Origin of the sequence: Bacillus sp. 22190 (assembly GCF_052045575.1) — a bacterium.
Lineage (GTDB): Bacteria > Bacillota > Bacilli > Bacillales > Bacillaceae > Bacillus > Bacillus altitudinis.
This window is the reverse complement of the sequence record NZ_JBQEPF010000001.1, coordinates 517,118-564,667: the sequence shown is the minus strand read 5'-3', so window position 1 is coordinate 564,667 and position 47,550 is coordinate 517,118. Positions and strand designations below refer to the sequence as shown.

Sequence of the window (47,550 nt, the reverse complement as noted above, 5' to 3'; positions counted from 1 at the left end):
GGATATGAAGTACAATATCATCACAGATGCTCATGTCACGCCTGGCAATGTCCATGATTCCGTTCCGTATCTTGAACGATTGGATCACCAAATCGCACAATTTGGTTTTCAAGTAGACGCAGTTGCCCTTGATTCTGGTTATTTAACAACTCTAATCTGTAAAGGTTTATCTGATCGCGGTATTTTTGGTGTCATCACACATAGACGTTTCCATCCAACAAGAGGATTATTCGAGAAGTGGAAATTCCAGTATGATTTTGAACACGATCATTACATATGCCCGAATGGTGAAAAGCTTTTATATACCACCACTGATCGAAAAGGTTATAGGTTCTACAAATCAGATCCTAAAAAATGTACATCGTGTCCTTTCCTTGAAAACTGCACAAGATCTAAAAATCATCAAAAGGTCATCTCAAAACATGTGTGGGAGGAATATAAAGAAAAGATCAGCAAAATCGTCTGTCTGCCGCTGGAAAAGAGCTATATAAAAAAAGAAAAGAAAAAACAGAGCGAAGCTTTGCAGATTCAAAACAACTGCATGGGCTTCGCTACTGCCGGTTAAGGCGAATACAAAACGTGAGTGAGCAAGTGCTTCTCACAGCTGCCTGCCAGAACATGAAGAAGATTGTAGAAAAACATGAGTTTCTCTACAATCTGAGGCTGTTAAATCTAAATTTAACAGCCTGTTTTTATAATCTTTATCTAATCGTTTCAAAAAGTTCTTTCCATTCTTGAGCTAGTCTTTCTTCACTAAATCTCTCTACAATCTTAGTAGCCTCGCTCGACATAGCCTCTCTTTTGTCACTATTCAATAACAAATCAATAATTGCTTCAGATAATACTTCAATATTTCCTTTCTGCACAATTAAACCATCAAGTCCATTTTGTACAACATCCTTAGGTCCATATTTAAAATCATAAGAGATAGGCACACATCCCGCTGACATGCTTTCCATAAGAGATAGGCAGATACCTTCATAATCAGATGGGACAATAGAGATTGAAGATTGATAAAAAACATTGTAGACATCATCAGAAAAACCTTTTATAGTAACATAATTTTGTAAATTCAATTCATTAATTAAGGACCTTAAATATTCCTCTTGTGAACCTCTTCCATATAACTCAAGGCGAGCTTGAGGGACTTTTTTTATCACCCTCTGAAATGCTTTTATAACATGATCCTGATTTTTCATTTTTTCAAATCTCCCAACTGTGACAACTTTATAAGGATCACGAGTTATGTGTGATTTGTCAATAATTGGGGCGTGATGAGGAATAGCATAGTATTTTTTACTTTCACCAAATTCACGAATAATATCTTGTTTCTGTTCTTCAGTTAAGAATACAACACCACTATATTCATGGAGATGGTTAAAAAAGTCCCTTAAATCATTTCGAATTTCACTTCCAAAAGTATAGGGGGAACCTAGATGAGAACTATGTATTGTATAAATCACTTTTAAATTTGCAGTTTTATTTTCAAGACGCTGTAGTGGACGTCTATTAACTGCATACTCTGAAATTAAATATTGATATGAATTTGACATAGTTAAAACGTAGTTCTCTAACCAATACTCTACTAGATCAAGTTCATTTGAAAATTTCCCCTTTATACCTCCTAAATCATCAAACAAATGAATTTGAATTATTTTATTATTCTTTGGATTTTTTAATATACTTAGATAACATTTCCCTTTTTTATTTATATATGTGATTCTAGCTGGAGTGTTTGTTGAATAGTCCATATACTCAATCTTTCTAACATAACCTTTACTGTCATACCACTCTCTTTTCTCTCTTGTGAAATTAGGGAGTAGGTAATCAATAAATTTTAAATGCCCTTCCTCCGCATACCATTTAAATTTCAAATAAAGCCCATCTTTAAAACACCTATAAACATTATCTTTGTCAGCATCTTTTTCAGCTACCCACCCAAGCTCATCTGGACTATGTTTAATGACTGTCCGATTGTCTCTTTGACTGTCTCCAGCCAATTCATTATACATAAACCTAACTTTTGATTTAGGGTGTAATTTATTATGATCTTGTAAATAATTAATACTTTCATCATAGTCTATATACCAGTTATGGACGAGAATTTCGTTTTCAATATTATTTTTGGAAAAGACGTTACTTCTTCTAATGACAGAGGTAGCTAATCCGGTTGGTTTAGCTGGGATCCCTCCGAACATAAGCATATATACTTTATAATTCAAGCTATTCAACTCCTAATGTGTATACTAGACTTCTCGATCTCTTCAAATAAATCAATCCATTTATTTCCTATGTTGCTGGTTGAGAATCTCTTTACATTCTCACTTGCTTTTTCACCCATTTCTTTACGAATTAGTGGATTTTCAATTAAATAATTGATCGCTTCTGCTAATTGATCTATATTACCATTCTCTACAAGAATTCCATCATTATATGAATCTATTATTTCAGATGGACCTTTTGGGCAGTCGAAACTAACAACTGGAACGCCACATTGCATTGCTTCAATTATGACCATACCAAAGCCTTCATATCTTGAACTCAGAGCATAAATAGATGATTTTAATAATTCTTCTTGAATGTTATCAGTCGGGCCCATGAGATACACATGATTAAACAGTTCTTCTTTTATTAGTAATTCATTTAAATAAGCCTTGTCTTTCCCGACACCGAATATTTTCAATTTCCAATCTGGGTGTGTCCTAATTACTTGTTTAAATGATTGGATTAAAAGGTCAAAACCTTTCTGTTCGACTAGACGGCCGGCTGCTATAATTGTTTTAGAATCTAATGGTGACTTCAGTTCACCTATATCAGGAATTGAATTAGTTAGTTTTTTCACAACAAGTTTTGTATTTTTAAACATTTTCACATAATCAGCTGTATCATCATCAGTTAGGGTTAGTAAATAGTCTAGTTTAGGATAAAATTTCAGCATCGCTTGTTGCATATCTTTGGAGTAGATTGAAAAATTCAAATGCTCTTGACCGATTAATATAACCCCTTTATTTGCATACTTTGCAATAAATAGATTAAAGCTTGGTCGAGTAGATATCAAAACTCCATCTTTTATTGTTTTAATAAACGAATAGAGTTTAAAATCGGACATTAAAGAAAAAAAGTGGCGTGCCTCTTCTTCACGATGAATTAAGACAGGTCTCTTCTTAAGTAGAAAATTACCTATTTTAGTTTTAATATTTTTTCTTTGTCCATTCCAAGAAGTCACATCATGTAAGACCGTAATTTTAATTCTAGGATCAATATAGAAAAACTCTTTTCTTTGTCTCTTAAATAAAGAAATAATTTCAATATCTTCCCCTTTGTCTACAAGGTAATTTGCAGTATTTAAAACGGTTCTTACAGTCCCTCCCATACCAAATATATTCATAACTAGAAAGTATTTTTTCATTTTTCGCTCCTTCTGAAAACTTCTTCTATTACGAGTTTCGAGGAATTCCCATTATCAAAATTACAATATTTATTTTTAAATTGATCATATATATCTTTATATAAAAATTCTATTTGCTTAATGTTATGAATTGCCTTAAATAACTCCTGCTCTGTAGTAACTATTGGTCCAGGTGCATTTTCCCTGAAATTAAAATAAAACCCTCTTAAATCTGAGGAATACCTGACAATGTCGTAAGCAAAGAAAATAATTGGTTTGTTTGAGTTAGCAAAATCAAACATAACAGAAGAGTAATCGGTAATTAATATATCGGATATCAAATACAGATATTTAATATCATCATAATTTGAGACATTAATAACTAAACCCTCATACTTACTAATCTGAGCACGTAAAGCATCTCTATAATGGAGTCTTATTAATAAGACATACTCGTCCCCAAAATTTTCAATAAAACGCTCAATATCAAATTTGAATTGAAAAGGTTCTGTTTGTTTATTATTATGAAAATCATAATCTCTCCAGGTCGGAGCATATAGAATCACTTTTTTGTTTGACTTAATTCCTAATTTCGATTTGATATCAATGATTTTTTTGTTATTTTCTTGATAAAAAATATCATTTCTTGGATAACCAGATTCAATTATTTTATTTTTGTATTTGAAAGCACTCTTATATACTTCAGAAGTAAATGTATTAGGAGAAATAGCAAGATCCCACCTGCTATTTCTCTTCATTAAGTCATTCGAAGTGTTCTCTTTGTACGATGGCGAATTGGGACTTATATCAAATCCAAGTTTCTTTAACGGCGTACCATGCCAAGTCTGAATATGGTAAGTACCCTTCTTTTTTGTATATACGTCTGGGAAATTTCCATTATTTATAAAATATTTAGATCTCGCCAAATGATAAAAATACATTAAAGAACCAGGCTTTACAATAATAGTATTTTTATTAGAAGTGATTTCTTGTCTTCTATTATTCAACACCCAAATATATTTATATTTGTCACCTTCTGATTGAATCATTTCTTCATAAATGGCTCTTGGGTTACAAGAATAACTTTTCCCATGAAAACTTTGGAAAACTATCGCCCTTTTATTAATAGGTAAAATTTTATTGAAAATTTTATAAATAAATTTGTTGTTTAACAGTTTTGAAAAGACTGAGTTTCCTGCTCTTATTTTGTCCTCCATTGAAAAAACTTCTTTTTGTGGATCAATATTAAGTTGTACATCAATAAAAAAATCATTGAAAGAAATTTTTAATTTTACAAGATCGAAATGAATATTAGCCATCATTTCTTTTAACGTTTCTAAAGGTACCTCTTCACTCCTAAACTCAAGCAAATAATCTGTTGATGCTCTAGACTTTTCAGATAACTTTACATGTCCTTTTAACTGCACTCTTTCTTGTTTATATGGAAACTTGATAAAGAGAGAGGCTGGATATTGATCATCAAATACTTGCCCATCCGAAGGTCTATTAAAATGTAAAAGCCCCTTTATTAGTAGATTATTATGATCTATCATATACGATTGAATTGCTTTTTGAGTGGCCACTTTGCGAATTAATAGTGATAATTCGTTACTTAAAGTATAATATGGTTTAACAGATAATAATTCATCACTTTCGTCTTCTACCATACTTTGCGGGAGCGACACGATCGATTGTTTATTGATAATATCATCAAGTCGTTTAGCCACTCTAAAATTATCAACATTTGTTGCAACAAAAATATCCCAAATCCCCACACTTAACTTACTTGTTTTTATTAGTGATGCTAAGTCAATATGCAAAGTTTCTCTATTAATCGGTACTTCAACTATTTCTTTAGTTGAACGATTGATAAATAAAACATTATTAATACTAAACTCAACAGAATTAGAAGTTAATTCTCCAGCCAATCTCAAAAATCCATCCTTAAAATACACACTTTCTAATTCATAGTGATCTTTCACTTCCACTATCCTTAAGAAAAAATCATTATTATTCAATTCCCTTTCAATGAGATCGAAGCTAATGATATTATTTTCAAAATATACTGTTTTATTTGGTAAAATTGTATTACTATCCATTGTTATAAGGACTGTCTGCTTTTCTGATTTCATCAAAACTTCAGCATAAAAAGAGATTTTCTTAGGTGTTTTCATGGAATTTTTTATTTCCTCTAAATTAAGTTCAATCTCAAATTTATTAACCTCTTCAATTTTTGTCATGGTCACTTTTTTATTAAATAACGTACGGTTTTCTGAAGTCAAAATGATATTCAGCTCGTTTATCTGTTCTAATTCAATATTTTTTATAAGTCCTTCAAAAAGTAATATACTATTATTACTTTTAAAAGCTACCTTGTTTATTTGAAAATTAAATTCCAATTTAGAGATGCGAATCGATAAATTTTCTTTAATAGTGGAATAAAAGGTTATCTCTTGCTGTCTGATTCTATCCAAATAAGAATTCAATTCATATTTTGAAGTAATAGCATCATGTATTCTATATTCTTTTTTTTTAGAAACAACAAAAGCGTCCCAATATCCAAATTCTCTAAAATTTTCCTTATTCATAATATAAGTAATAACAATATTATCATTCTCTTGAATTTCTTTTGGTTCTGCTTTCACTTCTTGCTTTGTATATCTATTACGGAAAAGCAAAAGAAGTTGATTCATATTTAACTTCTCTCGCTTAATAGATTCATTAATCTTCACTTTTAATTCTATTAAATTTGTTTGACTAAGGTCAAAAGACTCCAAAGAGATCATTCTGGAGTTTTTAGGCTTCCACAATTTTTTAATAAACATTATTCGCACCTACTACTTGTTTTAATTTAAATAAACTATTAAAATCATTTCTTTTTTTAAATTCAAATAATTTCTGTCCAATCAAATATTGCTGCTTTTGTTTATGAAAATCTAAAAATTTCAAAGGTATTCGAAACAAGTTGGTTTCTCTCTCTATTTGAACATACATTTCTCTCCATTCGGAGAATTCATACTCTTTGGTCATTTCCGAATTAATGTTAAACTGGAAAAATCCATTGTTGCTCTCTACTTGGGGGCAAATGCTAAAAAATTCATTTTCACCTAACGAAGCTAATAAAGATATTCTCGTAACTTTATGTTCCTCTTGTTCTAAAGGTATTAGAATTGCTCCAGAGATAACGATGGTGTTATCAGTTTGTTCAATCGATGAGATGATAGCTTCTGTTTCCATCTTTATTATTAAAGAGAGTGTATTATATACTGTTCTAAATAATTTATAATTCAAACTTTCAAATTCAGCGTATTTATATTGATCGGAAAAGTTCTTATTATAAAGTTTAAGATTAATATCAATTTCTTTTTTCTCATCAGTAAACCTTATATAAAAATCATATATTTCTCGCATCTTTTCCTGTGACAAAAATACTTCTGGAATACTTGCATTCACTTTCCAATATAAATCAACATCTTGTTGTAAATTTAATTGTTTTACCAATACATCATCTTTGTATTTACCATAAGAATTTGGATGAGTTCTTTTTTTGAGGACTAAATATGTTTTAAAGGATGCTAAGTTAAGATTCTCCGAGACATTTAAGACCGCATTAAAAGTTTTATTCGTAAAATCTGACGCTTCCACTTTCACTAAATCCCCATTTTTCACTAACGACAAGCTTAACAAGTTGTCCGTTTCTCCACAAAATATTTCCATATTCAAAAACGGATTCACGTCAGATATAAATATGTGCTTAAAATTATCATAGTTATAAAGAGATTTCTTTTCACCATTATTTAAATCTAAAATACAAAAATAGTACTCACCTTCATCATAATGGTGCAAGAAGTCTATATCTAATAAACATTTTTTTTCATTTACACCTACGATACACGCCTTTAACTCTATCACCTTAGACTCATCACTTTTATTTATTAATATAATCTGATCTTTTTTTTCATCAAATTCTATATCTATTGTCTTAGAAGTCTTTGTATTCTTTATTTCAATTTCCAAGATTATTTCCCCCATAATATTTTAAAAACTGTAATCCTCTAGATAAAAGAGTTAAATTACTCCCATATTTGTTCACATAATACAATATTCTAGCACATTTACAAACAAAAGTTAACATGATTTGGATTTGAAAAATAGTTCGTTCTAATTAAATGATAAAAGACCTTTAGATCCCTGTTCAGGCTTCCAAAGGTCTTTTAATTTAATATAATAAATAATTAATTATTTTGCTTTCGGTGTCACCATTTCTTCTGGTTTCACAAACTCTTCAAACTGCTCTTCTGTTAATAGTTCTAATTGAAGGGCAGCTTCTTTTAGCGTTAATCCTTCTTTGTGCGCAAGCTTCGCAATTTTCGCTGCATTTTCATATCCGATGTGCGGGTTGAGTGCCGTCACAAGCATCAATGAATTGTTTAGGTTTTTCTCGATCGTTTCTAGGTTTGGTTCAATTCCAACGGCACACTTGTCATGGAATGAGTTCATACCGTCAGCAAGCAATTCAACTGACTGCAAGAAGTTATAGATGATGACCGGCTTAAATACGTTCAGCTCGAAGTTTCCTTGGCTTGCGGCAAAACCGATTGTTGCATCATTCCCCATGATTTGTGCGGCAATCATTGTTAAAGCTTCACTTTGAGTTGGGTTGACTTTTCCTGGCATAATGGAGCTGCCTGGCTCATTTTCAGGAATGATCAATTCACCAATTCCGCAGCGAGGACCACTTGCAAGCCATCTCACATCATTGGCAATTTTCATTAAGTCAGCTGCAAGTGCTTTAAGCGCACCGTGTGCATATGTGATTTCATCATGACTTGTCAGCGCATGGAATTTGTTTGGTGAAGAATTGAACGTTTGACCTGTTAACTGGCTGATTTCTTCTGCCACGTATTTACCAAACTCAGGATGTGCGTTAATTCCCGTACCAACAGCTGTTCCGCCAATGGCAAGTTCTCTCATTTTTTCAGTAGATTCTAAAATCATTTCTTTTGAACGATCAAGCATGTACACCCAGCCGCTAATCTCTTGGCCCACTGTAAGAGGTGTTGCATCTTGCAAATGCGTACGGCCAATTTTCACGATCTCTTGGTATGCTTTCGCTTTCTCATCAAGCGTCGCTCTTAACTGGTCAATTGCAGGCAATAGCTTTTTGTACACAGCTAAAACAGCTGCCACGTGCATAGCCGTTGGGAATGTATCATTTGAACTTTGGCTGCGGTTGACATCATCATTCGGGTGAATGCTGAATTCACTATTTTTATCTTTCAAGTAGGCAGTTGCTCTATTTGCAACGACTTCGTTCATGTTCATGTTACTTTGTGTTCCACTTCCTGTTTGCCATACAACAAGCGGGAAATGCTCGTCATACTTTCCACTGATGATGTCATCACATACAGCAGCAATCGCTTCTGCTTTTTCACTTTCTAAGTTGCCTAGACGTTCGTTCGCAATCGCTGTGCTACGTTTCAAAATTGCAAACGCATTCACAACTTCCTTTGGCATTTTCTCAGAACCGATTTTGAAATTTTCTTTGCTTCGTTGTGTTTGTGCACCCCAGAACTTGTCCTGTGGCACCTTGATTTCGCCCATTGTATCTTTTTCGATTCTAAATTCTGTCATTATGTATCCCTCCATAGCTTCATCACTCAACTCTATTCTATACAAAAAACGAAAATCCTTTAAGCGTTTTCAATTAAAATTTTATCTTTATTTTAATTTTAGTTCAATATAAACACGAACATCTTTGGAATATTTGTATTTTGGATTTGTTTTTCCGTAATCTTTTGACGTATAAGTCACCTCATAATGCTTGTCAAACGACTGTAGAATAAGGTCGATCTCCTCTTTTGTTCCTGCTAAACGAATTTGCGCCATCTTCTTTCCTCCAACACCGTGATTCTTTCATATACCACAAAATAATGTAACACAGAATATTGTTTTTTCAAGCAGGTAATGCTAAGAAAAAGAAATTGAGGCGGGTGATCCATTTGAATCAAACTCCATTGAAAGAGCACTTATACGATAATCTCTCTGTCATTCTCCCTCAGTTAAAGGACATGGATGATTTGATCCATGAGAAAAAAACATTGCCTCATGGACAGGTTGTCTACTATTTATACATTAAAGAAATGAACGAAGCGATGCAGATTCAAACCTTCTTAAAGCTGCTATTGCAAGATCATGCCTCTCTAACAAAAGAGAAGCTAGAATCCAATTTATCGATGATGACTACCCGTACGGTAAAAACCTCTGAAGAACTAGTAGATGCTATTTTTCAAGGACATTGTGTCGTACTGATTAATGGATTTCAGCACGCTTATATTTTAGAAACACATGGAACGAAGAAACGCAGTTTAGGAGATGCTACATCTGAAACCGTCGTAAGAGGACCAAAGATTGGTTTCATTGAAGATATCAACACGAACTTAGCTCTCGTCAGACAGCGTTTGAAAAACCCTGATCTCAAAACAGTAGACATGAAAATCGGCGAAAAGAAATACACTCAAGTATCGATCATGTACATTGATGGTATCGTTGAGCCCTCTGTTTTAAAAGAGGTAAAAAAACGCCTCAAACAAGTCACCATTGATGATATTCAAGACTCAGGCGTTCTTGAGGAGCTCATTGAAGACAATGTGTATTCTCCTTTTCCGCAAATTCAAAACACAGAACGGCCTGATAAAGTGGCATCTGCTTTAAACAATGGGCGCGTCGCCATCTTTGTCGATCATTCGCCTTTTATCTTAATTGTGCCTGCTTCCCTCGCGACGATTATGCAGTCACCTGATGATTATTATGAAAGATGGATCGCCGCCTCTCTTATTCGTTTGCTACGTTTTACGTCCATCTTTCTCACATTGTTTTTATCAGCCATTTATATTGCCCTTGTGTCCTTCCATCAAGGTCTTTTGCCCACAACTTTAGCTATTTCCATCTCAAGCACACGAGAGAATGTCCCCTTTCCTCCTATTGTGGAAGCACTCATCATGGAAATGACCATTGAGCTGCTGCGAGAGGCTGGGTTAAGGCTTCCTAATCCACTTGGACAAACAATCGGACTTGTGGGCGGTGTTGTCATTGGGCAGGCAGCCGTACAAGCCCATATCGTCAGCTCCATTATGGTCATTATTGTCAGCGTCATTGCACTTGCATCCTTTACCTTTCCTCAATATGGAATGGGGATATCATTTCGTGTCCTTCGCTTTGTGTCCATGTTTACTGCAGCTGCATTCGGTTTATATGGACTTGTCCTGTTTATGCTCGTCTTACTCACTCATTTGACAAGACAAAAAAGCTTTGGCACCCCATATTTTTCACCAGATTTTGTGTTCAGTTATAAAAATGAGGACAATTCCATCATCAGATTGCCTTTGAAAAATCAAAAGAAAGGGGAACGACATGGTCAATCATAAAGAGTCGATCACAAGCTATCAGGCAAGTGCCATTATCGCCAATACCACACTAGGTGCAAGTATGATGATTCTGCCAAGATCAATGGCTCAAGCTGCGCCTACACCTGACGGCTGGATTGCACTCTTACTCATGAGTGTGATATACATTGTGTTCATTTTTGTCAATGTGCTCATGATGAAAAAGGTCTCCTTTTCTTCCTACTATGACTATACAAAAGAAGGACTTGGGAAATGGATTGGCTCACTTGCCAACCTGTTGATTATTATTTACTTTCTCGGCGTTGCCAGCTATGAAGTACGAGCCATGTCTGAGATGGTGAAATTCTTTCTACTTCAAAACACACCGGTAGCCGTGACGATGATCAGCTTTATTTTGGTTGGTTTTTACCTTGTGATTGGGGGGATTGGAGATTTTGCCCGGCTGTGCCCTTTTTTTCTGATTGTCACACTCATCATCTTATTTGTAGCCTACGGACTTAGTGTACAAGAGTTTAAGCTCGATAACCTACGGCCAGTTTTAGGAGAGGGCATTTCCCCTGTTTTCAATTCCTTGAATGCTTCGGCCATTTCGTTTGTCGGCATTGAAATGATGCTTTTCATGCCTGCCTATATGAATACGCAAAAACACACTTTTGCATATGGCTCCATCGGCTTTTTGATTCCTGCGATCATCTATATTTTCACCTATATTCTTGTGGTTGGTGCGCTCACGGTGAAAGAAACGGCGACTCTGACGTGGCCGACCATTGCCTTATTTCAATCATTTGATATTCAGGGGATTTTTATTGAACGGATTGAATCCTTTTTGCTGATTGTTTGGCTTGTCCAGCTTTATACGAGCTTTGTAGGATATACGTTTTTTGCTACGATAGGAGTCATCAAATTGACTAAATTCCCTAAAAAAATCGCGCTCGCCTTGATGGGCATTGTGATCTTCTTTGCCGCTCTTTTCCCAAAAGATGTTGATACGGTCCGAGACTATTTAACCTACGTAAACAACTTGTTCTTTCTTCTATTTGGTATACTCCCGTTTCTTTTATTTATCATCGTATTTTTCAAAAGGAGGCGGAAAACAGCATGAAAAAGAAAGCGGTTCTTGCGCTCTTCTCACTGATTCTATTATGCGGGTGCTGGGATAGTACAAATATCGAGGAGCTCAACATGGCAATTGGATTTGCTGTAGATAAAGGAGATGACGGACATAAATTGAAGCTGTCTATGCAGGTGCTCGTTCCGCAAAAAATTGAGCAAGAATCAAGCGTGAAAGATCCGACGAAGATTATTGAGACAAGCGGTGATTCCATACACCAAATTTTTCGTACAACGGCCCTAAAAACACACCGCATTTTTGCTCAGCAGCTGAGGGTTTATTTGTTTTCTCAAGACCTTATCAATGAAAATAATTTCGATTTGGTCATCAATCAATTCATTCGGGACAATGAAACACGAAGAGGAAGCCTTGTCTTTATGGCCTCTGAGAAGCCTGGAGATATGCTGAAAATCAATGACGACGGCCAGCCTGCCGCTTCCACCTTATACGATATTTCTTCGAATACAAAAACGACCATTCGTATGTTCAAGCCCGTTTCCTTAGGAGATATTTCTTCTGCTATGCAAAACAACGTATCCTTTGCCATTCCGAAAGTCAGTGTCAGTCAGGGCAAATTAATGCTGGATGGTGCCTCGATTATTCAGAACAAACGATTTCTCACCAACATCTCTCCTTTAGCGGTGCAGTCCTACAACCTGCTGACTGGAGATGCAACAGGCGGAGTGATTGAATTCCAATATGAACATAGCATTTATTCTTTTGAGATCTTTAAAATCAAACACAACATTGACACCCATAAAACAGCCAGTGGCAAATATGAATTTGATGTGTCAGTGGAGCTTGATGGAAGATTGTCTGAGGATTGGAATGAACGGGAAAATTCATTTAATGAAAAATACCTCCAAGAAATTGAGAAAGTCGTGGCACATCGACTTGAGGAAAATGTAAAAGATTTTATCGGGGAATTACAGCATGAGATCAAAGCAGATATTTGTGGATTTTATCAAAAAGCGAGTATTGCCTATCCGAAGGAATTCCGAAAAGAAGCAAAACATTGGGATGACATTTTTAGTGAATCGGATATTCGTTACAAGGTAAATGTGAAAATCCGTGACTTCGGGACTAAGGGCGCAACACAATCCTAATAGAGTATGTTAAAATGGTAAGAAAAAAAGGGTGTCAATCATGAAACGAGCTTTACTTTCGGCCGGCATTCTATTTTTGATTCTAGGAATACTTCTGTTAGTCGTGGTATTCATGCAATCAAAAGAAGATTTCTTCATTGAAGCCGACAGCTTTTCAAGCACATTTTTGATCGTGATTTATTATGGACAAACCCCTGCGCTCCTTCTGATTGGAGGCGGTTTATTTGTTGGACTTTCACAGATCATTGATTTGCAAGAGAAAAAAGCAGCAGTGGCAAAGGAAAGCGTCAAGCTGCTTTCCGAGATGAAGAAAACCCTGGAAGACAAATCGGCCGAGGAGCAGGAGGCTTTTCCAGTTCCTGAGCTCCATCAACTATCCGAACGTCCAATCACAGGACAGAAGGACTAATTTTGCGCATGTTCCAGCAGCTTTCATTTGAAAGCTGTTTTTTTATTGAATCAGCTTATGGCGATGTGCATACACGGCTGCTTGTGTGCGGTCTTCTACATCAAGCTTGGAAAGAATGTTAGTAATATGCGTCTTGACTGTTTTGATGGTAATAAACAATTCCTCAGCAATGACCTTATTCGATTTTCCATCGGCAATCAGCTTTAATATTTCCATTTCTCTTGCGGTTAACGAATCGTGCAGAATGGACCCATTTGATGAATGGCGGAGTTTGTTCATGACCTTTCCAGCTACTTTTGATTCAAGTCTTGGTTCGCCGATACTCGCAGACCTGATGGCATCAGCGATTTCTCCTGCTTTCGATGTTTTTAAAAGATAGCTTAAAGCACCAGCCTCAATCACTGGATACACTTTATCATCATCAATAAAGCTCGTCAGTACAATAATCCGAGCATCCTCTATTTCTTGACAAATTCTTTTCGTTGCTTCGATGCCATCCATGCCTTCCATAACAAGGTCCATTAAAATCACGTCTGGCCTTAATTCAACCGCTAGCTCTACACCTTTTTGTCCATCTGACGCTTCACCGATGACTTCAATATCCGCCTGTGCCTCTAAAAAAGCAGCAAGACCCATTCTCACCATTTCGTGATCGTCAATTAAAAGCACTCGAATCATCGAACGTTCTCTCCTTTTCCTTCATCAAAAATGGGAACCTTCACATCAATTTGTGTGCCTTTTCCCTCAAATGACATAATCTCTGCGACACCGCCTACTTCACTTGTTCTTTCTCGTATCGATTCAAGTCCGTAGGAAGCAGTCTTCACATGATCTGTTTGAAAACCAATCCCGTTGTCGATAATTTTCAACTGAACTTGACGATTCCGAATAAGCAGACGTACTGTCACCTTTGTCGCCTTTGCATGCCTAAACACATTGGAAAGGGCTTCTTGAACAATTCGGAACAGATGGTCCTCCACCCCTTTAGACAGCGGAGCATCATCTTCTATTTCCCAATCAATATCAATTGGCTGCTTTGCCTGAAATTCATTGAGTAGCTCAATCAAGCCTTTTTTCAAGTCTTTTCCTTCAAGGGTGATCGGTCTTAAATGCAGAAGAAGTGCACGCATCTCATTTTGTGCATCGCCAGCCATTCGTTCCACAAGACGCATTTGCTTTAAAATCTTTTCATCCTTTTCCTTCATCCCTTCAAGAATCGCAGACGTCATCATCGAAATGGCGAATAGCTGCTGGCTGACTGCATCATGCAGCTCACGCGCTAGACGCTGACGCTCTTCTGAGACAACCGATTTTTTCATTTGAACCTGCCATTCAGCTCGCTCATTTGAGAGCTTTTGTAAGGAGGCTACTTGCCCTTCCACTCGTTTCGCCATTTCATTTAATTGATCTGCCGCCAAACCAATTTCATCATCACCTAGAGAAGGCAGTCTATAGGCAAAATTCCCATTTTCAAACTTCAAAATCGACTCTACAAGCTGATCCAGCCGCTTCTTATGCTGATAGCCAAACACATGCCCCGCTGATACACCAATGGCGAGACTAATAATGAGCAAAATACAAAAAAACGGGATGCCGAACCACCGCGTAGACAGCAAAATCATGGGATCAAGCTGATAATAAAAAAACATCGGGAGTGTCGTCATGATGACAACACCAAGCGAGATACCGACTGCAAGACGAACAGATTGCCACTGGATGCCTAAATGCAGTTTCCTCATAAGTACCTCACATCCACATCCCCAATCAGGAGAGAAATGGAGATTTTCACTTTTCGCTTGCTCTCATCATAATCATTTGTCATGACATACACTTTACTGCCGAACCCACTTCTTTTTTCATCAATGATTTTCATATCACCAATTGCAGCCGAAGCACTCACACATACTTCAATATCCTGAGGTACATAAATATCGACATCTCCAATGAGCCCACTAATGACGATCGTGCTCTCTTCCTCAGCAATAATCGCCTTTGATAAGTCGATTTTGACATCGCCAATAAAACCTGAAATGGTCAAATCACTTAATTGAAATGGTTTTTTCATCAGCCTGACTTCACCGATAAAGAAATCATGTTCTTTGCGCGGCTTTGCCTGGCTTTTTGTTTTCTTCTGATCGCCCTCTTTTTCAAGATTGACTTTCAGTGAAGGCTTTCCATCGTCTGATGAATCCTTTTTATCGACATCAAAAACAGGTTTGTTTTTCAATAAACGATAGCCCGCATAGATCAAAAAGGCAGCAAATAAATACCCAGTCAAACTAAACGTGATATTTAGTAGAAATTTCAAGAAGAGAAAGCCTGCAAAAATATAGGAAACCGAACCGAGCCAACGTTTAGATCGAGAGTGCAGCCAATAACCAAATAGAGCAAAAAACACTGGCCAAAATAGGTCTGCCCCAATCCCAATAATTTTGAGAAAAAGATTAATACCAAAAATCACCACAATGATGCCTAAAATTTGATTTCTAGAAAAACGCAGTTGACTCGCCTCCTTCCTTTTTTCGTTTGTTTACCGCAATTTTAAGTTTCCGCTTGTCATCTCAATATCGACTAAGTGTGTCCCTTTCCCATGCGTGCCTGTAAAACCTCGGCCTTCACTATCCGCTTGGTCAAAATCATACGAATGATCAATACGTCCACTCGTTTTTTTCACTTGAACTTTGAAATCTCCCTCATCTGGCAAGTTCAATTTCGCACTGCCTGATGTCATGTGAAAGTCGACTGGTGAATCAATTGTATCAAAGCTTGCTGTCAGCCTGCCGCTTGTCATGCCTAATTGCAGCTTTCCTTTTACATCTTGAATATCAGCACGACCAGAAGTGGCACCAATATCACTTTCCTTCGCATCAATATGAGACACTGAGAGTCTGCCAGAAGTCGCCTTGATTTCCACTCGATTTGCTGAGAAGTTTTCAGCTGTGAGATTTCCGCTCGTTGATTTGAGCGTCACATCTTGAAGAGACAGCTTTCCTTCGCCATTTACTTCGCTCACGCCGATTCCACCTGTTATTTTCACATCTTTATGATAATCTGTTGGAATTTTGACTAAGAGTTCTCCTTTTTCAAATGCAGAGAAAAACAAAAATCCTTTATTTTCAGCACGGACTTTGAATGTTCCGCCTGTTTGTTCCGCATACATTTTCCCTTTTCCATTCACAACCATCACAGAAATATCCGAACGATCTTCCGGCTTCACCTTGATGCGAAATCCAGAAAGAGAGATATCTAATTGTTCAACCTCATCCTTTTTCGCTGAAGCTGTTGTGACCGCTTTATCACGAGAAAAGCTCAAATGAAAGAGATCTCCATTTTTGAAAAGCATCCCAATCATCAAAAAAACACCAACAAGTATACAAATTAGACCAATGAACCGTTTCATTTATATCATCCCTTTATCCTTTGACCTTTTTATTATAAGGAAAAGCGAAACAGAAAGAAATCAAATAACGGAAGAAAAATCCTGTTTTTCTTCCGATTTGACACATTTCCATTAGTTTGCCGGCTGTTTCTCAGGCTGCTTTGATCGTTGAAGCTTTTGCCATTCCTTTTCAACCTCATCAGCGTAATCAAGATGAGCATAAGCACCCTGATCGGCAAATTGTGCATAACTACCCGCTTTTGTCTCCATTTCCTCTATACGGTTCTCCATGCGTAGAAATTCTTTATAAGCACTTTCACTATCAATTTTATTCATAGATTCATTCATATGCTGCTTTGCCTGTGCGGCATTGGCTCTTGCAATCAGCGCTTGCTTCTTGTCTTTAACATCACGCAGTTTTGTTTCTAGATGCTGCAACTGTTCTTTCAGCTCTTTCAGCTGTTTAACAGATTGCTGATAGGCATCTTGATATTCATTGTGCTTTTCTTCAAAATACTTCATTTCAGTCAGTGCTTTCCGTGCAAGTTCTTCTTCTCCTGCCTGAAACGCCAGCTCCGCCTGTTTCTTTCGCTTATCAGCAAATGCTTCTGTCTCTTCTGCTTTTCTCAAGAAACCTTGCTGAATGGTTTGCTGTTTGATAATCGCATGTTTCGCTTTGGCAATATCGTCCTCCATATCACGAACATATTGATTCAGCATGACACGCGGATTCTCCAATTTATCTAAACCTTCATTGACTGTTGCAACAAACATATCACGTACTCTTCTTAATACCATTTCATATTCCTCCTTTTATTTTTTCTTTAAAAAGTCTTCCCATTCTTGATCAAATGACGTGTGCATGGGTTCTTCCATGTTCGGTGCCGTGTTTGGCTCCATATAGGATGATCTACCTGATGATTCCTTTGCAGATTCACCATTAATCATCTTCCAGCCAAAGTAGAGAAGTACTCCAGCAAATGCGATTCCGAGTAAAAATGGCAGCGACTGTGCGACGAGCAATACACCGATAATAGTGAGTATGACCCCAGTTGTTTTACTGCCTTTATCATATTTTTTGACACCTACATAAATGAGCCACGCCCCAATCAAAGTCGGGATCAGCCCGCCCAATGAACCACCAAAGAAGATGGATAAACCGATAAACATCAGGATTGAACCGATGATGGTTTTACTTGTGATTTTCATCTTCATGCCTCCTTTCTTGCTCCTTGCTTTCACTATAGTCAAAAAAGGAAGCTGGCAAAACGTGTCGTAGATTGATCTTTGATTGCGACCAGAGTCGTAACATGGCTCAGACTGAGCGGTTGAATCTATAGAAAAAGCACTCTTCGACTAGAAGAGTGCTCAGATTATTGACAAAGCGCTAAAATGAACTTGATTTTAGCCCTTTGTCTTCTTTTCAGTGTAATAGAAGACCTTTGCAGTCTAGGAAGAACAGTTACTTTTGCGGAGCGAATTGGACATCCGTGAGCACCGGCACGCAGGACTGACAAAGAATGCGAGGGTTTGTCTACACGCTGAACACTCTTCGACTAGAAGAGTGCTTTTCCTCATTTAGAACGAAACACGTCTGCACTTCGTTCATATTCAACATCCGCTTCACCGAGCCGATGATTCACAATACGGGCGACAGCAAATAAATAGTCGGATAGACGGTTCACATATATGAGCGTAACTGCTGGAATTTCCTCCTGCTTTGCGAGTGTCACAATATGCCGCTCGGCTCTCCTGACGACTGTTCGCGCTACATGTAAGAGGGCAGCACCTTCCTGGCCGCCAGGTAAAATAAATTTAGTCAGCGGTGCGGCTTCTTCTACATACACGTCCATTCGCTTTTCAAGGACTGTGACAGATTCTTCTTTTAACTTGCCTTCTTTCGGTGGTTTCACCGCTGCCAAATCACCGCCGCAGTCAAACAGCTCATGCTGAATGACCATCAGCTCAGATAGAATATCTTGAAACAATTCGCCATGCTGCCTTAAGTTTGCATGGGCTAGTCCAATCAAACTATTCGCCTCATCTAATGTACCGTACGCTTCTACTCTTGCGTCATCTTTATCAGCCCGCCCGCCAATCAAGCCTGTTTGACCTTGATCTCCGGTTTTTGTATAAAGTTTCATTGAGGTTCCCCCTTATCCATTGCTTGTTCCTTTTAGTATACCCTGAAGTGGAAAAGATGTATTTGTTTTATTATGAAACACTTTTATTCAAAACCTCTTCATTCCCACTTTATTTGTTGAATGATGAAACATCACATTTTATAATAAATGAAAGCGCTTTTTAATTATGACAGATGGGTGGGATGATAGATGACTTTACAAAACAAAGTAGCAATCATTACAGGTGCAAGCAGAGGGATTGGCCGCGCCATTGCGGAGGCATTTGTCTCTGAAGGAGCTAAAGTGGTGCTGAACGGAACGAATGAAGTGCTATTGCAAGACGTTTGCTCCTCTCTGAATAAAGAAGAGACACGCGCTGTTTCTGTCGTTGGTGATGCTAGTTTACCAGCGACAGCTGCCTCCCTCGTTGAGAAGGCAAAAAACCATTTCGGACAGATTGATATATTGGTCAACAATGCTGGAATCAATTTGCGGAAATCAACAGTCGATACATCTGTTGATGAATGGAAAAGACTAATTGATATTAATTTGACGGGTACGTTTCTCATGTGTCAAGCAGTCATTCCTGACATGATCAAACAGCAAGGCGGGAAGATTGTCAACATGAGTTCAACTACTGGCAAAACCCCTCATCACAATGCATCACCTGCTTACGGCGTTTCAAAGGCAGGTATCAATTACTTAACGATGCATCTTGCCAAAGAATTAGCAGCACATCACATTCATGTAAATGCTGTCTGTCCTGGGCCAATTGAGACAGACATGAGCAAACAGTGGAGTGATGAATACCGTAGATCTGTTTTAGAAAGAATTCCTCTGAAAACAATTGGAACACCGCAGCAAGTCGCAAACGCCGTCACCTTTTTAGCCTCTGATCAGTCAGATTTCATCACAGGGGAAACCATCAATATGAATGGCGGAACGTATATGAACTAAAGAAAGAGCCTCCATTGGAAGGCTCTTTCACTTTTACTATCGGTTCTCTCTCGTACCAGAAAGCATGATTGCCTGCCGAATGGCTTCTTCCATACTCGCAGAATCAGCCTTTCCTGTTCCTGCAATATCAAATGCTGTCCCATGATCGACACTTGTACGGATTATAGGCAATCCAACTGTAATATTAACGCCTGATTCTAAGCCAAGCACCTTGATTGGTCCATGCCCTTGATCATGATACATCGCCACAACGATATCAAAGTCGCCTCTTGTCGCCCTAAAGAACAGTGTATCAGCTGGTAGCGGGCCAAATACTTGAACCCCTTCATCCTGTGCTCGTTCTACTGCTGGAATGATCTTCTCCTCTTCTTCTCCGTTTCCAAACAGACCATTCTCCCCGGCATGCGGATTAATCCCGCACACAGCAATTCTAGGTGCAGGGATACCAGACCGAACGAGGGTATCATGAGCCAGTTTAATCGTTGTGTATACACGCTCAGGATTGATTTTTAAGATGGCATCCATTAATCCGATATGTGTCGTCACATGCACCACTTTTAAATTAGGAGCTGCCAGCATCATGGCATAATCGTCCGTACCTGTCAGGTCAGCTAAAATTTCTGTATGCCCTGGATACATATGACCAGCCTTATGAAGTGCTTCCTTGTTTAACGGTGCTGTACAAATGCCGTCAATTCTACGGTCATTCGCAAGTGTAATGGCTTTTTCAAGATATCGAAAAGCGGCATTCCCTGCTTCTTTTGAAATCTCTCCTACTGGAATATCGCTTGTTAATAGATGAAGATCAAGACAAGGAACGGCACCAGCTTTTACTTGTTCCGCCTCCTCCGGTTCTTTAATACTGACAATCTCCACATGTGTATTCACAAAATCTTTCGCCCTATTTAATATATGGGTGTCTCCAATGACAAATAGAACGGCTTCTTCATGTAAACGGCTTTGCTGGAAGGCTTTTAAAATAATTTCAGGACCAACCCCAGAAGCATCTCCCATCGTTACAGCAATGATTGGTTTTGCCATTCGTCTACCCCCTCTATGTTTTTCAACACTTCAACCGCATGGAGCACAGAATCTTTTTGACCATATGCCCCTGCTTTTGTGACCGCATATACACTCGTATCAACGAGCCGCCCAAGCGGGATGCCGGGTTCAATTTCTTTCAACAGCTGAATCCCGCCTGCTCCAAGCTCATGGCATATCGCACGCGCCGTATCTCCACCAGTTAAAAAAAGGCGTTTCACCCCTGTTAATTCAACAATGTCTTTTGTGATCTTACCAAGACAGACAGATAAGGTACTTCCTACTTCTTGTCTTGTCATGCCATTCGCTTCACCGTATGCCAACATCTGTTCAACCATTTCTCGCCTTGCGTCTGTATAAAGGAGAATATCTTCATCCTGACGAATGAGCAGCTGATCCATGACTGATTTCCTTTCCCATGCTTCACGGCCGTTTAATACATTCAACGGGTTCACTTTCACCTCGAGACAATCGTGCTTTTCTCTTAAAAAAGCAAACTGCTCATTTGTTTTTTGAGAAGCACTTCCTGAAACGATGAGAACAGATTCATGCTTTTTGGCATGAGAAAGATTGCGGTGTTTCGCAACATAGGATGATAATGCGCCAGCGAGTCCGGCTGACCCGACCCAAAGCACTCTTTGATTGATCTTCATAAACAAATCAACGATCTGTGTTAAATCATTGTTCGTTTCTGCATCACACACAAACCATTGATGACCATGTTTTAATAAAGATGAAACGTCATGACTCGTTTCGTTTAGCTCTGAATAGACCGCTTGCTTCGAAAGATGTTTTGGCTTGATGTTTGTCTGCTCGTCAATTAAGTCTGAAATACTGGATGTCAGGACAGGCGTTTTTGGGTCCTTCGCTGCTTCTGATAGATGAACAGGCACACCCTCCACATAATGAATCCCATAGGCCGTAGATCTATTCGCATCGGGGTAAGCAGGGGCAATGACTGCCGCATCAAACCGGCCAAGATCCATTAGTGCCTGAAGCTCTATTCCTATATTTCCTCTTAACGTTGAATCTATTTTTTTAAAGAAAAGGTGTGAATCCCCTTGTAGAAACGGCTGAACCATTTGACTGACCTCATTATACGCTCTTTCAGAAGACATACTTCGCGAGTCTGTATCGACAATCAGTACATCTTCCTCCTTGTACCGGCTCATATCCTCAAATGACGGCTGGAACAGCACAGAGGCTTTTAAACCGGCCTTCACAAATTGAACACCTGTATCACTTGCGCCTGTTAAATCATCAGCCACAATGATCACCTTTTGCTCTAAGTTCGCTCCTTTTTTTAATAGATCGTTTGTCATTTAGACACCTCGGTCTCATTGCATATTATTCCTTTAACTTTCTCCACAGCGTCGTGCGGTTAATATTCAGCCGCTTTGCTGCTTTTGATTGATTCATATTTTCTTCTTCCAGTACCGTCCGAATGATTCGTCTTTCAATCTCGTCAAGCGTGCCATGTAAATAGCTGGACAGCTGTTTTTCTTCATTCTCAAAAGCAAGTTGCTCAATTGCCGGCTTTGCTTTACTCAACGTGATATATCCACTTTTTGTTGTCAGCACCAGTTCCTCCATAATCCGCTTGAACTGCCGGACATTTTCTCTAAATCGCTCGTTTTGAAAGGCGGCAATCACATCTGCTGACAGCCCAACAACCTGCGTCCCATAAAGAGAATTTAATTCAGCTATAAATAACCGGCTCATATCCTCAATATCTTCTGCCCGTTCAGATAACGGCGGGACATGAATGACGAGCTCCTGCAAACACGTATATAGGTCTTCATGAAACGCCCCAGATTGCATCAATTTGAACAAATCAACTGTAGATGCAGCCATCCAGCGAATGTTCTGCTGATGATGAATAAGCTGCTCGGCCATAATGGGCTGCATAGCCATTGGGACACGATCAATATCCTTCAGAAAGATCGTCCCTTTTTGATGCACCGGAATTATGTTTACATCATCTAATTCAGTCAAACGGCTGCAATGCACCGTCATAAAGCTCTCATTTTTCCTCTCGCTCAATTGGTGAATAGCAAAAGCAAGGCTTGATTTACCAGTTCCTTGTTCACCATAAAGACAAATCGATCGATCTGTTTGGCTGAACGCCTTTGCCCTTTTAATCACATCTTTCATATTTGAACTCTGCTCAGTAAAAAGAGCAAATGGATGTGCTGAATGAACAGGTGCAGCCAGCGTCCATATACGCTGCCCCTCCCTATTAATCACAGCAGAAGGCTTCTCAATCGTCAAAAGCAGCTCACCTTTAGATAATAAGCTTCCTTTGACATGCCACACTTGCTGCTGAAAGGAGATTTGAGAATATCCATTTTGTTTTCCTTCTCGAACTGCTTTTACTGCTGGTTCAAGCGCCGGGCACCAATCCATCACATCAACATGAGACGTAAACGGTGCAAATAACCCTTTTTCTGTCCATTCTTTCATTTGCTGATTGATAAAATAAAGCTGATTGTGCTGATCAATGATCAGCATCCCTTTTGACTCTTGGTCAATCATTTCACGAAAGAGGCGCTGCTCAGCTGTCGCCTCTTTATATAAACGGTACATTTGTTTTGCTTGATGAAACGCTTCTTTGACAGATTCACGTCCTGAGGTAATGAGCATGCTTTGCATCCCCAGCTCCTTGGCCGCTTTATCTGTAATCACATCACCCAGTACAACCTGTGTCCCTTGCTCCTGTAACTGCTGTAAAAGATCCCACACTTCTTCCTCTTGCTGTATCGTATAAATATCAATTTTGATCCCGTATAACTCTCCGATGGTGCGTACACCATGTGTAATATTTTCAAATCCAACTACTGCTTTTTTCCCTTGGTAATCTTTAATCAGCGTGAGGGCACGAAGCAAGTCGTAGCCTGACACAGGGATATCCACCACTGGAATGTTGACGTGTTTTTGAATAAGCGCAGCTGTCCCCCCGCGGCTCATAATAATATCCATTCCTTGAGCCTCGGCCTGTTCTGCCAGTGCAACACCAGACCTAAGATCTCCGACTTCAAGCTGGAATGTGATGCTTTTTTCGTCTTTGGCAAGGTCGGTTAATACATCGCCTAATCCTTTATACGGCGCAATACCTAATACTTTTATATTCATGAAAAGGACCCCCATTTTTTATCTCTTCATCGTGAGACATACGTTGAGGGAGTCCAAATGTTAGCAAATTGAGACAACCCTCCAAACATCAATTATAAATGAAGAAAATGAGGGTTACAATTCACGGAAACACTGATCCCTTGCGGTTAAGACGTGTGATGAGTCCATTCTTCCCTCACACACACATACTTGATGGCCTGCCGGTAAAAAGTAAACGCAATGTGCAGACTACCATCTTTTCCTTCTGTGATGGATGGATAGGAATACTCTCGATTTAATTTGTCCTTTGAGTTGTTTGTCATGGCATATCCATCGCCAATTTCAAGGTTACGTCTGACGGGCCATGTCGCACCGTCATCCGTCGAGATGGCAAGTGTCATTGGCGCACGCGGTGTTCCCCAAAAGGCTGGACGCGCCTCTGTATCAACAGCCGTTCGTGTATCGCCTTCATCCTCAATCTCATCATACAAGGACGCTCTTCTTTCTGTTTGATCATCCGCATTGATATGGTTATAAACGAGGGCAAGATGACCATTATGGAGCACCGTAAATTGAATGGATGAGTTATTGTTTGGCAGCTCTGTTGCTCTTGGCTCAGACCATGTCCGTCCATGATCCACTGAACGGCTCATATAAATCGAATCAGCAAACCGGCTTCTAAAGAGGGCAAGCAGGGAACCATCCGCACATTTTCCGATATTCATATGAACACAGCCAGTACTGTTTGGCACAGTGACCTCTTCCCAGGTCTCCCCTTGATCTGAGGAAATCTTCACAGCACTGACATCACGGTTTCCTGTCCATTTTACGCCAGGAATCGTTTTACAATAGAACACCGGAAGGAGCCAATCATCATTATCCAATACAACAATAGGCTGTCGTATAAACGTCCCCGGCTGATCAAATAAAGTACCAATCTCTCCCCAAGTCTCTCCTCTATCCTCCGATAAACGATATCTCACAAGAGCTGTATCTTGATTGCCAGAAAGTTGTGCTGTATAAAGCAGCCACAGCCTGCCATCTTTCTCTTGAAAAAGAACTGGATTTTGTTCAGATCGTGTAGAATCATCAGACAGCTTCACAGCCTTCGTCCATTGATTACTTCCTTGCTTGAGCCTTGACATATAGATAGAGATATCAGGAATTCCTTCTTGCGTACCGCCAAACCATACACACAGCACATCTCCATTATCCAGCTCGATGAGATTAGCCGCATGGTTTTGCACGCAATCTGTTGGTAGAAAGGCTTCTTTTCTTGCTGCGTCTTGTTCATTTTGTCGCAATTTTCCATCTATTTTGATCATGATGTCTTCATTTGTCATCATAATTCTCCTTTCAGTGATTGATCCTTTTTAGCTGGCGGGCTGATCCATCGATCCATCACCAGAACTAGGAAAGGAATGATAATGGCCACATACATATTATCGATTCCAAATGGATTATCGAGTAAATACCACACCGTCGTGGCGATGCCTGAAGCGGCAAGACCAATGGTTGCTCCTCTATTTGAATTAAAGTATGGCAAGTAAAAGCCCATTGCTGCTACAACTGCAATCGATGTTCGAAGTGCTCGTGTAAAAAAGGAAAGTGACAGCAACTCTGGTGCAAGTGCGACCCCCACAAGCGGCACAATCCCAACCATGACAGCTACATACCGAGTCACCTTCATACGCTGCTCTGGTGATGGTTTCTTTTTCGGTACATAAAAGTCATCAATAATCAACGTGGTTGTAGCAAGTGCAACCGTCGAGACACCAACAAAAATGGACGCGACAAGCGATGTTGCCACAATAGCGCTCAAAATCGGATTCATATGCTGTAAAAAGACAGGGAAAGCATAAATAGGGTCAATGTCTGGATACAAATAACGGGCTGAGACACCGATGATCCCGATCGCAATGGCAAGCGGCAAACAAAGGAGTGCTGCATACAGGGTCGATTTTTTCGCTTCTCGTTCACTTTTCGACGAGGTGATCGCTTGAATGATAAACTGCGTCGCAAAAATGGCACCCATATTTCCTATAAACCAAGCTCCAATCGTTCCCCAACCGATGGTCCCATCCCATGTAAAGAAATGGTCGGGTAATGTTTGTTTCATTGGCTCAAAGCCTTTTGTTAAATAAAGGGCTACCCCTAGTGTAATCAAAATCCCCGCATACTTCACAATTGAATGAAGGATCGTGACCCATGCAACCCCCTTCATTCCTCCGAAAGTAAAATAAAATGTACTCACAACCGCCGTGATGATGGCACAGGTCATTAAAGGAAGACCAAGAATGGATGCAATGGCAGCTGAACCACTTAAATAGTTTCCTAGATTCACTAAGAGCAGGGCTGCAATCATAATGACAGAGACAACAAGCTTTGTTGATTTTCCAAATTTTTGATCAATAATACCTGAAATCGTGTATTGTCCTGTTCGATAAAACTTTCCCACTAAGAAAAAGGAAAAAATAAAAAAGGCAATAGCAACTGTGATAACAGACCATGAAGCGGAAAGCCCATGTGTAAAAGCAGATTCAGCTGTTCCGACAGTTGACTTCATCCCAATGAATTCACTCATTAACAAAATACCGACCACAATAGCTGGAAGTGACTTAGCGGCATTGTTAAATTCTGAGTTAGACTTACTGCGGAAACGCATCGTCAGCCAGGTCGTAAACAGAATATAGAGAATAATGACGATTAAAATAAATGTGATGACAGAACTGCTTAAGACATTCACTTAAAATCCCCCTTTGTGTGCAAGCCGTATGAAGCAACTTCTCATGTCCCATCCCAGTGACGTATGAAGTGTTAAACGTGGAGCAGTTTCATGTAGACCTGTTCAATATCAGAGACAGACATCGGCTTCGGGTTGTTATCCATTAATCTCTTCACCTCCGAAGCAGCTTCAGCAAGTGCCGGCACATCTTCTTTTGACACACCGAAGGCTTTGAGTTGTTGAGGAATGTGTAAATCCGCTGTCCACTCTTCAATTTGACGAATCACTTGCTCTGCAAGCGTATGCTTTGAGCCTTTCTCTTCGATCCCTATCACTCTAGCAATATCTTCAAGACGATCTTTGATATGGTCTGCATTAAACGCCGTGACATGAGGAAGCAGCATGGAATTAGCGACACCGTGTGAAATCTTGAATTTCCCCCCTAACGGATAAGCCATTGCATGAACAGCAGCGGTTCCGGCACTTGTGAGCGCCATCCCGCCATACATGGCACCAACCAACATATCTTCCCTTGCTGTCATGTTATCCCCGTGATGATAGGCCTCCTGAATACTTCCTGAAATGAGCCTCATCGATTCGAGTGCAAACATATCACTAAATGGATTGGCTTTATTTGAAATATACGATTCAAGCGCATGCGTAAAAGCATCCATCCCTGTAGCTGCGGTAATGGCTTTTGGCAATTTGAGTGTCAGTGCGGGATCTAAGATCACAAGATCAGGCAAAAGGTATGGGCTGACCATGCCAATTTTTAATTCTTTTTCCGGAAAGGTAACAATCGCGTTTGGTGTCACTTCTGATCCCGTACCTGAGGTTGTTGGAATGAGAATCGTTGGAATTCCTCTTTTTTTAACAAGGTTCGTGCCAACGAGATCAGAAATTGGCTGATCATTCGTCTTTAGAACAGCTAATATTTTGGCCGCATCCAGCACACTCCCGCCACCAATCCCAATAATGGCTTCATGCTCCCCTTTTAAAAATGTCTGGAACACGTCCTCGATATTTTCTTCCGTTGGTTCAGGCTTAATCTCTGTGCTGATCTCACTCGCAATCCCTTTTTTCGCAAGTTCTGTTTTGATTTGATCTGCGTAACCAAGAGATACGATGGATGGCTGCGTTAAAATAAAAATCGATCTCAATTTGCTAAGTCCTAATAGCTCTAGTTTCTCCCCAAGGAGCTCTAGAGAGTGGGCGCCAGAAACAATGTGTGATGCCGTTTGAAAGTGATAATGTGATATCGTCATCTCTTCACGACTCCTTTGCTGCTTTTGCTTGTATCCGATAATTCTCCATCATGTTCACCACAGCTTCTAAAGCCTCGCCGGATAATGCTTTGACCGGGCTTTTTGGCGGACCTACAGGAATCCCTGAAAGTTCAGCTGCTTTTTTCAAAGGTGCTGGTAACGTTCCTAATGTGAATGTCGCTCTTAACGGCTGTAGCTGCTGCTGACATTGCTCACTTTGGTCAAGATTTCCTTGCTGAAACGATTCATAAATGCCAACGACGGTTTTGGGAAGCACATTTGCCGTTGCCGCCACTGCACCTGTTCCGCCTAGCTTCAATGTCTCTAAAATGAGGGAATCCGTTCCTGCAAGCACGACAAACTCTTCATCCTTTGTGACATCGAGATATGCTTTGATATTGGCAATATCTCCACTACTGTCTTTAATACCTAACACATTCGGTAGGACGCTGAGCCTTGCAACCGTCTCTGGCGCAAGTGACACACCTGTTCTTGATGGAATGTTATAAAGTAAAATGGGGATGGTCACATTCTCTGAAATATGACGAAAATGCTCATACAGCTCCTCTTGTGATGGCGCAACAAAATAAGGGGTGATAACCGACAAGACATCTACGCCTAAATCTGCGAACTTGTTTGACAGCTTAATGGTTGCCTTAGTGCTATTCTCACCTGCTCCCATGTATACAGGCACCCTGCCGCCCGCAGCCTTTACAACAGTTTCAGCAATTTGAAGCTTTTCTTCCTCTGAAAACAAATGAAATTCGCCGTTTGTCCCTAAAGCAAAGATGCCGTGCACACCTGAGTCGATTAAATGATCAATAAGTTGCTTTGTCACTTCTGGATGAAAATGCTCTTCTTCTGTAAGCGGTGTCAAAATAGCTGGAATGATTCCTTGAATGTTCAAATGATCCTCCCCTTCTGATTGTTGCATTTTTAAACAATTAATTATTAAAACGCTCTCATGATTCTTATTATAAAAGCAATGTGATTTATTTAGCAACATTTTTTTCGTTTTTTTCAAATATTCAGTAGATGACATAAGTAGATGTTGATGTTTTCAACAAAAAAAGTGAACCAGCCGGTTCACTTTTTCATAGCATTCAATGTATGAAGAAGATGCTTCACTTTCAGTCTGACTCTTTCATGTAAATGAGCAGTATGCTCCTTTTCTTCTGCATTGGCAGCAGCGATACAAAGATGATGTACCTGGATACTTGTCTCTTGTTTAATGAAGTGCATCAGCTCGCCCATCAGCTGGACAGACGCACCATCTGATATCGTTCCTTTCAGCACAAGCCAAACGGACAGCTCTCCTTCTTGATGCATCCCATAAAGAAGGACATCTTCATCATTATCTTCAGCGGCGTATTGCTTCGGCCCATCAAATTGACCAAGAAATAAGTACCCTTCCTCATCATCCAGCATGTCTTGGAGTGCTTCAGTTCCCGTTCCAAGGGACCGTGTCCAAAAGAAACCCCCGCTTTTCTCATGTGATGAAAGGATGCGCAATGGCTGATGAGTAGAAAATGTCATTCCGTTCGCGCCATATGTTTTCCACCCATCCGCTAAGTTCAGCCTTGAATGTTCGGAGATGGACGCAGGTTCAATTACCAGCTGGGGGTTTGCCCGCAGTGGATGTTGGAGAGGTGTTACATCTGTTTCATACACCCGGTTCACCCGTTCGGTGGTCAACACATGATGCGGTTCTCCCAGCATGTCCGTCTTTCCTTCATTCAGCAAAAGCAGACGGTCACAATACAAACTGGCAATGTTCACATCATGAAACACACCGATCACCGTTAAGTTAGAGGAAACCGTCTCTTGTTTAATCAAATCGAGTAACTCTTTTTGATAAGCTAAATCAAGAAAACTCGTTGGTTCATCCAGCAATAAATAATCAGGGCACTGAGCCAGCGCTTGAGCTAAGTAAACCCGCTGCTGTTCTCCTCCGCTTAACTCATGGATGGATTGATCCTTAAATTGAGCAATATCTGTTTGGTACATCACCTTGCTGACAATCTCGATATCTTCTTTTATAACAGATTGTAGCCACCCTTTCTGATAAGGATAACGCCCAAACTGGACCGTTTCTTCCACTGTGAATGAAAAGGCTTGATCGGTCTTCTGGGGGAGAACCGCCAATTTTTGCGCAAGTGCCTTTGGCCGGTAGGATTGAACTGGATGACCACTTAGTGTTACTTGGCCGCTCTCAGGTGCTAAAATACCTGCGATCATTTTAAGCAGTGTCGTCTTACCGCTCCCATTTGGACCAAGGATGCCGAGGAATTCCCCTCGCTCCACTTCAAAACTCACGCCGTGAATGACCTCTTTTTCACCATATCCTCCTCTAACTTCCTTCACTTGAATCATAGATGCGTCCCTCCTCTATATCTGCGGATGAGGATGATGCCAAAGACAGGTGCACCAATTAACGCTGTAATGATGCCAATAGGCAATTCAGTCGGTTCAATGATCGTACGGGAGAGCACATCTGCTAAAACGAGAAAGGAAGCACCATTCAGCATCGACAAAGGCAGCAAATGACGATGATCCGTAATGGATAAAAGACGGATAAAATGCGGAATCACCAGTCCTACAAATCCGATCGTTCCTGACACAGCCACCGCACTTCCAGTCAGAATCGAACCAGCAAGCAGCACCACATATTTGCTCCGTTTCACATGAACTCCTAACAGTTTTGCCTTTTCTTCGCCATATGTCATCACATTTAAATCTCTTCCCATCAAGATCAATGCAAATGTACCAATGAGGAAAAAAGGAAGGAAAAGAGCAATATATCGCCAGCCTCTCATAGACACACTGCCTAGAAGCCAATGAATAATCTCTTTTAAATCATCACCTGTTAACGCAATCATTAATGAAATGAGGGCTCCTAAAAAAGAGCTGAAGATGACCCCCGTCAAAATTAAAGAAGAAATGCTCATTCCTCGGTGAACCAGACGGGCAAAAAAGAGGACGAGACATAGTGTGACAAGCGCTGTTGTCATACTCAAAAAAGGCAGTGTAAAACTGCCAAGCAAAGGAAACTGCAAACTGAAAAACAATGTGGCTACAGCTCCCACAGATGCCCCTTGAGATACCCCAAGTGTATAAGGGTCAGCGAGGGGATTTTTTAATAAACCTTGAAAGGCTGCACCAGATAACGCCAGAGCTGCACCGACTAACGCCGCTAATATCACTCTCGGCAGCCGGATATTCATCATAATATTGCGGTCAATTGCATCAATGGTTCCGGCCTGAATTCCAAATACTTCATGAACAAAGATCCGAAGTATAGAAGGAATGGGAATCCCTAAACTGCCAAATGAGATTCCCATTCCAATGCTCACGACAAGAAGTAAAGCACTTGCTGTGTATGCGATGATGATTTTATTTGAACGTGTCAGGATAGATGCTTTTCGCAAGAGCCTCCACTCCTTCAACCAATCGCGGTCCCGGTCGTGATGCCAGATCCGTATTCAATTGAAAGACTTGTTTTTCTTTGACTGCTTTGATCGCCTTCCAGCCGTCTCTTTTTTTCAGATCAGCTAAACTTGCGCCATCAATCGTAACGATAGCATCAGGATTTCGTTTAATAATTGATTCTTCCGTCATTTGCACCCAGCCTGTTTGGTCGCCAGCAGCATTTTTTGCATGAATGACAGACAGCATTTCGTCCATAAACGTTTGTTTACCTGTTGTATAAATTTCAGGCGCACCTGATACTTCGACAAAAACTGTTTTTTGTTTGTCTTTGGAGATGGATTCTGCTTGTTTTTTGATGTCATTCAGTTTTGATTTCATCTCATCTACAAGCTTCGTTGATGCCTCTTTTACGCCGGTTGCTTCACCAATCATATGGATAGACTTATAAACATCTTTGAAGGAAGCCGCATCATTGACAGTCAGCACTTGAATACCTGCATCTTCAAGCTGTTTAAATCCGTCTTTTGAGCTCATTTGTGATGCATGTGCTAAGACTAGATCAGGCTTTAAGGAAATAACCTTCTCTACATTGAAATCAAGACCGCCAATCTTCTCGACCTTTTCTACTTCCTTTGGATAGTTGTCAAAATCTGATCTACCCACGATTTTATCTCCAAGACCAAGGGCATAGGCAACCTCTGTATTACTTGGAATTAACGAAACAATTCGTTTAGGCTGTTCTTTGATTTCAACTGTTTTACCAACTGCATCTTTGATGGATACAGGAAATGCCGCAGCCTCTGTCTCTTTAGGCTTTGAACTGTTTGTTTTTTGGTCCGTTTCCGCACCTGCACACCCTGCTAAAACACCGATCACAAGTAACAATGATAGCCAAATACCAGTTAACTTCTTCATCAATAAACCCCCTGCTTTATGTACTGCTTGACGTCATCTCTTTCGTCAATTCTTTTCTAATTTCGGGAATATTATACTACAGTGCAGATAGGTTGTATATGTGATTCCGAATACGTCTTGTCTGTCCTTGTAAAAGAAAAACAGCCTTTGACGTGGCTGTTTTCACTTCCGCTATTGGTTGATATGTTCACCATTAATGACAACTTTCTGAAATGAAGGAGATACTGCATGTTCCAATGAAAGAGGGTATGTGACATCGTCAATGACACAGTCTTTCATTTTAAAGTGTGTGACCGGGGAATGTGAGTATGCGGCGATCTTGACACCATATCGCCCTCCGCTGCTTTTTAACCCTTCTACTTCAATATGACGGACTACAGGCCTATGCGGACCGGCATCCCCTTCCTCATACATCATGTCGATACAGACCACCTCATGTTTTAAGCTTTTCACTAGATTGTTTTTAAAATAGATGTGTTCAATGGTACCGCCCCTGACAGAGTTGGTCTTAATGCGCAATGCCCTGTCAAGGTTCGGACTGTCCATGACATTATCCTCTGCATATACATACTTGACGCCTCCAGAGATTTCACTCCCGATCGTTACTCCGCCATGACCATCACGCATCGTATTTCTACGAATGACGATGTTTTCAGATGGAACGCCGATTCTCCGGCCGTCCTCATTTCTGCCCGATTTAATGGCAATACAATCATCGCCATTATCAAAATAACAATCTTCAATGAGCACATGTCGGCACGACTCTGGATTCACACCATCTGTATTTGGGCCATGACCGATGATATTCACCCCGCGGACGATGACGTTTTCACTTAACACCGGATGGACTTGCCACATCGGTGAATCCTTTACGGTTACTCCTTCAATGAGAATGTTTTGGCAATTGTATGGCTGGATAAAGCTTGATCTTAAATAATGTCCTTCGCCAAACACTCTTTCTTCCACTGGTATTCTTTTTTCAGCCATATCAAAAAGGAGCTGACGATCCCGATCTTGAGAGGGCTGACCATTTGTTCCATACTTCCAAGGCCACCAGTGGTGTTCATCCCCTCTCCCGTCCAGCGTGCCTGCTCCTGTAATCGCGATGTTTTCTGCATGATGGGCATAAATAAGTGGTGAATAATTATAAAGCTCAATTCCTTCAAATCTTGTTAGAACAAGGGGGAGATAATCACGTGTATCTTGGCTGAAGCTCACATAGGCGTTTTCATGAAGATGAAGCTCTACATTGCTTTTCAATTCTAGAGCGCCTGTCAAAAATGTCCCTTCAGGAATCAGCACACGCCCTCCTTTCAAACGATGTGCATCATCGATGGCAGACTGAATAGCATTTGTTGAAAGCTCTATCCCTTTGTTATCTGCACCATAATGAATGACATTGAATTCACGATCTGGGAACTTTGGCGCTTTTATCTGCTTTAACACCTGATCTATGCCATTTGTTTCTTTGTCTTTTTTCCCTTGCTTTGCTAAACGTGCGAGTCCAATTCCTGTTAGTACTGTTCCTGCTGTCACATACATCAAATTCCGTTTTTTAGACATTTCCTTATCCCCCAGACGTCTTAAAGTGTCACACCTGTTTTAAAAATGGCCAGCTCTCTAAAATTGTTTTTTTCATGATTTAACAGCTTTCCACTCGCCACATCAATCACCGTGGCAATGAATTTCTCTAGCACCACATCTTCTGGTACATCTTCAAGCAATTCCCCCGCATTAAAGTCGATCCAATGTTTTTTTGTTTCATATAAAGCGGTATTGGTCGATACCTTCATCGTTGGAACAAATGTGCCAAACGGTGTGCCTCTGCCTGTTGTAAAGAGGACGAGCTGACAGCCAGACGCTGCGAGAGCAGATGAAGCAACCAAATCATTCCCGGGCGCACTTAATAAATTCAATCCTTTTCGTTTTAGCAGCTCCCCGTATGTTAAAACATCCTTTATAACGGAAGTACCCGCTTTTTGTGTGCAGCCGAGAGATTTATCTTCTAATGTCGAAATGCCTCCTGCTTTATTTCCCGGGGAAGGATTTTCATATACTGGCTGTCGATGATCCATAAAGTATTGTTTAAAATCATTGATCATCTGCACAATATTGTCGAATGTCGCTTTTGATTCCGCTCTCTCCATTAAGATCGTTTCAGCCCCGAACATTTCCGGTACTTCTGTTAAGACGGTGGTTCCGCCTTGAGCCACAATGAAATCGGACAGTCTGCCTAAAAGTGGATTTGCGGTAATGCCTGAAAACCCATCTGATCCTCCGCATTTCAAGCCGATTTTCAGCTCAGATAACGGAATGTCTTCACGCTGATCTTCTTTCGCTGCGTCATAAATTTCCTTGAGCAAAGCGACACCTGTCTCAATCTCATCCCCTACTTCTTGGCTTCTTAAAAATTTCACCCTCGTCTGGTCATACTCCCCTAATGTTGCCTGAAAATCCTCAATATCATTGTTTTCACAGCCAAGCCCTAGAACGAGAACCCCTCCAGCATTTGGGTGCTTTACGGCATTTTGAAGTATTGTTTTTGTGTTTTCATGATCATCCCCAAGCTGTGAGCATCCATAATTGTGCTTTAATACTAACGCCGTTTCAAAAGGATGGATGCTTCCCCCCATTTCAGCGGTAAATATTTGAATGATTTGATCGGCAATGCCATTGACACACCCAACTGTTGGGACAATCCAAAGCTCATTTCGTATACCACTTGCGCCATTTTTTCGTTTATACCCTTTGAATGTCAGATTCGTTTTTTCATAGGGGTTTTCTGTTAAAGAAGGGCGGTATTCGTAATCGAGCTTACCTGATAGATTCGTTTTGATATTGTGCGTATGCACCCATTCTCCAGTCGAAATCGCAGTGGATGCATGACCAATGGGGTAGCCATATTTGATGATATTCTCTTTTTCTTTGATCTCAGCCAATGCAAATTTATGACCTTTAGCAACGGTTTCTTTTAAAATGATTGTATGACCTTGGTGCTGAAGCTCTTCGCCTTGCTCAAGCACTTTTAAAGCGATACCAACATTATCTGAAGGATGAATCACAACAAAGTCTCTCATGCCTTCTCCCCCTGACTTTCATATTGAAGAATTTGGTGAACAGCAGCTCTCATGCCATTTTCATGTATGAAGGTGAGCTGCTCGGCTACTGCATCCCTCAGCCCTGCTATCCTCGTCAAATCCATCCCCCATAAAACTTCGTTTGAAAGAAGTTGATCGACCATTAATTCATAGGAATGGTCCACTTCCTCCCATGCTTCCTTCATGAATGTCATCACAGACTCATCATCCTTTATCTGATCTGCATGGACTTGATAAAAATAAATCAAACTGCTCAGTGAGAACATAAGCTTCGTAGGCAACTGTTTTTTTAGCTCTATATAATCTAGAAGAGACGGGAGAATACGCGCCCGAAATTTAGATACACCATTTAAGGCAATATCGAGTAATTGATGTTTGACAAAAGGGTTGCAGAATCGATCCCACACGGATTGTGTATAAAGAAGAAGCTCTTCTTCAGGAAGTGGCAAACCTGGCAGCACTTCCTCCTCAAGCATGCGGCGAATGAACACACCAACATGCTCATCATCCACCGCTTTTTTGACAGTATCCAAGCCACATGAATATGCAATCGGCACCATCGCTGTATGCGCACCGTTTAAAATGCGAACCTTGCTCATACGATAGGGAGCGATATCTTCCACAAAAAGTACGTTTAACCCTGCTTCTTGAAAAGGAAGCTCTTTTTGAACAAACGCAGGTGCTTCAATGACAAACAGGTGATAATATTCTGCTGTGACAAGCAATTCATCGATATACCCCTCTTCTTTTTGAACAGTCTCCGCTGCTTCCTGAGAAAATCCTGGGACAATCCGATCAACTAACGTATTACAGAACGTGTTGGCTTCCTTGACCCAAGCCACAAAATCAGGCGGAAGATTCCACTCAGCTGCCATTGTGATCACATATTCTCTTAATCGATCACCGTTTTGTTCAATCAATTCACAAGGTAAAATGATCAAGCCCTTTTTCTCATCTCCAGAAAAAGCTTTGAAGCGGTGATACAAGAAGGCTGTCAGCTTTCCTGGAAAACTTACTTGCGGCCGATCTTCTAATCGGTCCTCTTTTCTTAACACAAGTCCTGCCTCTGTTGTATTAGAAAAGACAAAGCGCACATCAGGACTTTCCGCTACATGTAAAAAGGCTTCATAATCTGTATATGTGCTGATTCCCCTGCTGATGGATTGAATGACGATCCGTTCGTTCATTTCTTTTTGGTCATGAAACCCTTGAATACATAAAGTGTACAAACCATCTTGTTCATTTAGAGCAGTCACTGATCCTTTTCGAGGAGGAACAACCACTGCTCTTCCTTTAAAATCTGTACAGTCGTTTAGCTTCTGGATCTGCCAATTCATAAATCCCCGCATAAAGTTTCCTTCGCCAATTTGTAGAATGGTTTCAGGATATTCAGCCACTGGGTACACATCTTTGGATAATCGTCTCAAACGCTTTTCCTCCCCGCATTTTTTGCACACGTGAACATTTTCATTTAAAAGATGCTGATTACTGCACCTTTTTTACTGAATCTCTAATCATCAGCTCTGTGTGGACATACACTTTTTCCAGATGATCGTCTTCTTGCTTTTCACCGTTGATGACTGAAAGGATGGCTTCTGCTCCAAGCGCACACATTTTTTCAATTGGCTTTTTGACTGTTGTGAGGGCAGGCGTTGTATAAGATGAAAATGAAATATCATCAAAACCAATAATAGAAAGATCATCAGGACACCTTTTACCTTTTGCAAACAATGCATTCATCGCACCAATCGCCATGTCATCGTTGGAGCAAAAAAGGGCAGTTGGCGGATCATCAAGAGTGAGTAAGGCTTCCATTGATTCATAGCCGCTCTTCATATGATAGTCGCCTGTGATCATGTATTCCTTCTTCATGGGTACATGATGGTCAATGAGTGCTTGCAGAAAACCAGCTTTTCTTTCCTGTGTGGATTTAAACCCTTCTTTCCCTTCAATAATGGCAATTTGTTTATGCCCCTGCTGAATGAAATAGTGTGCAGCTTGGTATGCCCCTTCACCATCATCCGCTAATATATTCATCACTTGATTACTTTCTACACGGCGATTCAGTACAATAATGGGAATGCCCTGCTTTTTCACATGATGGATAAACGCTTCATCATGCTCGCTTTGGCTCATGAGCAAAATACCATCATACCGCTGTTTATGAATGGTTGTGTAATCGTGAAAATCGTCAATTCCTCTTACAACCAAATGATAGTTTTCTGTTATCACACTGTTGACGCCTTTTAATGCATCAACAAAGAAACTTGAGGATGTGCCTTCTGTTAAACTCGTAAAAAACAGACCAATTGTAAATGATTTTTGCGAGACAAGGCCTCTGGCATGGACATTCGGTGAGTAATTCAGCTGTTTTGCAATCGACAAGATGTTTTGTTTTGTTTTCTCTTTAATAAAAGGGCTATTATTTAAAGCCCTTGATACTGTGGTATGAGAAACGTTTGCCAATTTTGCTATATCTTTGATTGTGACTGTCATGCTATTCCGCCTTTTATGATTTTTTATCATCTTATCATAAAAACGCTTTCATAATCTTGCTTTTTGTTCATATCATCTTGCTTTTATGCGGTAGCTCATTTGCCCGTTCAAATTGAAAATACTGCTTTGCATTTTCATAGCTGATTCCTTTTACCATTCCCCCTAGCAAATTGAGATCATTAGGCGCTTCACCTTTTTCCACCCAATCTCCAATGATGTCACATAACAGTCTACGGAAATATTCATGTCTTGTGTAAGACAGGAAGCTTCGTGAATCTGTCAGCATCCCAATAAATCGGCTGATCAGTCCGATACTGGAAAGTGCCATCATCTGCTCTGTCATTCCCTGCTTTGTATCATTAAACCACCAAGCTGTTCCATGCTGCATTTTCCCAGGAGTCTTTCCATCTTGAAAACTTCCAGCTATTGTTGAAATCACCACATTGTCCCTTGGATTCAAGGAATAGAGGATGGTTTTTGGCAATGCATGTGCTTGTTCTAACCGATCTAATACGCGGCAAAGAGGCTTTGCAATGTCTTCATCATTCATTGCATCATATCCGGTATCTGGTCCAAGTCGCTTAAACATTTTCGAGTTGTTGTTTCTGAGCGCATTGATATGAAGCTGCATCGCCCATCCCCGCTGAGCATATGCCTGACCTAGTTCAATGAATGTGTGTGTTTTAAATTGAACCTTCTCCTTTTCCGTCAATGGATGTCCAGACATTCTTTTATGAAAAATGATCGTAGCTTCTTCTTCCGTCGTGTCTTCGTAAGTCATTTCATTGATGGCATGATCTGAAATCAAACAGCCCTGTTCATGAAAGAAATCGATTCGCATATGAAGTGCTTTTATGAAGTCTTGATATGATTCGATCTTGATAGATGAAACCTCCGCCAGCTGATGAACATACTCGATAAACAAGTCATTTGTGATATCTAATGCCTTATCTGGCCGAAACCCTGGCAGCACTTGCACAGAAAAGCCTTCTTCCCGCAGTTGTTGGTGATAAATCAGCGAATCAACCGGATCGTCTGTCGTCACAACCGTTTCAACATTTGATTTCACAATGAAATCTCTCGCACCAAATCCGTCTCCTTGCAACTTTTCATTTACTTTTTTCCAGATGATGTCTGCGCTTTCTTCATTCAAAAGTTCTTCGACATCAAAATATCGTCTTAGCTCTAGATGGGTCCAGTGATAGAGAGGATTTCCAATCGTCATCGGAACAGTTTTCGCCCATGCTAAAAATTTCTCATCATCTGAGGCATCCCCTGTGATATGTGTTTCAGGTATCCCATTTGCTCTCATGGCTCGCCATTTGTAATGATCTCCGTAAAGCCATGCTTCGGTTATATTTTGGAACGTTTTATTTTCATAGATTTCTTTTGGACTTAAATGACAATGGTAATCAATAATCGGAAGGTTCTTTGCAAACTCATGGTATAGCTTTTCCGCCGTTTGACTGTTTAATAAAAACTGCTCATCTAAAAAAGCTTTCATCAAACTCCCCCATCTCTTATAATGATGAAAATCAATTTGTTCACGTTAACAATTTTATTGTAATCGTTTACAAAATCGATTTCAATCCTAAAACAAGAAAAAACGATCTCCTTTAGAAAAGAAAATCGTTTTTTGGCTATTTTACAGATGGTGTTTTCTTTAGGATAATCGCAATAGTTGTTCCTTGACCTAATTCACTTTCTACTTGAATATCGCCATCGTGCAGTAAGACAAGCTCTTTTGCAATCGCCAGTCCTAGTCCTGTTCCATTTGTTGGATCATTCGTATTTGTCCCTCTATAGTAACGATTAAATAAATGATCCACTGTTTCTTGCGCCATTCCGCGTCCGTTATCTTTCATTTCGATCCGAACTTCATCATTTGTTTCAGATAGAACAGCTTGAATAAGAGTACCTTTCTGGTTATGCTTCACTGCGTTCGCCAGCAGGTTCTCAATGACTCGTCTAAACCAGGCTTTATCGATCTCAAACATGACACCCTCTGTTTGATCTTCAAAGGATGATAAATAATCTTCTGAAAGCGTGCTTCTTGAAAACTCGTCCATAATGGAAGCTAAAAATTCACCAAGCTCAACAGGTTTTCGATTAATAGGCAATGCACCATTTTTCAATCGATACGTGAGGTTTAAATCCTCAATCAAGGTCGACATGTATTCTGATTTCTCACGAATGACTTGTCCCATTTCCATGACTTCTTCCTTGGACCATTGGTATTGATCTGATTCTAGCATTAATCCATAGCCGTAAATCGTGCTAAGAGGCGTTTTTAGATCATGAGACAGCCCTGCGATCCATTCTTCCCTTGTGGTTTGAATTTTTCTTCGGTTTGCTTCATTCTCTTTTAACGTATTGGTGAGCTGATCCATTGTTTTGAGGATATCCTCAAACAGCCGGTACTCCCGCTTAATACGGCCCTTTTTATTTTTACTTACTGGAATACCTTTTCTATTTGTTGGCTCCTGCAATTTATTTCTTGATAAGAAAATCAGCCAGCGGATAATGTGATAGATCGGTAGCCCATAGCGATACGAGTACCATAATGTCATAACGATAATAATCGTAAGCGCAAGACCTGCAATCAAGATGGTTCTATATTGATTTAAAGCATCTCTTTCTTTATCGTATAATTCGTCTGGGCTATATACTTTATTTGGTACAGAAATGATGATATACAGGTTTTTATTCACTCTAATATAAGAGAGATCACTTCTAAACTCCCAAGGCTTTGATTGATATTTGAGCAGTTCAACATCCGTTACATTATTTTCCAAATTGTTATTAGCTCGAATGCCCTTCAAATATTTCCCTTCATCATTGAACAGATGCACCGATCCATTCATTCTTTTCAAGAATTCTTTCGTTTCAGTTGAATATTGAGAGAGAGCAGCCAAATTTTTCTCATGCTGCTTCAAATAATTGGCTACCTTTGTGCTGTTTGTTTTAAACCCATACAAAACGATAAAGCTTTTTTGATCAATCTCAATGGGCCAAAAATACATCTTGTAATCTTTAAATTGTCTTTTTTCAAAGATTTTGATCATTTCATCCTTTTGATAGGATGTTGGAATGGTCTTAGGGCGATGGTAGCTATAGACGTTATGCTTTTTTGAATCAATGACTTGCAGCCAGCCATCTCGTTTTCTTACTGCTTGTTTGAGCTGATCATCGGCTTCCATTTTTCCATCCTCGTTAAAATAAAGCCAGCTCATGAGTGTATCTCCATCAGCTTTTGTTAAACCGGTTTCAGCCATGTTCTCGAAGTGTTTTGTTAAATATAAATTTTCAGAGAACGTATTTCCGATCACCAAAATGGCAATCACAATAAACATTTGTCCAACAAAGTGAAAGAAGAGTTTTGTTCGTAAATTCATAAATTATTTAATAACCTTTGCTGGATGCGGTATAAATTTATAGCCCATACCACGGATCGTCACAATATATTCTGGCTGACTCGGATCTAACTCGATCTTTTCTCTCAGCTTTCGAATATGAACCATCACGGTGTTGTTATCACCATATGATGGAACGCCCCATACTTTCTCATAAATTTGATCTTTTGAAAGAACCACATTCGGATGATCACAAAAGTACTTCAGCAAGGAGAGAAGCTGAGCAGAGCATGCAGTCACCTCTCCTCTTACTTTCAATTCGGCTGAATGAGGATGATAGGAGAAATGGGAAAATTCAAATCGACTTTGAGTATCATCTTGCTCCTCCTGTAAGGAGATATAAGTTCGGTTTAAGTGCGCCTTAATTCTAGCTACTAGCTCTAACGGATTAAATGGCTTTGTAATGTAATCGTCTGCACCTTGTGCAAATCCAGTCAATTTGTCTACATCAGACGTTCTTGCTGTTAAATAGAAAATCGGTGCCTTCGTCATTTTCCTGATGTCAGGCAGAACATCAAAGCCTGACTTACCGGGCATCATCACATCTAGAAGTAAGAGGTGGATGTCCTCGTTTTTGACAATATCTAATGCTTCATCTGCATGATAGGCTTTATAAATATGTTGAAACCCTTCTTTTCTTAATACGCGTTCAACCATTTTTACAATTGCTTCTTCGTCATCTGCAATCAATATTTTTGCTGTTTCCACGCATCTCTTTCCTTTCTAGCTATGATCTCTAACCGTATATTACCATTGTCCAAAGTAAAAAAGTACCTCTTTTCTACATAAAAGCGAAAAAAGATCAACTGGAGAAAATGGCATAACAAGGTAATACCAGAAGATGCAAAAAAACTCGGTCATATATACCGAGTTTTTGTCCATCTATTATCCGTTCACAGCTTCAAGCTTTCTTTCATGATTCATTAAGTCATATGTTAAACAGATCGGCTTATTCGTTCTCGGATCAAGCACAATTTCTGCATCGATGTGGAACACCTGACTGAGTACCTCTTTTGTCATGACCTCATGAGGCGTACCATCTTTAATGACTTTCCCTTGATTGAGGGCAATCATGTAATGTGAAAAGCGTGCAGCATGATTCAGATCATGAATCACCATCAGCACAGTTCTGCCCTGCTCTCTGTTTAAGCGTTCTAATAGCTGAAGGATCTCCAGCTGATGAGCAAGATCTAAATACGTCGTTGGTTCGTCTAATAAAAGCAGCTCTGTTTCCTGAGCGAGTGCCATCGCAATCCATACACGCTGACGCTGTCCACCAGAGAGTGCTTCAATTGGCCGGTCATGAAATGCAATCATTCCCGTCTCCTCAAGTGCCCATCTGATGATTCGTTTGTCCTCATTTGATAAACGGCCAAATCCATTTTGATGTGGGAAACGTCCATATGACACAAGCTCATAAACGGTCAGACCACTTGGTGCTTCAGGCGTCTGCGGTAAGATGGCCATTTGTTTTGAAATTTCTTTTGTTGGTGTTTGATGGATAGCCTGGCCATTTAAATAAACAGCACCTTGATGGGATTTCATAATACGAGACATTGTTTTTAAAATCGTTGACTTCCCGCACCCATTCGGCCCAATTAATGTCGTTACCTTGCCTTTTGGGATGCTGATATTTAAATCGTCTACAATCAAACGGTCATGATAGCCAATACAAAGCTTTTCTGTTTCAAGTGATTTCATCTGTTGTACTCTCCTTCCTCATTGGTTCGTTTTCATCAATAAGTAAATGAAGTAAGGTGCGCCTAAGGCAGAAACGACAAGTCCAACGGGCACCTCTGATGGAGCAAGTATGACACGCCCAAGTGTATCTGCAAGTAATAACAGCAGTGCACCAATCATAGCGGACGCCGGTATCATTCCTTGATGTTTCGGTCCAACTAGCTTTCTTGCGAGGTGTGGTGCCGCTAACCCTAGGAACGATATACTCCCTGCAACAGCGACACTCGCACCGGCTAATGCAACTGCAATCAGCATGAGAAAACTTCTTTCTTTATGAACTGAAATCCCTAAGCCATAAGATATCTGATCACCCAAATTCATGATATTTAAGTAGCGTGCCCTCACCATCGCTAATACAAGAAAAATCAGCATCCACGGCACGACTGATAAGACATATGTCCAGCTTGAGCCCCAAATACTTCCTGACAGCCACACAATGGCTTGGTTAAAATCATTTGGGCTCATCTTTAATTGAATGACCACAATTGCTGCCGAAAATGCAGCATTGATCCCAATACCAGTTAAAATCAATCGAACAGGTGTAATGCCCTTTTTCCACGCTAGTACATAAATGAGGAATGCAGCAAAGGCGGCACCTACGAAAGCGAAAAGCGGCAGTACAAATATTGAAAAATCACCTAAGTTCGACATCGAACCCTGAAAGGCAAAGATAAACAAAACCACCGCAAAGCCTGCACCCGCATTTACACCTAGAATGCCGGGATCAGCTAAACCATTTTGAGAAACACCTTGCCAAATGGCTCCTGATACAGCGATAGAAGCGCCAACAAGTAAAGCGATGACCATCCTTGGAAGTCTGAACTCGAATAATACAAGCTCATCCATTTCACTTCCAAGTCCAAAAAATGTTTTGAATGTATCCATCGGAGAAATCCTTATCTCTCCGGTATTTAAACTAATCAGGAACACAGCCACGATGGCTAAAAAGATCATGACCATCGTTCGTTTGTATTTCTTTTTCTTTGCCTGCTGCACCATTTCCATTTAAATTCCGCTCCTTTCACGTCTCGCTAAATATAAGAAGAAAGGAACGCCTATAATGGCTGTAATGGCACCAACTGGCGTTTCAAACGGCGCATTGACAAGCCTTGCCGCAATGTCTGCATAAATGAGCAAAATAGCCCCTAAAATAGCTGAGCAAGGAATAATCCAGCGATAGTCAACGCCGACCAAGAAACGCGTAACATGAGGAATCACAAGCCCGATAAAGCCAATAGAACCTGCAACTGACACGGCTGCACCTGTTAAAAGGATCACGACCAATATGCCAAGTACCTTGACTGTTCGTGTATATTGTCCAAGCCCTTTTGCTAATTCATCGCCCAAGCTTAAAACCGTGATGGAGCGGGCAAGAATCATTGCGATGATCAGTCCTACAGCCGCAACTGGAATGATGATCTTAATATTGCTCCAATTCACACCAGCCACACCACCTGCGTACCAAAAACTCATATCTTGCGCAACGTCAAATCGAATGGCAATCGCTGAGGAAATTGAGCTTAAAAGTGCGCCAACAGCAGTACCGGCTAATGCTAGCTTCACAGGAGTAAGTCCCCCTTTTGAAAGGGTTCCAACCCCAAATACAATAGAGGCGCCAAGTGCTGCACCCAAAAATGACCAAAGAATTAATGTAAAAGAAGATTGGCCTGGGAAAAAAGCAAACGCAATGGCAATCGCAAATGCAGAGCCATTTGTCACACCCATGATTTCAGGAGACGCAAGCGCATTTCTTGTCATGCCTTGCATGATGGCACCTGATACTGCTAAAAAGGCACCGACAAGTGCGGCACCAACTGTACGCGGTAGCCTTAGTTCCCTAATGATTTGATGTGAGGTTTGTTGTGAATCAAAATGAAAGACGGCTTCCCATACCGTGTGTAAATGAATGTTTGCCGCTCCTAGCGATACTGATAAAAAAAGACCGAATGCTAAAGCAATGATTCCTATGATGACAACAGCTGCTGTACCAAAAGGCTTTGTCACAATATCTATCGCATCATCTTTAGCTGACAGCTGTTTATTCGATTGTGAGCCCAAAACCAGTCTCTTCCTTTCCGTTCATATCTATTCGTTATTAGTGATAATGATTATCAATCTCGGAGTCTAGTATATCACTTTCTTCACGTTTTGAAATCCTTGTTCTGATAAATTTCTTTATTTTCATCAAAAAACCGGGAGAATTTCACCATTTTCATTTCGGTTCTAAAATAGCCGATGCATTTTTTCTTCCATCATGATAAGATATAAATGCAAATGAGAATCATTATCATAAACAATTGAATAGGAGCGAACTTTTGTGAAAAAACGAACTGGACTTCTTTTGATTTCCTTCATGACCCTTATGATTTTTACTGCTGCTTGCGGCAGCACTTCCAATAAAGAATCGGGAGCCAAAAAAAATGACACGATCACCTATCAAGATGTAAAGGGTGAAGTGAAACTGCCTCAAAACCCACAACGAATTGTGCTTCTGGCGGAAAGCTATTACGGGGATCTCGTCACACTCGGCAAAACCCCAATTGCTGCCACTGCGCCCATCTTTAAAAACCCTTTCTATAAAGGAAAAACAGATGGAGTGAAAAATATTGGAAAATCTCCCTCTGTTGAGAAAGTAGCCTCTTTGAAGCCGGATATGATCATTGCTTGGGGAGAAGATGAGAAATTTGATCAATACAAAAAAATTGCCCCTACAGTTGCCATTCAATACAATCAATATTCGTTTAAAGACCAGCTAAAAGAATTCGGTAAAATGACAGGCACATCAAAAAAAGCAACGGATTGGATCACACAATGGGATGCCAAAATTGCTGAAGTGAAACCAAAAGTAACAAAAGCTGTAGGAAACAAAACCGTTTCGATCGTATCACCATTCGATAAGGGCATTTACATTTTCGGTAACACTTTTGCACGCGGTGGTGAAATCATTTATGACGAGCTGAAATTAAAAGCTCCGAAGGCCGCCCAAAAAGAAGCCATCGACAGTGGTGTCGGTTATGCAAACATTTCTCTTGAAAAGCTTCCAGAATTTGCAGGTGATTATATTTTCACAAGCCCATGGAGCGGTTCAAAAAGTAATGGCGATCAAGTGTATAAAAGCAGCATCTGGGCATCACTTCCTGCTGTCCAAAACAAACGCGTATTTGAAACAGATACAGTCGGTTACTTCTTTAATGACCCTGTGTCACTAGAAGGTCAGCTCGAATTTATTGTGGATCGATTAACATCTGCCTCATAAAAAAATACGTTTCTCCAATGCTGGAGAAACGTATTAGATTGTTGGCAAAGGGGTGAAATGAACTTTATTTTACCCCTTTGTCTTCTTTTCAGCGTGATAGAAAACCTTTGCAGTCTAGGAAGGACGAGTACTGGCGCGGAGCGAATTTGGCATTCGTGAGCACCAGCACGCAGGACTGACAAAGAATGCGAGGGTTTGTCTACACGCTGAAACGTTTCTCCAATGCTGGAGAAACGTATTTCTTATACTGTACCTTTGGCAAATTTTTTGGACATGAATGGGTAGAGTAAAATGCCAACTAAAAACAATCCAATACCAAGACCAAATGTTTTTAAATCAGCTGTGCCTGAAATAATGACCCAAGCGGAATACCCCATGGCCACAAGCGCAATGATCCCGTCTCTTGTCCGATTTCCTTTTTGGAGCTCATATGTGTCACCTTGCATGATGACCTTAAAGCTGTAGATCGACGACACGATATACGGAATGAGATACGCAAGTGTCGCTGATGTTGTTAAGAAAGTAAAGGCTTCATTAATCGTACGTGACATGACTGAGAAAATAAACAGCTGTGACATGATATTTGTGACAGTCAAAGCAAAAACAGGACTGCCTTTTTTGTTTGTTTTTGCAAACACTGCTGGGAAATCGCCAGCCTTTGCTGCTTGATAAGGGACTTCAGAACCAAGCAAAATCCAGCCGAGCATCGAACCAAATAAACAAATGATCGCAAGAAGTGCCATGACAATGCCGCCAGCCGGTCCGATAATCAGCTGAAGCACGTCTACGAATGGTTTATCAGAACCTTGCAATTGATCATGCGGCAGAACGCCCATTGTAATCAAGGTAATAATCATATAAATAGACAGTGCAATTAAAAGTCCTGTAATCGTCGCACGTTTGACATCACGCTGCGAGGAGGCTCTTCCTGATAAAATGACAGCAGATTCGATGCCGATAAATGCCCATAGTGTGGAAATGGCCGCATGATGAATTTGGCCTCCAAGTCCGAGCACTCCTTCACCACTTGCTGCTTCAACAGGGAAATAATAATGTTCAAATAATGCTGTTTGGAATGCAAATAAGCCTGCGACAATAAAAAGGACGAATCCAAGCACCTTTGAAAAGGTCGTAATAAAGTTCAGCTTACTTGCTGCGCTTAAGCTTGTAATTAAAATCGTA

General features: G+C 40.1%; 40 protein-coding genes and 1 pseudogene (1 of these 41 running past the window's edge). 7 read left to right on the top strand and 34 right to left on the bottom strand.

Translation table 11 applies throughout. The annotated features are described in order from the left end of the window. The first annotated feature begins 4 nt into the window (after positions 1-4). Positions 5-738 (top strand): annotated as a pseudogene (locus ACTJKA_RS02810) (transposase). Here ACTJKA_RS02810 and ACTJKA_RS02805 read toward each other — a convergent pair. The 6 genes from ACTJKA_RS02805 to ACTJKA_RS02780 all read right to left on the bottom strand — a co-directional run bounded on the left by ACTJKA_RS02805 (position 702) and on the right by ACTJKA_RS02780 (position 9,277). Continuing rightward, the gene (locus tag ACTJKA_RS02805; protein WP_171465755.1) at positions 702-2,222 is read right to left on the bottom strand and encodes a glycosyltransferase; all 1,521 of its coding nucleotides are present in this window, start codon (positions 2,220-2,222) and stop codon (positions 702-704) included. The pseudogene ACTJKA_RS02810 and the gene ACTJKA_RS02805 sit on opposite strands and share 37 nt — an antisense overlap. Positions 2,223-2,227: 5 nt before the next feature. Then, entirely contained in the window at positions 2,228-3,409 is a 1,182-nt protein-coding gene (locus ACTJKA_RS02800) for a glycosyltransferase family 4 protein (protein WP_268358400.1), read from the bottom strand. After that, positions 3,406-6,213: a CDP-glycerol glycerophosphotransferase family protein gene (locus tag ACTJKA_RS02795; protein ID WP_171465757.1), complete on the bottom strand. Its 2,808-nt coding sequence runs from the start codon at positions 6,211-6,213 to the stop codon at positions 3,406-3,408. Before ACTJKA_RS02795 ends, ACTJKA_RS02800 begins: the two co-directional genes overlap by 4 nt. Continuing rightward, positions 6,203-7,405 (bottom strand): hypothetical protein, encoded by a 1,203-nt coding sequence (locus ACTJKA_RS02790; RefSeq protein WP_171465758.1) that lies wholly within the window; start codon positions 7,403-7,405, stop codon positions 6,203-6,205. The genes ACTJKA_RS02795 and ACTJKA_RS02790 overlap by 11 nt, the downstream gene beginning before the upstream one ends. A 222-nt stretch (positions 7,406-7,627) precedes the next feature. After that, the gene (fumC, locus tag ACTJKA_RS02785; protein ID WP_017359275.1) at positions 7,628-9,022 is read right to left on the bottom strand and encodes a class II fumarate hydratase; all 1,395 of its coding nucleotides are present in this window, start codon (positions 9,020-9,022) and stop codon (positions 7,628-7,630) included. 87 nt (positions 9,023-9,109) lie between these two features. Next, a complete protein-coding gene (locus ACTJKA_RS02780) occupies positions 9,110-9,277 on the bottom strand; it encodes a YvzF family protein (RefSeq protein ID WP_017359274.1) in 168 nt (55 codons plus the stop codon). A gap of 113 nt (positions 9,278-9,390) precedes the next feature. Between ACTJKA_RS02780 and ACTJKA_RS02775 the strand changes: the two genes are divergently transcribed. Genes ACTJKA_RS02775 through ACTJKA_RS02760 form a run of 4 tightly spaced genes read left to right on the top strand, consistent with a single transcriptional unit; the run spans position 9,391 to position 13,420 of the window. Next, complete coding sequence (locus ACTJKA_RS02775; protein ID WP_335350309.1) at positions 9,391-10,815, top strand: spore germination protein; 1,425 nt, start codon at positions 9,391-9,393, stop codon at positions 10,813-10,815. Beyond that, positions 10,802-11,896 carry a GerAB/ArcD/ProY family transporter gene (locus ACTJKA_RS02770; protein ID WP_008347081.1) on the top strand — a complete coding sequence of 365 codons (1,095 nt, stop codon included), beginning with the start codon at positions 10,802-10,804 and terminating at the stop codon, positions 11,894-11,896. Before ACTJKA_RS02775 ends, ACTJKA_RS02770 begins: the two co-directional genes overlap by 14 nt. After that, positions 11,893-13,011 (top strand): Ger(x)C family spore germination protein, encoded by a 1,119-nt coding sequence (locus tag ACTJKA_RS02765; RefSeq protein WP_008347083.1) that lies wholly within the window; start codon positions 11,893-11,895, stop codon positions 13,009-13,011. Before ACTJKA_RS02770 ends, ACTJKA_RS02765 begins: the two co-directional genes overlap by 4 nt. A 40-nt stretch (positions 13,012-13,051) precedes the next feature. Further along, entirely contained in the window at positions 13,052-13,420 is a 369-nt protein-coding gene (locus ACTJKA_RS02760; RefSeq protein WP_007500307.1) for a hypothetical protein, read from the top strand. Positions 13,421-13,462: 42 nt separating this feature from the next. Here ACTJKA_RS02760 and ACTJKA_RS02755 read toward each other — a convergent pair whose 3' ends face one another. The 7 genes from ACTJKA_RS02755 to ACTJKA_RS02725 all read right to left on the bottom strand — a co-directional run bounded on the left by ACTJKA_RS02755 (position 13,463) and on the right by ACTJKA_RS02725 (position 18,943). Next, positions 13,463-14,098, bottom strand: coding sequence for a response regulator (locus ACTJKA_RS02755; protein WP_041115722.1), 636 nt, complete (start codon positions 14,096-14,098; stop codon positions 13,463-13,465). Next, on the bottom strand, positions 14,095-15,159 hold the full coding sequence (liaS, locus tag ACTJKA_RS02750) for a two-component system sensor histidine kinase LiaS (protein WP_007500303.1): 1,065 nt from the start codon (positions 15,157-15,159) through the stop codon (positions 14,095-14,097). The genes ACTJKA_RS02755 and liaS overlap by 4 nt, the downstream gene beginning before the upstream one ends. Continuing rightward, positions 15,156-15,920: a cell wall-active antibiotics response protein LiaF gene (liaF, locus tag ACTJKA_RS02745; protein WP_035389364.1), complete on the bottom strand. Its 765-nt coding sequence runs from the start codon at positions 15,918-15,920 to the stop codon at positions 15,156-15,158. The genes liaS and liaF overlap by 4 nt, the downstream gene beginning before the upstream one ends. Positions 15,921-15,950: 30 nt before the next feature. Then, positions 15,951-16,820, bottom strand: a complete 870-nt coding sequence (gene liaG / locus ACTJKA_RS02740; RefSeq protein ID WP_007500299.1) for a LiaG family protein — start codon at positions 16,818-16,820, stop codon at positions 15,951-15,953. Between the two features lie 111 nt (positions 16,821-16,931). Continuing rightward, positions 16,932-17,597: a stress responsive protein LiaH gene (gene liaH / locus ACTJKA_RS02735; protein WP_019744035.1), complete on the bottom strand. Its 666-nt coding sequence runs from the start codon at positions 17,595-17,597 to the stop codon at positions 16,932-16,934. 15 nt (positions 17,598-17,612) lie between these two features. Further along, positions 17,613-18,008: a membrane protein gene (locus ACTJKA_RS02730; RefSeq protein ID WP_019744034.1), complete on the bottom strand. Its 396-nt coding sequence runs from the start codon at positions 18,006-18,008 to the stop codon at positions 17,613-17,615. Between the two features lie 365 nt (positions 18,009-18,373). Then, a complete protein-coding gene (locus tag ACTJKA_RS02725; RefSeq protein ID WP_017359267.1) occupies positions 18,374-18,943 on the bottom strand; it encodes a cob(I)yrinic acid a,c-diamide adenosyltransferase in 570 nt (189 codons plus the stop codon). A gap of 189 nt (positions 18,944-19,132) precedes the next feature. On the opposite strand from ACTJKA_RS02725, the gene ACTJKA_RS02720 reads away from it, so the two are divergent. After that, positions 19,133-19,879, top strand: coding sequence for an SDR family NAD(P)-dependent oxidoreductase (locus tag ACTJKA_RS02720; protein WP_048002142.1), 747 nt, complete (start codon positions 19,133-19,135; stop codon positions 19,877-19,879). Positions 19,880-19,915: 36 nt separating this feature from the next. Here ACTJKA_RS02720 and pdxA read toward each other — a convergent pair whose 3' ends face one another. From pdxA to ACTJKA_RS02620, 20 genes are all read right to left on the bottom strand, one after another. Further along, a complete protein-coding gene (pdxA, locus tag ACTJKA_RS02715; protein WP_035389369.1) occupies positions 19,916-20,920 on the bottom strand; it encodes a 4-hydroxythreonine-4-phosphate dehydrogenase PdxA in 1,005 nt (334 codons plus the stop codon). Then, positions 20,896-22,242, bottom strand: a complete 1,347-nt coding sequence (locus ACTJKA_RS02710; RefSeq protein WP_440607615.1) for a four-carbon acid sugar kinase family protein — start codon at positions 22,240-22,242, stop codon at positions 20,896-20,898. Before ACTJKA_RS02710 ends, pdxA begins: the two co-directional genes overlap by 25 nt. A gap of 25 nt (positions 22,243-22,267) precedes the next feature. After that, positions 22,268-24,052, bottom strand: a complete 1,785-nt coding sequence (locus ACTJKA_RS02705) for a PrpR N-terminal domain-containing protein (protein WP_440607614.1) — start codon at positions 24,050-24,052, stop codon at positions 22,268-22,270. Positions 24,053-24,198: 146 nt separating this feature from the next. Further along, positions 24,199-25,374: a sialidase family protein gene (locus tag ACTJKA_RS02700; RefSeq protein ID WP_171465764.1), complete on the bottom strand. Its 1,176-nt coding sequence runs from the start codon at positions 25,372-25,374 to the stop codon at positions 24,199-24,201. Continuing rightward, positions 25,374-26,777, bottom strand: coding sequence for a sodium:solute symporter family protein (locus ACTJKA_RS02695; RefSeq protein WP_440607613.1), 1,404 nt, complete (start codon positions 26,775-26,777; stop codon positions 25,374-25,376). The genes ACTJKA_RS02700 and ACTJKA_RS02695 overlap by 1 nt, the downstream gene beginning before the upstream one ends. Positions 26,778-26,848: 71 nt before the next feature. Next, complete coding sequence (locus ACTJKA_RS02690; protein WP_076821094.1) at positions 26,849-28,021, bottom strand: iron-containing alcohol dehydrogenase; 1,173 nt, start codon at positions 28,019-28,021, stop codon at positions 26,849-26,851. A 4-nt stretch (positions 28,022-28,025) separates the two neighbouring features. Further along, the gene (dapA, locus tag ACTJKA_RS02685; protein WP_079919746.1) at positions 28,026-28,928 is read right to left on the bottom strand and encodes a 4-hydroxy-tetrahydrodipicolinate synthase; all 903 of its coding nucleotides are present in this window, start codon (positions 28,926-28,928) and stop codon (positions 28,026-28,028) included. Between the two features lie 179 nt (positions 28,929-29,107). After that, complete coding sequence (locus ACTJKA_RS02680; protein WP_171465765.1) at positions 29,108-30,394, bottom strand: heme ABC transporter ATP-binding protein; 1,287 nt, start codon at positions 30,392-30,394, stop codon at positions 29,108-29,110. Next, positions 30,391-31,449 (bottom strand): FecCD family ABC transporter permease, encoded by a 1,059-nt coding sequence (locus ACTJKA_RS02675; RefSeq protein WP_017359258.1) that lies wholly within the window; start codon positions 31,447-31,449, stop codon positions 30,391-30,393. Before ACTJKA_RS02675 ends, ACTJKA_RS02680 begins: the two co-directional genes overlap by 4 nt. Beyond that, positions 31,415-32,365 carry an ABC transporter substrate-binding protein gene (locus ACTJKA_RS02670; protein ID WP_171465766.1) on the bottom strand — a complete coding sequence of 317 codons (951 nt, stop codon included), beginning with the start codon at positions 32,363-32,365 and terminating at the stop codon, positions 31,415-31,417. Before ACTJKA_RS02670 ends, ACTJKA_RS02675 begins: the two co-directional genes overlap by 35 nt. A 171-nt stretch (positions 32,366-32,536) precedes the next feature. Next, positions 32,537-33,928, bottom strand: a complete 1,392-nt coding sequence (locus tag ACTJKA_RS02665) for a glycoside hydrolase family 28 protein (protein WP_440607612.1) — start codon at positions 33,926-33,928, stop codon at positions 32,537-32,539. Between the two features lie 20 nt (positions 33,929-33,948). Continuing rightward, positions 33,949-35,442, bottom strand: a complete 1,494-nt coding sequence (locus ACTJKA_RS02660) for a UxaA family hydrolase (RefSeq protein ID WP_017368042.1) — start codon at positions 35,440-35,442, stop codon at positions 33,949-33,951. Next, positions 35,439-36,890 (bottom strand): tagaturonate reductase, encoded by a 1,452-nt coding sequence (locus ACTJKA_RS02655; protein WP_336750429.1) that lies wholly within the window; start codon positions 36,888-36,890, stop codon positions 35,439-35,441. The genes ACTJKA_RS02660 and ACTJKA_RS02655 overlap by 4 nt, the downstream gene beginning before the upstream one ends. A gap of 58 nt (positions 36,891-36,948) precedes the next feature. Then, a complete protein-coding gene (locus ACTJKA_RS02650) occupies positions 36,949-37,959 on the bottom strand; it encodes a LacI family DNA-binding transcriptional regulator (protein ID WP_017359253.1) in 1,011 nt (336 codons plus the stop codon). A gap of 67 nt (positions 37,960-38,026) precedes the next feature. Continuing rightward, entirely contained in the window at positions 38,027-39,463 is a 1,437-nt protein-coding gene (gene uxaC, locus ACTJKA_RS02645) for a glucuronate isomerase (RefSeq protein WP_346395565.1), read from the bottom strand. 136 nt (positions 39,464-39,599) lie between these two features. Next, the gene (locus ACTJKA_RS02640) at positions 39,600-41,354 is read right to left on the bottom strand and encodes a sensor histidine kinase (RefSeq protein WP_440607611.1); all 1,755 of its coding nucleotides are present in this window, start codon (positions 41,352-41,354) and stop codon (positions 39,600-39,602) included. 3 nt (positions 41,355-41,357) lie between these two features. Further along, a complete protein-coding gene (locus ACTJKA_RS02635) occupies positions 41,358-42,080 on the bottom strand; it encodes a response regulator (RefSeq protein WP_171465772.1) in 723 nt (240 codons plus the stop codon). 177 nt (positions 42,081-42,257) lie between these two features. Beyond that, positions 42,258-43,073 carry an ABC transporter ATP-binding protein gene (locus ACTJKA_RS02630; RefSeq protein ID WP_017368048.1) on the bottom strand — a complete coding sequence of 272 codons (816 nt, stop codon included), beginning with the start codon at positions 43,071-43,073 and terminating at the stop codon, positions 42,258-42,260. 18 nt (positions 43,074-43,091) lie between these two features. Then, positions 43,092-44,117, bottom strand: a complete 1,026-nt coding sequence (locus ACTJKA_RS02625) for a FecCD family ABC transporter permease (protein WP_345911107.1) — start codon at positions 44,115-44,117, stop codon at positions 43,092-43,094. Beyond that, complete coding sequence (locus ACTJKA_RS02620; protein ID WP_008347113.1) at positions 44,118-45,170, bottom strand: FecCD family ABC transporter permease; 1,053 nt, start codon at positions 45,168-45,170, stop codon at positions 44,118-44,120. Between the two features lie 259 nt (positions 45,171-45,429). Between ACTJKA_RS02620 and ACTJKA_RS02615 the strand changes: the two genes are divergently transcribed. Then, on the top strand, positions 45,430-46,368 hold the full coding sequence (locus ACTJKA_RS02615) for an ABC transporter substrate-binding protein (RefSeq protein WP_206115739.1): 939 nt from the start codon (positions 45,430-45,432) through the stop codon (positions 46,366-46,368). A 242-nt stretch (positions 46,369-46,610) separates the two neighbouring features. Here ACTJKA_RS02615 and ACTJKA_RS02610 read toward each other — a convergent pair whose 3' ends face one another. Beyond that, on the bottom strand, positions 46,611-47,550 hold the 3' portion of the coding sequence (locus ACTJKA_RS02610) for an amino acid permease (protein WP_025207968.1). Its footprint extends 470 nt past the window's final position; 940 of the gene's 1,410 nt are visible here — the last part of the coding sequence; the start codon falls outside the window, past its right edge; the stop codon is at positions 46,611-46,613.

Bases quoted from the DNA above. Each gene is read 5' to 3' on its own strand.
- fumC (WP_017359275.1), bottom strand. From the start codon at position 9,022: ATGACAGAATTTAGAATCGAAAAAGATACAATGGGCGAAATCAAGGTG.
- ACTJKA_RS02680 (WP_171465765.1), bottom strand. From the start codon at position 30,394: ATGATTCAAGTGAAGGAAGTTAGAGGAGGATATGGTGAAAAAGAGGTC.
- uxaC (WP_346395565.1), bottom strand. From the start codon at position 39,463: ATGAAAGCTTTTTTAGATGAGCAGTTTTTATTAAACAGTCAAACGGCG.
- ACTJKA_RS02725 (WP_017359267.1), bottom strand. From the start codon at position 18,943: ATGAAACTTTATACAAAAACCGGAGATCAAGGTCAAACAGGCTTGATT.
- pdxA (WP_035389369.1), bottom strand. From the start codon at position 20,920: ATGGCAAAACCAATCATTGCTGTAACGATGGGAGATGCTTCTGGGGTT.
- ACTJKA_RS02800 (WP_268358400.1), bottom strand. From the start codon at position 3,409: ATGAAAAAATACTTTCTAGTTATGAATATATTTGGTATGGGAGGGACT.
- ACTJKA_RS02755 (WP_041115722.1), bottom strand. From the start codon at position 14,098: ATGATTCGAGTGCTTTTAATTGACGATCACGAAATGGTGAGAATGGGT.
- ACTJKA_RS02710 (WP_440607615.1), bottom strand. From the start codon at position 22,242: ATGACAAACGATCTATTAAAAAAAGGAGCGAACTTAGAGCAAAAGGTG.
- ACTJKA_RS02795 (WP_171465757.1), bottom strand. From the start codon at position 6,213: ATGTTTATTAAAAAATTGTGGAAGCCTAAAAACTCCAGAATGATCTCT.
- ACTJKA_RS02690 (WP_076821094.1), bottom strand. From the start codon at position 28,021: ATGACGATATCACATTATCACTTTCAAACGGCATCACACATTGTTTCT.
- ACTJKA_RS02730 (WP_019744034.1), bottom strand. From the start codon at position 18,008: ATGAAAATCACAAGTAAAACCATCATCGGTTCAATCCTGATGTTTATC.
- ACTJKA_RS02760 (WP_007500307.1), top strand. From the start codon at position 13,052: ATGAAACGAGCTTTACTTTCGGCCGGCATTCTATTTTTGATTCTAGGA.
- ACTJKA_RS02770 (WP_008347081.1), top strand. From the start codon at position 10,802: ATGGTCAATCATAAAGAGTCGATCACAAGCTATCAGGCAAGTGCCATT.
- liaG (WP_007500299.1), bottom strand. From the start codon at position 16,820: ATGAAACGGTTCATTGGTCTAATTTGTATACTTGTTGGTGTTTTTTTG.
- ACTJKA_RS02765 (WP_008347083.1), top strand. From the start codon at position 11,893: ATGAAAAAGAAAGCGGTTCTTGCGCTCTTCTCACTGATTCTATTATGC.
- ACTJKA_RS02625 (WP_345911107.1), bottom strand. From the start codon at position 44,117: ATGGAAATGGTGCAGCAGGCAAAGAAAAAGAAATACAAACGAACGATG.
- ACTJKA_RS02640 (WP_440607611.1), bottom strand. From the start codon at position 41,354: ATGAATTTACGAACAAAACTCTTCTTTCACTTTGTTGGACAAATGTTT.
- ACTJKA_RS02660 (WP_017368042.1), bottom strand. From the start codon at position 35,442: ATGAGAGACTTTGTTGTGATTCATCCTTCAGATAATGTTGGTATCGCT.
- ACTJKA_RS02720 (WP_048002142.1), top strand. From the start codon at position 19,133: ATGACTTTACAAAACAAAGTAGCAATCATTACAGGTGCAAGCAGAGGG.
- ACTJKA_RS02630 (WP_017368048.1), bottom strand. From the start codon at position 43,073: ATGAAATCACTTGAAACAGAAAAGCTTTGTATTGGCTATCATGACCGT.
- ACTJKA_RS02670 (WP_171465766.1), bottom strand. From the start codon at position 32,365: ATGAAGAAGTTAACTGGTATTTGGCTATCATTGTTACTTGTGATCGGT.
- liaS (WP_007500303.1), bottom strand. From the start codon at position 15,159: ATGAGGAAACTGCATTTAGGCATCCAGTGGCAATCTGTTCGTCTTGCA.
- ACTJKA_RS02780 (WP_017359274.1), bottom strand. From the start codon at position 9,277: ATGGCGCAAATTCGTTTAGCAGGAACAAAAGAGGAGATCGACCTTATT.
- ACTJKA_RS02665 (WP_440607612.1), bottom strand. From the start codon at position 33,928: ATGTCTAAAAAACGGAATTTGATGTATGTGACAGCAGGAACAGTACTA.
- ACTJKA_RS02650 (WP_017359253.1), bottom strand. From the start codon at position 37,959: ATGACAGTCACAATCAAAGATATAGCAAAATTGGCAAACGTTTCTCAT.
- ACTJKA_RS02700 (WP_171465764.1), bottom strand. From the start codon at position 25,374: ATGACAAATGAAGACATCATGATCAAAATAGATGGAAAATTGCGACAA.
- ACTJKA_RS02705 (WP_440607614.1), bottom strand. From the start codon at position 24,052: ATGAATATAAAAGTATTAGGTATTGCGCCGTATAAAGGATTAGGCGAT.
- liaH (WP_019744035.1), bottom strand. From the start codon at position 17,597: ATGGTATTAAGAAGAGTACGTGATATGTTTGTTGCAACAGTCAATGAA.